This window comes from Amycolatopsis sp. NPDC059657 (assembly GCF_042734395.1).
In the GTDB taxonomy this organism is placed as follows: Bacteria; Actinomycetota; Actinomycetes; order Mycobacteriales; family Pseudonocardiaceae; genus Amycolatopsis.
In genome coordinates this window covers 55,500-109,705 of sequence record NZ_JBHWEB010000024.1, presented here as the reverse complement: position 1 = coordinate 109,705, position 54,206 = coordinate 55,500, and the positions used below count along the sequence as shown (strand labels likewise).

Sequence of the window (54,206 nt, the reverse complement as noted above, 5' to 3'; positions counted from 1 at the left end):
TGTTGTTCCGTCGCAAGAACAATCATCCCAAGTCAGAGGGCATCTGCGCGTCTACGACACGATCAACTCACCAACAACACCGGTGGATCCAGGCTGAAGGTTGTGAAAGTGGCGTTCACGTCGTCCGGTCAGTAGGGGCGCGTTGATCACTCGAAGGTAGGATGTACTGCCCGCTTCGGCTGTCCGCCAGGGACAATCGGAGCCGGAGGCGGTCATGAAACGGTCGGTCGAGCGGATCAGGCTGAGCACGTGCGGGGTCGCGCCCGGGGAGCTGGTCGTCGTCACGGAGTTCACCCATCCCGTCCGGGGCCGCGTCCGCTGCCCGGCGGCCCCGCTGCTCAAGTCCGGATTGGACGGGGCTCGCGTCGGCACCGTGCCGGACGAGCCTGGTGACGCGGTGCTGTCCGCGGTGTCCTATGTGGACTCTGAGGGTGTGACCGGGTTCGGGATCGCCACGAGCGATCCGGCCGCGGCGATCATCGCGGACGAGGTCGTGTCCCGCTGGGCGGCGGTGCTGCGGACCCGCCGCGTGCTGCTGGCCGAGTTCGAGCCCGCCTGCCAGGCCACATGCCCGCTGGTCGACCGGATGCGGTCACGCCTGCGCGAGTTCGCCGGCCGGGGCGACGCCGTGGTGCTGATCGCGAAACGCGGGCACGCCGTCGCCGCCACCCTCGCACGCGGGACACATCTGGTCGAACGGCCGGACGAGGTCAGGACGCTGCCCGCCTTCGATCCCGAGCGGGTGTCGTTCCTGGTCGCGCCGGGGATGCCGATCGAAGACGCCGCGCGGGTGCTCGCCGCGCTGCGCGTCCGGTTCCCCCGGCTGCGCGGGCAGCATCCGGACGAATGGTGTTACGCCGCGTCCGATCAACGCGAAACCGTGCGCTCGGTCGCCGCGGCGAGCGATCTCCTGCTGCTCTGCGGGCCGGTGCACGACCTGCGGGGACGGATCCTCACCGAGGTCGGGGAGATCCGGCCGGACTGGCTCGCCACTGCCGCGACCGTCGGGATCGCGGGCGGGCCGTCCGAGCTGGTGGACGCGGTGCTCCGCGCGTTGTCAGGGCTCGGGCCGCTCAGCGTCGCCCGGCGCAGGGTGAGCACCGAAATCAGGGCGTTCGCCGTGCGCTGAGCACGAGCGCCGCGCGCTGCCCGAGTACGCGCGCGGACGGGTTCTTCTGGTGCGGGCGGATCTGGGCGCGCAGCGTCGCGAGCGCGGTGTCGGCGCGCCGCGAGCGCAGCTGCGGGTAATCGTCGAGGAACCGGTGCCAGGTGTCGCAGGCCTGGTCGAGCTGCCCGATGGAGAGCTGGAGTTCGGCCAGCCTCGCGAGGGTGATCGCGCGAGAGCGCCGCTCGGTCGCCGGGCGGTGGAAGATCGACGACTTCAACGCCCTGATCGCGGCCTGCCGGTCACCGAGTGACGCGGCCACCGCCGCGTGCTGGTGCGCGAGCGAGGCCTCGTGGTAGCCGCCGATCGCGACGTCGGCCGAATGTGCCGCGGCGAGCCGGTTTTCGGCGATGCCGAGCTGGGTGACGGCGGCCTGCCGGTCACCGGAGGCGGCGCAGGCGACGGCGAGCTGCCCGTGCAGGAACGCGCGGGTGCGCGGCGACGCGGTGGGCGCGGCCGCCGCCACGGCCGCTTCGGCGAGGTGCACGGCGTGCCGGTGATGGCCGAGCATGAGGGCCTGCACGCTCAGCGCGCGCAACGCGACGGCGTAGCCCGTGGCGTCGGCGGCCTGCGCGGCGAGCCGGGCACTGGCGAGGTAGTAGCCCTGGGCCGCGCCGTGCAGCTCGTCATCGAAACACATGAAACCGTTGAGATAGGTGAGCAGGGACGCGGCGTGCAGCAGCTCGTGCCGGACGGCCGGGACGGCGTCGGCACGCAGCCACGGCGCGATCGTGTGCGCGAGATAGCCCGCCAGCGCGGTCCGCCCGGTGCCCCCGCCGAAGGTGACGTCGGTGTCGGAGAACACCTCGATCATCGACGCGGCGGCCGCCGCCTCCGCCCGGCCGACGCGGCCGACCCCGTCCCGTTGAGCGGGCAGCGCGAGTTCGGTCAGCGAAGGCACGTCGAGTTCGGCCAGGCGGTAGATCCGCTTCGGCTCGACCATCAGCGACGGGCTGACGGACTCGGTACGGCCTGCCAGCCCGGTCAGCGCGACCGGGATCTCGCGCCCCAGCCTGCGGCTGAACGCCTCCGCGACCAGGTCCGGCACGGGGGAGCGTGGCCGGGAGCCTGACAGCCAATGCGCGACCGATGTGCGGTCGTAGCCCAGCCGCAGGCCCGCTTCGGCGCCGATCGTGTTGACCGCGGCCGCCAGCGCCCCACCGGTCCAGCCCGCTTCGGCGAGCAGCGAGCGGAGCGGGTCATTGGGACGGCGCCCCGTCATCTAATCCCTTCCGGATTCAACAGTGTGCCGACTTTCAACAGATCCGAGCCGAAGGACCAGACCACCGGCGGCGGCCGGCGGGCTAACTAGAAGGATGACGGACCGTTGGTGCGGCGAGCATTACCCGATCGGGTGGTAGAAATGGCACTCACCGATGTACTCGACGAGCGGCACGCGACCGGCCTGCGAGGACTGTCCAGATCGGCCTTGCGGCGCCTCGCCGCCGACCTCCATGGCGAACGGGTGGATCCGACGATGGTCGAGCTGACCATCGCGTTGCACCGTGCTTTCGACTCCAGTCGTGACGTCCTGCTCTTCGACACCGCCGAGCAGGCGTCCGTCCACCGGATGCTCGTCGACTCGCGCGACAGCTTGCCGGGGCATTCCACCGCGCTCTCCTACGCGGACGGTCTCGCCAAGGCGTTCGCGCTGCGCGGCTGCGGTGACCGGCGCGTGGTCGCGGTCGTCAGCGACGCCTCGCTGACGGGCGGGATGTGCTGGGAGGCGCTCAACAACATCGGCGGCGCGCCGGACCGCCGGGTGATCATCGTGCTCAACGACAGCGGCACCGGCTACGACCAGACGGACGGGGGCATCGTGCATCACCTCGCCCGGCTGCGGCGGCTGCGCGGGCGCAACGTCTTCGCCCAGATCGGGTTCGCCTACATCGGCCCGGTCGACGGCCACGACCTCGGCGCGGTCGAGCACTGCCTCGACCGCGCGAAACGGTCATGCCGCCCGGTGGTGGTGCACCTCAAGACCTCGGGCGGCGCCGAGCCACCCGTCCGCCCGTGGGCGCCGGTGTTCGACGAGGAGCTGACCGAGATCGGCGCCGAGCACCGCGAGGTCGTCTGCGTGACCACCGACCCGGTCGACGCGCCCGTCCGCTTCACCCAGCGCTTTCCCGATCGTGTCTTCGGTGCGGGCATGGCCGAACAGCACGCCGTCACCTCCGCCGCCGGGCTCGCGCTGGGTGGCCTGCGTCCGGTCGTGACCGTGGCGGCATCCCTGCTCGGCCGGGCCTTCGACCAGGTCGTGACCGACGTGGCGCAGCGCGGGCTCGCCGTGACGTTCGTAGTCGACGGCGCGGCCGACACGGCGATCTTGCCGATGGTCCCGACACTCGGCCTCGCCGTGCCGCGCGACCACACCCGGCTGCGTTCCCTGCTGCGCGAGGCCATCGCGGTCGGCACCGGGCCGACGGTCGTCCGCTGTCCCGACGCCACCGTGGACGTGCCCGCGCTGCGTTCGCTCGGCCACTGCGACCTGCTCCGCTCGGATCTCGGCGCACGCGTGCTGCTGCTGCCGATCGGCACCGCGGCCCAGGCCGCGCTGGCCGCTGCCGACGAGCTGGCCGGGCACAGCGTCCGGGTGACCGTCGCCGACCCGCGCTGGGTCTCGCCGCCGGACCAGGCCCTGCTGACGCTGGCCGGGGCGCATGACGTCGTGGTCGTGGTGGGCCAGCCGGTGGAGGCCGGATCGCTGGCGGCCGCGCTCGAGCATCCGACCGCCGCCGTCACCGACACACCGGGGATCACCGCCGCCGTGCTGGACCGGCTCTGACCTGGCGAAACACCTCCCCGGTTCCGATGTGGCCGCACCCGTGTCTTAAAGTCATGGCCAGGGGATCCACATCATTTTCCAGGGGGAAGTCGTCGTGCCCACACGCCAGAAGAGACCGCACGTCCTCGTGCTGGCCGCGTTCGCCTTCGCCGCGGCGGGCTGCTCAACGGTCACCGGCCAGGCGAGCCCGGCAGGCGGCAGCGTCAAGACCACCGGACCCAGCAGCGCCGCGGCCACCAGCACCGCGCCGACGACCACCGAACGGCCGTTCATGACGGTCACGCCGACGCTGGAGATCACCGGCGACGCGGCCAAGCCTGGCACCAAGGTGAAGTTCGGCGAGCAGGCGGTCATCCCGGTCTACAGCTACTACGCGAAGGGGCTGCTGGGCCTCACGATCACCACCGAGACCGTCAAGGCGTCCGACGAGGACATCGAGAGCCTGCCGCTCAAGGACGAGGACAAGGCGAAGCTGCGCGGGAAATACTTCTTCTTCGTGCACCAGACATTGGTCAATGTGGACGGTTCGAACCTCTCGGAGCTCTACCCGCCGTCGCTGACACCGGCGACCAAGAGCGGCGGCTGGCCCGGGCAGATGTTCGGTGGCAGGAAGACCAGCGTCACCGGGTGCGAGGAGACGGGTTCCACGCCGAAGGACTTCACGGCCAAGGGCGCGAAACACGAGACCTGCAAGATCTACTTCGGTGTCGCCTCCGACCCGATCACGTCGATCGCGTACACCACGAAGCCGTACGACTCGGCCGTGTCGAAGGCAGTGACCTGGAAGAAGTGATCTTCCTTTGAGGTCGCCTCCGCGTGGAGGCGACCTCAAAGGACAGACGCTACGGCGTGACCGGGGCGTTGGTCAGGCCTTTCACCGCGCGGGTGACGGTGTTCGACGCGTACACGAGGTTCGGCTGATTCTGGCACTGGGAGATCGAAGTGATCTTGATGGCGTATTCGCCCACGCCGCCGAGATCGGACTTGTTGTCACGCCAGACGTTCCCGCACCCGTTGGGGTAGGCGGGAGTGGTGCCAGGGTTGTGCGTTTCGTAGCCGTTGGCGAACTTGCCCGGCGTGGTGAACGTGCCGGTGTTGCCTTCGATGGTGTAACCGATGCCCTTGACGTCGACCCAGGAGTCGGCCGAGTTCTCGCCGGTGATGCCCTGGCCGTCGAAGGTGTTGCCCCTGATGAGGCCGTTGAAGGTGCCTTCCTTGACATCGATCGCCTCGGCCGCGATGTACGGGCCGAAGTGGTTGCCGATCACCTGGATCCGGTCACCCTTGTCGACACCGCCGGAGTTGCCGTGGCAGCCCCAGTTCGAGCCCGCCGAGCCGAGGTACACGCCCTCGCCGTAACCAGGCTGCACGAGCCCGGTGTAGCTGATCCTGGAATTGCGGATCAGGCTGTCCGAAGAGGACTTACGGAAGTGCACGGCCTCCTCGTCGACATGGTCGACCGTCACACCGTCGATCACGGTGTGCGGTGAATTGTCGGCGACGATGCCCTTTTTGGACTCTCGCGCGGTGAAGCCGGTGAGATTCCAGTACGGGGCGCTGTAGAGCCAGAGCCCGTAGCCGGAGTCCCAGCCCGCCGTCGGCGCCGGGCATTGCGGCGGGTCGCCCGACGGCCCGTCGTTGATCAGGATCGCGCCGGCACCGGTCAAGGTGATCGGCTTCGCCGCGGTGCCCGCCCGGCTGGTCTGGAACGAACCGCGGTAGGTGCCCGGAGCGAGCTTGATGGTCTGGCCCGGGTTCACGGCCGCGAGCGCCGCTTGGAGCTGCGCCGCGGTGGAGACGGTGATCGTGTCGCCGGGGCTGGGGCTCGTGGTGGTCGTCGGTGTGGTCGTTGTCGTCGATGTGGTCGTCGTGGTCCCGGTTGGGGTGGTGGGTGTCGTCGTCGGCGTGCCGCCGCCGCACGGCGCGCCGTTGATCGAGCAGCCACTCGGCAGGCCGCGTCCGGCGGCGTTGAAGCCGAACGTGGTGGTGCCGCCGGGTTTGATCTTGCCGTTGGTCGAGGTGTTCGTGAACTTGTAGTGCTGGCCGCTCTTGGTCATGACCGAGCTCCACGAGTTGCTCACCGTGGTGCCCGAGGGCAGATCGAACTCGACCGTCCACGAGGTACTCGCCGTGTCACCGGTGTTGGCCAGCGCGAACCGGCCGCCGTAACCGCTGTCCCACACCGAACTCTGGGTGAACGTCGCCGACACGCTCGGCGCCGCTTCGGCCGTCACCACGACGCCGAACAGTCCCGCCGAGGTGACCGCGGCCGCGCTCACCGCCCACAGTCGCTTCCTCATGAGGTGCCTCCGCAGGGGGTTCCGCCGAGCGCGCAGCCACTCGGCAGGCCGCGTCCGGCGGCGTTGAAGCCGAACGTGGTGGTGCCGCCGGGTTTGATCTTGCCGTTGGTGGAGGTGCTGGTGAACTTGTAGTGCTGGCCGCTCCTGGTCATGACCGAGCTCCACGAGTTGCTCACCGTGGTGCCGGACGGCAGGTCGAACTCGACCGCCCAGGAAGTGGTCGCGGTGGCGCAGCTGTTGGCGATGGTGAAGCCGCCGCCGTAACCGCTGTCCCACACCGACTTCTGGGTGAATGTCGCCTTCACACAACCGGCGGGCGGCTGGCCGGTCGTGGTGCTGGTCGGTGTCGTCGTGGTCGAAGTCGGCGTCGTGGTAGTGCTCGTCGGCGTGGTCGTCGTGCTCGTCGGCGGCTGGGTGCCGTCGACCGACTTCAGGAACAGCGAGGCCGCCCCGTCGGTCATGGTGGCGTCGACGCCGTGACCACCGGTGTAGTCCTTCTGCTCGTTCTTCGCCCAGTCGGTGATCGGCGTGCCGCCGATGTCGAGGTGCTTGAACGCCGTGCCGTCCCAGCCGAACTGGTACACCCGGTGGCGGTCGGCGTAGAAGTCGCCGAACGGGCCGCCTTCGGAGAGCTGCTTGGTCATGCCGTTGTTGAAGAAGACGTTGCGCGGGCCCGAGGAGCCGGACCACTTGATGGCCTTCTGCCCGGCGCCCCACCAGATCGGGAACCAGTTCGAGTCGTCGGGCCCGCCGCCGCCCTCCTCACCGCAGTTCGCCCGGCAGTTGCCGGACCGGTGCGCGTAGGGGACCTTGACGGTGTTGAGCTCGAACAGGTTGTTGCGCTCCCAGCCGCCGTGCAGGTTGAGGTCGGAGTCGAAGGAGTTGCCGATCACCACGTTGCCCGACGCGCCCCACTGGAAGGTGAAGTGCCGCAACAAGGTCGACGTGTTGCCCGCGTAGAGCGAATCCCACACCCGCGAGCCGCGGAAGTAGCCGTTGCCGCCCTTGCCCTTGTTCCACGAACCGTTGAGCTCGTTGTTCACGATCTGCAGGTTCTTGGCCTCTTCGGTGACGATCGGGTGCGAGCCGGTCATGTCCGTGCGGACGCCGCGGACCCACGAGTTGGCCGCCCACTTGAACACGATGCCGTGCATCTCGGCGTTCGGCGCCATGTTGCCGTAGTTGTTGGTGGCCTCGTTCGGGTCGAGGCCCGGCATCTCCTGGCTGAAGCCGAGGTCCTCGAAGCCGACGCCGAGCACCGGGTCGACCAGCGGTGCCGCCTTGGAGTCGTAGGTGGCGCCGTCGATGGCGGGCGAACCGTCCGAAGTGGACGTCACGGGGACGTCGTACTCCAGCGGCTTGTCCAAGGTGATCGTGCGTGCTGTCGTGTCGAGCGCGGCGATGGTGAAGATCTGCTGGCGCATGTGCATGTTGAGCAACGGGAACGCCGTTCCGGTCGCGTTCTGCTGCTGGTAGAACTTCGTGCTGTTGGCCGCGCGGATGTTCACCAGGTTGCCCGCCGCGAGGTTGGTCAGCGCACCGCTGCTCGCCAGATAGACGACCTTGTCGCCGGTTTTGGCGGCGTACGCGGCGTCACCCGGCTTGGCGCGCAGCTTGACGCCCGCCTTCCAGTGCACGTTGATCGTGCCCTCGAAGATGTCCTTGCGGTTGGCCGGCGCCGAAGCGTAGTCACTCGCGTAGGACGGGTCGACGCCGCGTGACTGGACACGGAAAAGGCCACGGCCAGGCCAGAGCCAGCCGCCCTTGCCCGCGCCCGAGGTCATCCCGTCTTCGTCCCAGTCGGATCCGTCGGGGGTGAGCGTGTCGTAGAGCGTGTTCGCGTCGGGCCGGTAGACGAACTTCGTCGCGTCCTTTCCGGCGCCACGCAGGATCAGGTAGTCGGCGTCCACATGCAACTCGTGGGACACGTCCAGCCTGCCGGCGGGGAAGTTGATCAGGCTCAGCTTCGAGTAGCTCGCGCTGGGGGAGCAGGTCGACTTGATCGCGTCGATCGCGGCCTGTATGCCATTGGTGTCGTCGGCGCCGTCGTCCGGCTTGACGTTGTACTGGCCGGCCAGTTCGGCTGGCGTGATCTGACAGGCCGCGCTGGGGTTCACCTCATTGGCTCCGGGTAGCGCGGCGCCACCGCGAAAACCGGCCTTACTCCAGTCGTAGAGCCCGGCGACCGGAGCGCGGCGATTGGCGGAACCGAGGTCCAGGCCGGTGAGCGCGCCTGGTCCAGGCGCCGCCTCGGCTGGTTCCTTGACCACTTCGACGGCGGCCACCGCGGCCAGAATCGTGAGCGATACCAATAAAAGGGCATGACGAGGGGTTTTCCGGGACACCCGAAACCTCCGGTACAGCACTGGCGGAAAGGTGTTGCGGCGTGTACACCTGGACCCTGTCTTTATAGGTCACCATGCTGGCGTGCGTCAACGAATGTGAATGGCATCCATATATGTGAACGAATCAGGCGGGATTACGCCGTGGCTTGAGCCGTCCGCCGGGCAGCGCCGGCGCGGGCAGCCGAGCGCCCGGATACCCCTCGACCCGGCCGAACCGCTCGGACTCGGCCTGCCATTCCTCCCGGAACCGCGCGATCTCGTCATGGTCGCGCCCGACGAAGTTCCACCACATGACCAGCTCTTCGGCGAACGGCTCACCGCCGAGCACGATCACCCGGCACGGCTCGTCAGCAGGATTGGCCAGGTAAAGGCATTTCGCCCCGGCGCCCGCGTAGCCGAGCTCGGCGTGCGCGAGCGGCGTGCCGTCGAGTTCGGCGGCGCCGGTGTCAACCAGAACACCGTGTTCAAAGGACGGGTCGACGTCGAGCGCGAGTTCCGCGCGTGGCTCCAGCACGAGTTCAGCGCCCAGCAACGGCGTGAAAGTCTCTACCGGGGAAGTGGCCCCGGCGAGCGAGCCGAGGAAAACGCGCGCGGTCGCCCCGGCCAACTCAATCGGTTCAGGAACGAAATGCTGAAAATCGCGCGGCGCGTCACGATGAGCGTCCGGCAGCGCCACCCACAGCTGCACGCCATGCAACGTGGTGCTCGCGGCGGTCGAAACCTCGGAGTGACAGATCCCGCGCCCGCCGGTCATCAGGTTCAACTCACCCGGCCGGACCATCGCGTGCACACCATGGCTGTCGCGATGCTCGATCTCACCGCTGAACAACCAGCTCACCGTCTGCAACCCGGTATGCGGATGCGGCGCGACATCCATCCGCACGGCTTCGGGCCCGTAGTGGTCGGCGAAACACCAGGCGCCGATGAGCGACCGGTCGCGCTGCGGCAACGTCCGGCGGACCTTCATCGCCCGCGGACCCCCGAGCGGCACGTCGCGCGGTGTGAGCACCTCGACGGCCCGGCCCGGCTCGCTTCGGCAGGTCAACTCGGCCGGGCTGGTTTCGATGTTGCTCACCCGGCGATAGTAGTGCCCTACCTGGTGATTTTCATTTTGGTGACACCGAAGAGGCCCGCGAGCGGGACCTTGGCCTCGGTCTGCGCCGGATCGACGCGGTAGCCGCCTTCGCGGAACATGTCGAGCAGGCGCTCGGCCAGCGGAAGGACCATGTGGCGGCCCCAGCAGCGTTCGCTGATGTGACCGAACGGGAGGTAGCCGAGCTGGTGGTCGGGGTCGAGCGACGCCCAGCGCTCCGGCCGGAACTCGTCGGGGTCTTCCCAGACGGCCGGGTCGCGATGGCTGAGCAGCGGGAGCATCAGGATGTCGTCATCCGGCCCGATCCGGTCGTCGAGTACGCCGAACTCGGGTGAGGCGAAGCGCAGGAGGTTCCACGAGACCGGCAGCAGCCGCAGGCTCTCGTGGATGATGTCGCGGTTGGCCGTGCCCTCGTCGAACGGCGCTCCGAGCCAGATCGCGTTGGCGACCAGCTGCGAGACCGTGAAGCAGACCGGCGCCGAAGTGCGCCGGTAGAGCCCCATGGCGCGGAACTTGGCGTGGTAGCCCTTCGCCTCGGTGGTGAGCTTGCCCAAGTGGGACAGCGGTGCCTCCGGCGGTGGCCAGCCGGGCAGCGCGGAGCCCGCGGTGATGACGGCTCTGGTCAGCAAGGTCGTCCACTCGAGCCGCCGATCCAGCAGTGTGCGCAGCCGCAGCGGATCCTGCGAAAAGATGAGGTCGCGCAAATAGACATGGCCGACATGCGGCCATTCCCCGGACAGATCCACGCGCCCTGCATCAGGTTTCTTCAACGCGACGCGCACATCCTGGCCGACCGCCCGCATGACCGCGGTCGACTCCGGCCGGCTGATCGTCTGTCCCCACAGCGGTTTGAAGGTGGGCCGCTCCGCATCACTGGCCGGCCTGCTGGTCATGATCGCGCTGATCAGGTGCGGATCGGCAATTCCCACCGTATCCTTGTCCAGCCGGAAAAGGTCGGCACCACGGTACTTTCGCAGAAGTTCGTCAATTCGCGGCGCGAAGACGGTGGTCCGGGCATTGCCGCCGGTGGTGGAAACCCGCATCTCGGAGCACTCCCAGTGTGACGGGACCCCAGCACGGCGACGGACCCAAGGTGGCCGCCGCCGGGCCGGAGTTGACGATGTATTCGCAGGTCAGCCCCTGCTTAGATCCAGAGATACCACGCGTAGGCCTTCAGGCTCTTCTCTGGCTTGAACTTTCGCATGAGTGCCTTCATGGCAATACCTCCGGTTGTATCCGAAAATGTTTCAAGGTCAGGCGGGACCGGGATGGCGGGTTACACCGAATTGTGCAATGCACGATTTCATTTCCCCGATTTGCGCCCTGAAAAAAGTGAACCCCAGGCAGTGAAAAACGTCAATGTGGCCTGGATCACTTCCTAAGTCGGTAAATTCGCCGTATTCGGACACCTTCCGCCGGGCGGAAGTCCAAACAAGTTCCCGAGAATTCTATTATAGATTTTCGGTGATTCTGCCGGTGGTTCTGCGTGTGATTAGCAGACTTGTCAGAACAATTACCCGTCTCGCTCACCGGGACCAAGGGTCGTGAGCGGCTCAACAGGGGGCGACCGCGCCGGTTTCCCCGGCGGCGCACCAGCCAGGGTGCTCGCGCAACCACTTCTGGGTGGCCGACGCGACGTCGGCTTGGGTCAGCCCGCGGGCCGCGTTGACGCAGCCGCCGGTCGAGCACTTGATGTTCGTGCCGGGTTCGTAGCACTGGGTTTCGTCTTTGAGGCATGCGGCTTTTCGGCTCGCGGCCGTGTCGACCTTCAGCGTCGCGGTCTTCGGTGGCGCGGTCGCCGTAGCTGCCGGAGTACGGGTCGAGGTAGGTGGCGGCGCGGGTATGGCCACCGTCGTCGTGACGACCGACGTCGCGGGCAGGCTTTGGTTCGACTGCGTGCAGGCCGCCGTCATGGCCACCACCGCGACCAGCGACACAAGCAGTGCGACACGCGGCATGTCCACCTCCCGATGAGTACGCGCTGCGGCTGTCGCATAGTCGCTCGCACTCGGAGGTCCGTTACGGGGGTCGTGAGTGGTACGGCCGGTTCTAACCGGTCTAAACACTCACGACCCCCCGTATGGCTAGGCGGGAACGGGCTCTGGGGCGACCGCTGTCCGCGCGAGAAGCACCCGGTATTGGGCGATCACCACCACCCCGGCCGTGCCGTAGAGCAGCGCGATGCCCCAAGGCGGGACCAAGGCGCCGAGCGTGATGCAGCCTGCCGCGAGCATCTGGGCGACCCGGATGTTCAGGTTGTACACCGCCATGTATCGGGTGCGGGCCTGGTCGGGGACCATGTTCGCCAGCATCGCCTGCTTGACCGGGACGTTCATCAGCTCACCGACCGTGAACACCGCGCCCGCGATCAGCAGCACCCAGCCGGTGTTCGACACCGCCAGCACCATGTACCCGGCCGTGAACAGCCCGACCCCGGCGAACAGCCGCACCTTGTCCGAAAGCCGCCGGAACAGCAGGTGCGAGAACAGCGCGAGTACCACGACCAAGGCCGTGTTCTCCGCGCGCAGGATGCCCAGTATCTCGACGCCGTTCGGCATGTCGTGGGCCAGCCGCACCCCGACGTAGTTGACGAGCTGGAACTCGATCGCCATCAGCAACGTCGCGGCGATCATGAACCGGATGAACAGCCCGTCCCGCAGTACGAGCCGATAACCCGCCGCGAACTCGCGCAAGACCGAAGCGCGCGGAGTCACAGAAGACGATTCCGGTTTGGACTCGGCGATGAGGAAGTACGTCACCGCGCAAACGCCTGCCGTGCACACGGCCGCGCCGCCCAGCAGCAGGGTGAAGTGTCCATTGTAGAGGAAACCGCCGAGCAGGCCGCCGATGGCGAGCGCGAGGTTCGTCGCCCAGTAGTTCATCGTGTAGACCTGTTTGCGGTCCTCCGGCGTGGTGACGTCGACGATCATCGCGTCGTTCGCGGGCAGCGCGAGGCTGGCCGCGAACTTGTTGACCAGGTAGCCCGCGTACACCACCAGGGTGGCGTTCGCCGCGTTCGCGCCCGCCATCAGCGCGAAGCTGGCGAATCCGCCGAATTCGGCCAGTAGCAGCGTGTTCCGGCGGCCGCGGGTGTCCGAAATGTGGCCGCCGACGAGCATGCCGATCACGCCGAGCGAGACGACCGCGAACATCAGCACGCCCGCCACCGCGATGCCGAAGCGGAACGCCAGATAGATGGCCATGAACGAGGTGATCATCGAGTCGAGCAGCCGGTTGACGAACCCGACGCCGATGCGGATCCGCAACGTCGGATGCAGTTTCAGGAAATTCATTCCGTCACCACCGTCACGAGCGACTTGATCAGGTCGAGGCGCGTTTCGGTCTCGGCCTCGTCCTTGCCGGTCAACGTCACGTAGCCGTGGCGCGTCTTCGAGTCGACGGTCTCCGGGAGCACGTCACCCGGCGCGAACGGGAAGCTCAGCTCGGCCACGAACTCCAACGCGCGCACCGCGTCGAGACCGTCGACCGACCGGAGAACCCCTGGTGTGAAAGAGAAGTAGTGCACTCGAGCCACATCCGAGCGCGTCTTCTCATCCAGCGCCTCGCCCTTCAAAGCCCTGAAGATGGCGCGTTCGATGTCGAAGCCGGTCGCCATTTCGACGAGCTGGGGAATGCGGTCACCGCCGAGCCTGGCCTGCGACTCGACGATCTTCGGGCCGCGCTTGGTCCAGATGATCTCGGTGTGCGCCGGGCCGTTCTGGTACCCGGTGACCCGCAGCAGGTGCTTGGTCAGTGTCGCGATCGCCTTGGTCTGCGACGATGCGGCGACCGGGTGCACGTGACCGGCCTCGACCACCGACGGCGGCGGGCCGAGGATCTTGCGGGTGATGCCGATGATGTGGTGCTCCCCGCGCACCGAGATGCTCTCGACGCTGAACTCCGGGCCGTCGAGGAACTCCTCGATCAGCACCGGGCCGGTGTAGTCATAGGACTCCAGCAGCCTGCCCCACTCCGCGAGCTGCGCGCGGTCGGTCAGCTTGAGCACGCCCCGGCTGCCGGCCAGGTCCGTCGGCTTCACGATCGCGGGCAACCTGAACTCGCCGATCATGTCGGAGACGTCCTGCCAGCGCGGGGCGTAGGCGTACTGGACGCTGGAAAGCCCATGTGCGGTCAGGAGCTTCCGCATTTCGGCCTTGTCGTTGAGCAGGCGGATCGAGCGTGGCGGGTTGACCGCCTTGCCCAGCTCGTCCGCGATCTCGTACGCGGCGAGCATGCTGGTCTCCTGGCCGACGTGATAGACCTGCTGTGCGCCGGAGTTCGCCGCGGCCTTCGCGATGACCTCGGCGAACTCCTCCGCGTCCGTGAAGTCGGTGAGGATGAAGTCTTCGGCGAGACCTTCGACCTCGCGAAGATAAGCCGGGAAACCCGCGGGTCCGGTCGGCATGACCGAGGCCAGCGATGGGTCCCAGATGGCGCTGACGGCGAACCCCTCTTGCGTGGCCTTCTTCACGAAAGCCTTGTAGGGCATCACCATCACAAGTGGGGTGACCATGATTGTCTCCTTTAGACGGTAGCGAAGCGGCGTGGGTCGGCGGAATAGCTTTCGAGTGCGTCGTATTTCTGGCGGAGCTGTCGCTTGAGGACCTTGCCGGTGACACCGACCGGCACACCGGCGTCGCTGATCTCCAGCACGCCGAGCCGCGGATGCCCCGCGGCGTCGAGCGCCTCGTTCGCCAGCAGGAGCAGTTTTTCGGCTTCGACGACGGCGTCGCCGATGTCCACCAGCGCCACCGCGGTGACGGCGCCGTCGTGCTTGCCCGCGACGACCGAGGCGTCCACGACCTCGGGCACACCGGAGAGGATCGCCTCTTCCATCGACACCGAATAGCCGACACCATAAGGGGTTTCGATCACGTCGGCCGAACGGTCGACGAGGAAGTGATCACCGTGCTCGTCACGGTAGGCGTTGTCGCCGGTGAGCCAGTATCCGGCGAGGCGGCTGCTGTAGGTGATGTCGGCGTTGGCCCAGTAGCCCGGCGTGATCGCCGGGCCGCGCGCGCCGAGCAGGCCGATCTCGTTGTCGGCCGCGATCGTGCCGTCCGCGCGCAGCACGACGACCTCGGCGACGCCGACCGGTTTCCCGGCGCAGCGGTCGCTGCGCGCGGTGCTCAGGTTGCGGATCTTGAGCAGCACGCCCCAGCCGAGCTCGGTCGTGCCGAGCCGGTCGAGGAACACCGATGGCGGCTTGTGCGGACTGCGCAAACCGAGGATGTGCTTGATATGCGCCTCGTGCACAGCGTCCCCAATGGACACCCAGACGTTCACCGAGTCGACCGAACCAGGCTTGATCTCCAGCCCGGGAACCTCGGCGTAGGCGTGCGCGAACGACATCACCGCGCTCGGCTTCTGCCGCACGACGCACTCGACGAGTTCCTCGGCGCAGCGATCGAAAGCGGCCACCGTGTTGGCGCCCGCCAGTACGGCGTACGCGGTGTACGCGATACAGCCGAGATGGGACTGGGGGAGCGAGGTCATGGTGACCGCGCCGGGAAACTCCTTGTGGTCGACCAGCCGGAACTTCGGACCGGCCACAATGGACTGATGCGTGTGGACGGCCGGTTTCGGCGCGCCCGTCGTCCCGGACGAGTGCAGGATGACCACCGGATCCTCGTTCTTGTGCTGGAACCTGGCTTCGGCGGGCAGGTCGGCGGCAGGGGGAGCGGGCAGCGCCTCGACCGTGGCGATCCAGTTCAGCTCCGGCAGATCGACGAGCCGCGACTCCGTGGTGTACAGCCCGACCGGCGTGGTCTGCTCGACCAGTGACCGCGCGACGTCCGACGGCGCGTTGCTGTTGATCAGCACCGCGATCGCGCCGATCTGAGCGAGCGCGTAGAAATGCACCGAGTACGCGAACGAGTCGTCGATATAGACGGCCACACGGTCACGCGGCGCGACGCCTTGCGCGAGGTACCATGCCGACCAGTTCCGCACCAGCCAGTCGAGCTTGAGCAGGCTGAACTCGCAAGTCTCCCAGCCGGGACTGAGCGGGATCGGCCGTTCCGTGCGCAGGAACGGCAGCTCCGGATGCGGACTGTAGGCGACCGCGGACGCCAGCAGGTTGCCACCGCCGACGGCCGGATCGGCGGCGAGTTCGGCCCGGCGCCGCGGCGACAGGGTGGTCTCACTCGAGAGTGCCATCTGACTACCTTTCCGACACGACGTGGACGTTGACTTCGCCGGCGAACCACTCGGCGAGCGGCTCGGTGGGGCTGCCGAACGGGACGTCGAACAGCACCGAACCGGAGCGCTGCTCACCGTCGGTCTGCGCGCCCAGCACGGCACCGGGCCGCTGGGTGACGAACACGGCGCGCGCCCCAGCGGGCGCGTTCGCGGCCACGGGCGTCATCGTGGGATAGCGGTCGTCGCGTTCCACCCACGAGACCGGGGCGCTGGTGCTGGTGACGTCGACCAGTGCACCGTGCGGGTGATCGAGATAAACCTGCCTGGCACGCCGTCGCGGCGCCGGGTAGTCGGCGGGTTGCCCGAGCGCGAGATCGAGCATCACCGGCTCCAGCGGCTCGCCGGTCGCCAGGTGCCACAGGAAGGTGATCCCGCCGCCCGGCACCCGGACCGCGACCTCCATCAGCACCGCGCGGCCTTCGGAGATCCGGAACTCGGCGTGCGCGATCCCGTCACGGAAGTCCAAGCGCCGCAACACTTCCGCGTTCGCGTTGAACAGCAGGTCCTCGTCACCGACCGCGAGCTCGGCCGGGCAGGTGTGACCCATCTCCGTGAAGAACGACCCCGACGACTCGTTGGTCTCCTTGGCCGTGACCGCGTTCCAGAACACCTTGCCGTGCTGCACCAGCGACTCGACCGAGAACTCCGGGCCGACGACCCGGCTCTCGATCAGCACGATCTCGTCGGCCGGGTAGCCGGAGAGGACCTCGGCGAGCCGGTCGCCGTCGTCGACCTGGTAGACGCCCAGGCTGGAGAACCGGCCGATCGGCTTGACCACCACCGGGAAGCTGATCTCGGCCGGGTCGACGGCCGCGCGCTCGGCTGGCGTGACCACCCGCCAGTCCGGTGAGTACTCGGGTAAAGCCGTGCGCTGCAACAGCTTGTTCCGCGAGATCCGGCTCGCGCCGGAGCCGGCGCCCGGCAGCCCGAGCACGTCCGCGACCACCCCGGTCGGCTCGACGAACAGGTCACCGATGCACATCGCGCCCTGGACGTCGTAGCGACGCAGCAGCGGCTGGATGCCCGGTATGACGGAGTCGACGGTCGCGTCCGGCACCTCGACGACGTCCTCGAGCTGCGAGAGCGGATGGGTCGGATCGGCGCGTAACTCGGCGAGCCGCACGGGGTCGGTGTGCGGGGTGACCACGAGCAGCGGCGCGTAGCCACGGCGTCGTGCCTCGGTGATGAGCCTGGCCTGCCGTGCGACGATCACGAGGTCGCCGAGGAACAGGAAAGCGGGTGCGCGCATGGAAAATCCCTCCGGAAACGACGAACGCCCCACCCGGGATTCCCGGATGGGGCGTTCTTGGTTGTCTTGACTTGTCAGCGAATCTTGTCAGCGAATGAGGACGTACCCGTCACCGGGCCGGTGATCACGCGACCGCCGGACGTCGGCGGCCACGAACGTGCGTTGCAGCCAGCGGTCGGACCCGTCGTAGCGCGGCCGGAAGGCGGTGCGCCCGTGCACCGTCACCCGATTGTCCACAATGGCCAGATCGCCCGGCTCCAGCTTGGTGGCCGAGGCGCCGGACGCGAACGCCTCGCCGAGCTCGGCGAGCGCCGCGACGGCACGCGGGGTCAGCGGGGTCGTCGCCGCGAGGTCGACCCGCATGTCCGGGTCGTCCGCCGCGCCGAACAGCACCGCGTGTGGCGCGGTCGCGCCGTCCGACCCGCCGAAGGACGGCGGCGGCTCGGTCACGAACTCCTCGTGGAACAAGGCTTCCCGCGTTTCGGAACTGAGCAGTGGCAGCACCTCGCGGATGCACGCCGTGCGCAGCCCGGCGACCCGGTCAGGGTCGGCGCGCAGGCACAGCAGCATCACGAAGTCCGGCCGATGTTCGTGGAACGCGTTCTCGTTGTGGAACGAGAGCAGCACCGAGCCCGAGTTGCCCTGCATCTCCTCCTGGCCGGGCACCGGCACCACGTTCTGCACCAGCGCGCCCGACTTCTCGGCCTTGAACGCGGCCGGGTCACCCAGCCCGCAGGCGACCAGCACCAGCGAGGCCGCCGAGACCGTGGCCGAGCGTTCGACCGAGCCCGGCACCGACGGGGTCACGCCGGGATCGCCGATCGGCACCCCGCGCACCAGCAGCGCGCCGCGCGGCCCGGAATGCCTGCGGAACTCCCGCAGCGACCGGCGCAGCGCCAGCGGCAGCAGGTCCCAGCCGCTCCTGGCGTGCGCGACCCAGCCGGGGTCGTCGACCTCTCCGGCGCCGAGCGCGCGCGTCACCTGCTCGAACTCCGCGGTGTCGTTCGCTCTCAGTATCACTTCGGACGTCGGAGCGTGTGTGGCCACTGACATCTGTGAATCCCCTAGTCACCTATGAGCGGAAGGTCGAACGGGGCCATCGCGTACAGGGCGGGCGCATCCATCGTGATGCCGAAGCCGCCCGCTTCCGCTACGGCGGCGGCGAGGTCGATCAGGATCGGCGAGGCGCCGCAGACCAGTGCGCGGACCTCGTAGAACAGGTCACCGAGCTGTTCTGATCGCAGCGCCTCACGGTTGAGCCGGTCGAGCTGCGCGACGATCAGGTCGGCCGCCCTGGTCAGGCTGTAGCCGGAAAGCTCATAGCAGATCCGGAACCGCGAGAGCACCGCTTCCGCGCGCTGCCGGGCGTCGGCGGAGACCGGCAATTCACGTCCCTCGACACCCGATTCAGCGACCGCCTTGGCGAGCTGGTTCGCCAGCCGGTTCCACGGCTCGGCGAGCCGCCGCCCGGCGACCTTGTCCAGTCCCTCGCGGCTGAAGTTGGTGCGCTGGTGCTCGGGGCAGCTGACCGCGAGATAGAACCGGATCAGATCCCTCGGCACCTCTTTGAGCAGGTCCTTCGTGTACAGCACGTGCCCGAGGCTGGTCGAGAACTTGTCGTTCTCCAGCTCGTAGAACTCGTTGGAGATGATCGTGTCCGGCACCACGTACTTGCCCTCGTGCGCCATGATCAGCGCCAGATGCGTGAGGCCCCAGAAGTACACGTTGTCGAAGCCGATGAAGTAGATGACCTCGGCGTCGTGCTCCGCGCGCCAGAGTTCATGGTCGTCATCGTGCTTCTCGCCGAGCTGCTCGGCGGCGTACGCGGTGCAGTACATCACCGCCGGGATCCCTTCGACCCAGGCGTTGAGCACCTGGCCCTCCGTCTCCGGGAAGGGCGCCGGGATACCCCACGAGATCGGGTACGTGATCGGGAAGTCCGGCAACGGCTTCGCGAGCAGCTCGTCGACGAGACCGATCGTGTGCGGGCGCAGCCGCTCGCGCTTCTCCGCGTAGTACGCGATCAGCTGCTCGCGGTACTCCTCCATGGGCAGCACGAGAATTTCGGCTTCCCGGTGCGTGACCACGTCCTCGGGGTCCACAGTGGACCTCGGCTGGAGCAGTTCGTCGAAGTTGTTCGGGTGCCCGCAGCTCTCGCACAGCCCGCCCCGGCTCTCCACCAGGCAGACCGGGCAGTACCCGCACACCAGGCCTTCGACGAGGAACTCGCCGTCGCGCTCGGAGTAAGGCAGCAGCACCTTCTTGAGCCGGAACTTCCCGGCCGCGTGCAGCGCGGTGACGAAGTTCAGCGACGACGCGCGGTAGCGGTCGTCGTAGGGCGCGAACCCGTCGAGCGAGATCCCCATGTCGACCAGGGTCTGCTTGATGTCGTGCCACGACTGTCCACAAAGGTTTTCGGGAGTGAGACCTTTGCGCCGCGCGCTGGCCAGTACGTACGTTTGGCTGTCATCGGTTCCACTCGAGAACACCACCGGACGGCCCAGCGCACGCAGGTACCGCGCGTGCACGTCGGCCGCCATGAACGGGCCCGCCAGATGCCCGACGTGCAGATCGCCGTTCGACGTCGGCGGCGTGTCGATGACGATCGCCTTGCGCTCGCTCACCGGTCACGCTCGGCGAAGCGCTCGGTCATGTCCTTGTCCCACCAGACCGAGTACATCTGGAAGTCCTCGTCGCCGTCGTTGATCACCTGGTGATCGGTGTGCGGCGGGAAGTGCACCACGTCGCCGGGCACGAACTCGGTGCGCTCGCCCTGCGATTCGAGGATCGCCTTGCCCGAGATCGCGATGAAGATCTCGTACTCGTGGTGAGCGTGCTTGACCGACGAGGTGCCGGGGCGGATCACGTTCCACGCGCCCTCGAACGGCGCGTTGAGCGCGTCCCACGGGACCAGGCGCTGGGAATGGTTGTTGTCCGGCCCCAGCCGTTCCCGGTCGAGCTTGCGAATCTCCACTGTCCGTTTCTCCCTCTAGTTGGCCGTTACCGAGGTGGAAGTCAGCGTGACCGCGCGGCCGGCGCGATCGGCGAGGATGTCGTGCGCGATGTCGGACCCGCGCGCGGCGAGCATGCTCAGCAGCGAGTCGCCGATACCGTGCGTGGCCTCGTTCACGCCCTGCAGGTAGCAGGCCGCGTCCGCCTGGCCCGGCATCTTGAGCCGGTAGTCCCTGGTGACCTCGATCTTCTCGAGGCCCAGTGAGGCGGCCAGGTCGCGCACCATTTTCGGCATCTCCCTGACGAACCCGGTGCCGAGCAGCACCAGGTCGCAGCGGAGCTCCTCGACCGTGCCGGTCCGGCGGTCGGCCAGCTCGAGCACGACCTCGCCGCCCTCGTCGCGCGCCGCGGTGATGTCGGTCATCGTCTCGATGCGGAGCCTGCGCTTGCCGGACATCCGGTCGAGATACACCTGCCGGTAGAGATCGTCCAAGGTGGACGCGGCCAGCCCCGAGTAGTTGCTGATGTGCATCTCGCGCAGGATCTGCTCGCGGGCGGGCGGTGGCGCGTCGAAGAAGTCGTCGACCGCCGAGGGGAAGTACAGCTCGTTGGTGAACTTGCTGTTCTCGTAGGTCTTCAACCCGATCGAGCGCATCACCAGCGTCCGGTGACAGCCGGGCAGGTCGGAGCCGACCGCGTCGAACATCTCCGCCGCGCTCTGCGCGCCGCCGACGACCACCACCCGGTATGGCACATCGCCGGGCAGCCCGGCGATCCGCGGCAGATACTGGGTGCTGTGAATGATCCGATCATTGGGCAACCCGGCGAATACCGGCGGGATATGCGGGTCCCGCCCGGCACCGACGACCAAATAGCGGCTGCCGATCGTCGAACCGTCCGCGAGGTGGGTGACCCAGCCGGTCAGCGTGCCTTCGGAGTCACGCTGGGGCTCGATCTCCTGACACTCCCGCGCGCATTCCAGTCGGACTTTTTCCAGTGAATTGGCCACCCACTGGTGATAGTCGGACATCTCCACGCGATAGGGCCAGAAATTGCCCATGTTGATGAACTCGTTGAGTCTGCCGATCGAGTGGAGATAGTTGACGAACGAGAATTTGCTGCGCGGGTTGCGCAGCGTGACCAGGTCTTTCAGGAAGGAAACCTGGCTCTGCGCCTCGGGCAGCAGCATTCCCCGCTGCCAGGCGACCGTTTCGTTACGTTCGATCACCAAGGATCGCTCGGACAGGTCATCCGGCGCTAATTCTTCAATGGCTATGGCGAGGGCCAGGTTGGCAGGCCCTCCGCCGATGGCGAGCAGTTCGAGTGCACGATGAGTCATCCGCTCCCCAGTTTCAAATGGCCCCGCGAATCGGTGTTCGTCCCAGTGGGCAGGAACGATAGCAAGGAAATCGGCGGCTGCGTACAACTTGATCTCCCGCTCGCGCAGAATGGGCCGAACGCACCAATTCGTTAGGCCGCAAGGCGCGGCTGAATTGTTTCAGTTCCTTCTTGATCTTGTTGTTTTCCATGATCGATTCCCAGCAGGTGGCCGAGCAGCCCGCGCACGAGCGTGTCGTTCTGCCGGAACGAGAGCGCGTTCTTCCTCGGCCTCGCGAATGTCGCGAAGTGACTGACGTTCGTGTACGGGCCCAGTGCGTAGCGCCCGTCCTGCGGCCGTCCCGCGCGGTCGAGGATCCGGAAGTCGTGGGGCGAAACGTGCAGTACGCCCGAACTGTGCTCGAATCCGTCCTCGTCGGACACCTGGTGCTCCATCGCGGCGCCGTCCTCGTACAGCCCGCGCAGCAACGGATCCGAGCAGTCGCGCAGCGTCGAGCGCGGCAGCCTGGCCTCGACCAGCGTCTTCGCCTCGACGGTGTGCTCCGAGTTGTAGCCACCGCCACGGAAAACGCCGCGCCGCTCGTCCGCGGTCACCCAGGTGCCCGCGCCGAGGAACCGGACGATCCCGGCCTTCGTGAGTGCCAGCAACTGTTCCAGCCGCTCGCCGGGCGGCCCGCTGCCGACGTAGTCGAAGAAACCGGACCACCAGCCGCTCAGGTCCTCTACCTGACTGCGCGCGGTGAGCTTGCCGCCGGCGAGCACTGTGGACATTTCACCGTGAACGGACCAAAGTGCTTGGAAAGCACCAAGATCCGCGCTGTGCGCGGCATCCCCTCTGCGGGTGACATCGGCCTCGATGTGCTCGGCCAGGTGCTTCTGCAGCTGCTCGAAACCCGCGAACTCCAGGCCGCTCAACGGCCCGTCGAGACTCTCGAAGTCGAGCCGGTCTTCGGGGTCGGGCACGCTCGACTCGATCAGCCGCCGCATTTCGGGGCCGCCCCAGTCGAGTGCGGTGTAGACCTCCGCGAAGTCCGCCCAGGACACCGTGACCCGATCCGGATGCGACTGGAACAGCTCGTGGTAGTGGCCCCAGCCGACTTCCTTCGCCATCGACGGCCAGAGGTGGGCGTAGAAGTCGAGGTCCTTCTGGAAGGTGAACCGGTTGTCGACGGTGTTCCCGTCGAAGAACCACGGCAGCGGAGCGGGCGCGCCGCTGAGCCGGTAGCTCATCTTGGCGCGATAGGGCACACCGCGGCGCGATCCGACGTAGAGCACCGGCTCCTGGCCGGACTTCACGTAGCTGAGCCCGTTGTCGGTGGTTTCGTACCGTCCGCCGCGGCCTTCGGTCAGCAACGCCATCAGGTCGATGAACGCGAGCCCGAGCCCGCGCACGAGCACGGGTTCGCCCGGCGCGAGGTCCGACCAGTCGACATCGACGGTGTAGGAGGGCGGCACGTAGTGCAACCCGTGCCGCGCGGCGAAATCGGACAGCGCGCGCTCCTGCTTGTCCGGCTCGACCTCGAGGTGCCCCAGCGCCAGCACGACCGCGTCCGGGTAGAGCACGCCGCCCTTGGCCAGCCGCAGCCGCTCGCGCCCGCTTTCGAGCCGTTCGAGCCGGACGGCGGTCGTCGGATGCACCGTGACGGTGACCTGCTCCGGCGCCTCGGCGACGATCTTTTCCAGTACCCAGGCGAGATACCGGCCCTGGGTGTTCCGGCTCGCGAAGGTGGCCGGGTCACAGCCGCCGTCGTGCGCGGCCGCCCATTCGGCGAGCGACGGCCCGGTCCGCAGCGGCCCCTCGAGCAGGCAGGTGTCGTCGGGGAACATGGTGACGTTCTCGGCGGTCGCGTTCATCCACATCAATGGCGACTGGTCCTCCCGCCACACCCGGCCTGCGCCCGGTGGGTACGGGTCGACCAGGTGGACGTGCAGCTCTCGGTCGGGCATGAGCTCGCCGACATTGACCAGCAGCCGCTCGAGCACGCCGGTGCCACGCGGCCCGGCGCCGACGATGACGACCGTCAGCGGATCTGCAGCAGGCATGACTTCTCCCCAGTCTCGTTCTGCCGGATTTGGACACGACTGTGCCGTGGGAAAAGCGTGACACCGCGTGAATGGAGTTGTCAACCATTTCGGTCAAGATTGTTTCGGCTTTTATGTGGGCGCGAAAAATGGCATGAGGGCAGCGTGGAATCGCTGTCCCCATGCCATTTGTATGTGGTGTTCTACGCGGCCTTCGCCGCCACGATCCCGAACAGTTCGTCGAGGTCGTATTCGGCCCTGCCGGGGGTGCCGTAGCGGGTGAGCTTGCCCCGGCTCGCCCACTTCCGGATGGTGTTCTCGGTGACCCCCGCGGCCAGTGCCGCCAGGTCCGTCGGGACGGTGCGCCTCCGTGTGTTCATGACGTCTCCCTCGTCTGCGGCGTTCGCGGCCCCAGTGCTCTGTCCTCCGCGATGTGACCACTGTCCCCAGCGCCGCTTTGGACCCGCTATCGGCCGCCTATCGGTCCGGGGAAAGCGCACCGGAAGCCCGTCGATACCGCGCGGGCGTCAACTGGTTTCAGCCCGGCCGGAACACCCCGGACCAGGCAAGACACCAGGGAGAACATCATGAACATCACCCGCAAACTCGCCGCCACCGCAGCCGCCACCGCCATCGCAGGCCTCGCCTTCCTCTCGGCCTTCGCCCCCAGCGCCTCGGCCGACACCCACTGGAACACCGCCGGTGACCCGGTCTGCGCCGCCGACACCCACTGGAACGGCACCGAGTGCGTCGCCGACACCCACTGGGGCTCCGACGACACCCACTGGTGAACCCGCACCACCACCCGCTCCTCGGCTCTGTCCGCCACTCGGCTCTGTCCGCCGCGGCGATGAGCTGGTTCACAGCGATCCGCGCGGTGAATTCCTAGCCCGCCGCAGTCGAAAGAAAACCCTCCCGGCCATCACGGCCGTGACATTCAGGCATCGATCTGCAGAATCGCCTGACCCTCACTGATTTCGAAGAATCCGATCGAATACCGATCGCCGCCGCCCAGCCCAGTTCCCGAGCCAGTGTCAAAAACGGTCGCGGTGAATGTCCCGCCCCCGAAACCCGTTTGCTCGAAGGTGACCGATCCCGGCTCGATCGCCTTGATCCGCAGTGTCGTACCGCCCACCTCGACCGGGGTCGTGATGCGGTCGCCGGGCTTGACATGCACCCGGCACTTCCCGTCCTTGCACGAGCCGAAGTTGCGGCCTTCGTCCGGCATGTCCGCGATGGTCGGCAGCGCTTTGGCCGGTGTGGACGACGGAGCTGCCTGGGTCGATGACGATGGCTGGGGTGCGGACGGTGTGAACGGCACCGGGCTGGTCTGCTGAGGCACGGGACTGCACCCTGCCAACGACAGCGCGAAGAGCCCGACCAGGGCGCGGAGCGGTTTCATGCGGGGAGCGTAGGACGATCACCGGGGGACCGGTCCCGGTGTGACTGCCTGCTCATGATGCTCGCGCCGGCCTGGGGACGGCTGTGCGCTTGGGGTCACGGGGGCATCCCCGGCCCCTGCTGTAGCCGATACCACGTGGCGCGAAGCCGACAAGATCGTGGTGGACGCCGATTCCGGCCGCTTTCGAGTGCAGCATGCGCCGCGGCATGTCCATTCCGGATCCTCCGGGGCCGCCGGGGTTGAGCAGGATGACGCCGTCGCGGCGGCCGGTGGCCTAGATGCGGCTGATCGCGAGTTCGAAGGTGCGGCCGCCGGGTTCGGTGTGGTCGACCGGGACGGTCACCATGGCGCACTCGGAGCGATCGTCGTCGGGAGCCCACTGGTTCGCGATCTCGCGGCACGGCCGCCACGGCAAGGTGTCCGCTGACGAGACGCCCGGCATGACCGGGATGAGGACCAGGCCTGCCAGTAACGGGCTGAGGAACTTCTTGATCATCATGACCGCCACTGTGGCAGCGGCGGATGGGGTGAAGAGTCGGCCGATCGGCCAGGCGGCTGGCCGGTCGAACTATTTTTTGTTGGGATTACAGGGATCGGTGCAATCCCGGGAGATCAGGCGGGCCGTTCGCTGAGCAGGAACACCCGGATCTCGCGGTGCGCGGCGCGGTCGGCGTAGCGGTCGTAGGCAGGCCAGTACTCGGCGACCGCGTTCCACATTCGCTCGCGCTCGTCGCCTTCGAGGAGCCTGCCGGTGACCGGCACGGCGCGCCCGGCGATCGAGACGGTCGCGCGGGGCTCGGCCAGCAGGTTCGCCGACCAGGCCGGGTGGCTTTCGCCGCCCCAGTTGGAGCCGATCACGATGTAACCGCCGTCGCGCTCGACGTAGAGCAGGGGGACCTGGCGTGGCTCGCCGGTCTTGCGGCCGATCGTGGTGAGCAGCAGTGTGCGCAGGCCGACCGCGCTGCCGACGCCGAAGCGGCCGCCGCTGACGCGGAGTAGTACCCGGTCAGCGGGAACCAGGGCCTTGCCGAGCACGGCGAATGCCTTGCTCTTGCCGAAACCGGCGAACACACCGCGCAAACCTGTCATGCCGTGACCTTAGCGAAGATCGATTAGTGACTCTTTGTGTCCGTATGCGCGCGTTCGGACTAGCGGGCCGATACACTGTTACCGAGTGTGGACCGAACGGGAGGGCGGTCGCTCTGTGTCAAGATCAGAACCAGCTGGGCATTGTGCGCTGGTGGCGGTGGATATCGCGTCATTCAGCGGCCGCAGCGACCATGTTCTGCGGTATGTCCGTAAAGCGCTTTACGGCTTGCTTTCGGATTGTTTCCAGCGGTGCGGCATACCGCTGGAAAAGTGTTATGTCGAGGATCGCGGCGATGGCGCGATCGTGGTGGTCCCGGCCGGAACGCCCGAGTCCCTGTTGGCGTCTTCGCTGGTGGACTGGCTGAGAGCGGGGCTGCGCAAGCACAACGAGCTGTCCAGCGAGGTCGCGAGTATCCGGCTGCGGGTCGGCCTGCATTCGGGTGAGGTGCACAGCGACGAGCACGGCATTGTCGGCGCGGCGGTCAATCATGTCTTCCGGTTGCTGGAGGCGCCGCCTTTGCGCGGCGCGCTCGACAATTCCGATGCGCTGGTCGCGTTGATTGTCTCGGATCGTGTTTATCACGATGTGCTCAAACATGCTCCCGATCTCGTTGATCCCGCCGAATTCGCGCAAATTCCGGTCAAAGTGAAGGAGACTTCGACCACCGGCTGGATCCGGCTTCCGGGTGAACAGCCGCCACGCGACCAGCCACCCGCGTGCACCGGCCGGGTGCGGCCGCCGAGCTCGTTCGTCGGCAGGCAGGCCGAGGTCGAGAAGCTGCGGGGGCTGGTCCGCGGCTCCCGTCTGGTCACGCTGATCGGGCCGGGCGGCACCGGGAAGACCCGGTTGGCGGTCGAGACCATGCATGCCTTGATCGATGGCGGTGATCCGGTGTGCGCGGACGGCGCTCACTTCATCGATCTCGGTGGATATCAGGCGGGCGACGACCTGTGCCGGGCACTGCTCACCGGCCTCCAGCTCGCGACGCGCAGCTCGTCGGGGCCGCCAGCTTCGGGGCCCGCTGCCGACGCGCTGGTCGCCAGCCTGGTGAAACAGCGGGTCCTGCTGTTGCTCGACAATTGCGAGCAGTTGCTCGACGACGTCGCGACGGTCGCCGAGACGTTGTTGACCAGGACCACGGACACCGTGCTGCTGACGACGAGCCGTGAGGCGCTCGGCATCGACGGCGAGGCGACGTTCCCCGTCGGGCCGCTGGACGTCCCGCCCGAACACGAGGACGACCTGCTCGGCTATGCGGCGGTGCGCCTGTTCGTTGACCGGGCCCGTGCGGCGGATCCGGGCTTCACGCTCACCGCGGCGAACGGCCGCGAGGTCGCGGCGATCTGCCGTGGACTCGACGGGCTGCCGCTCCCGATCGAGCTCGCCGCCGCCCGCGTGCGCGCGCTCACGCCTGCCCAGCTCTCGGCACTGCTGGCGGATCGGTTCCGGCTGCTGGCCTGCGGGTCGCGCACGACACCGAGGCATCGGACGCTGGAGGCGGTCGTCGATTGGAGCTTTCACCTGCTGGACGAGCATGCGCGGGCCGCGTTCATCGCGCTGGCGGTGTTCCGCGGCGGATTCCGGCTCGATGAGGCCACCGAACTCGGGGCCAGGCTGGGGATCGAGCCCGGCGCGATGGTCGAGCACGTCGTGCGCCTGGTCGACAAGTCGTTGCTGCAGGCGACTCCCGGCGAAGCGGGCGCGATGCGGTACCGGATGCTCGAGACGCTGCGCGAGTACGGCATGGTGCGCCTCGAAAAGATCGGACTGGCCCACGAGACCGCCGGTCACCATGCCGAGCTGTATCAGGATCTGGCGCGCAGGCTCGGCACGGCGTTGCATTCCGGCGCGCAGGGCGTGGCCATCGCCACGCTCGAACGGGAGGACGACAACCTGCGTGCCGCCTTCGACTTCGCCTGCCGCAACGGACGCCACGAGATCGCGTTGCGCATGGTGGACGCACTCGGCTGGTACCTGTGGATGCGCGGGGAGCGGGTGTTCGGCTGGCCTGGGCTGCTGCGCGCGCTCGACATCACGCCGGATCAGCAGGAGCCCCTCCTGCGTGCCCGCGCGCTCATCTGGACCTGCCATCTCGGTGCGGTCGGGGTCACCGAGCCGGAGGCGCGCGGGCACGGCGAGCAGGCCAAGGAGATCTTGGAACGGCTGGGGCTGACCGACGGGCCCGAGTACACGGTGTGCCTGTTCGTCGGTGCTTTCGCCTACTACCGCGACAACGACCACGCCGAGGGCGACGAGTGGATCACGCGCTCCATCGAGCTCGCCACGAGGCTGGGTGACGCGTGGCTGCTGGCCTGCGGGCACAACGTCAAAGGCCTCGGACAGGCCATGCGAGGCGAGTTCGAGCAGGCGGTGGACACGCTGACCACCAGCATCGGCCACTACCGGCGGTCCGGTGACGGCTGGGGTGAGCATCGCGCGCGGCTCTGGCTCAGCCGGACCTACGAGGGCATGGGCCAGGTCACCAGGGCCAGATGTGAGGGTGAAGCCGCGCGAAGCCTGGTCTGTTCGCTGGATCTCGGCGAGGCCGAAGCGCCGCTGCTCGGCTGGATCGCGCGCTTGCATCTCTGCGACGGTGACGAGTTCACCGCTTCCCTCAGGCTGGCGGAGCTGGAGCGGACGCCGTGGTGGCGGAGCAATCCCGAGGCGGTCGCGTGGATGGCGGAATGCCAGGCGCGCCAATGCGAGAGACAGGCCGAGCGGGCGGCCGATGCCCGAAGGGGCGAACTTGCCGAGCGCGCCGCCGCCCTTTACGGCAGGGCGGCGGACGGGCTGTTGCGGGTCGGGCTCGCCGCTCATTCGGTGCGCAACCGCTGCAGCCAGGCGATTCAACTCGCGCGCGGTGGATTTCCGTACCGCGAAACGCTTCTCGCCGCCGCCGAAGACGCCGAACGCCAGTGCGATCCGCGGGCGAGCGCGCTTGTGCGGGACGCGGTCCGCGTGGTCGAGTCGTGCCATGACCGGTGATGAGATCGTGCTGGGCGCGTTGCCGAAGGGGATCACCCTCGCCAACGAGGGGATGCGGAAGACGGTGTGGAACGTGCTCGGCCACACCTACTACATGAAGGCGGCGAGCGAGTCGAGCTTCGCGTTCGAGACGTTCGATCCGCCGGGCACCGGGGTGCCGCCGCATGTGCACCCCGGACAAGATGAGCACATCTACGTGCTGGACGGCGTGTTCACGCTGTATCTCGACGGCCAGTGGGAGACGGCGGGGCCGGGTGACACCGTGCTCATGCCCCGGAACCTGCCGCACGCCTACTACAACCGCGGCGACGTGCCGACTCGCGCGCTGTTCTGGGTGAGCCCGGCAGGCAAGCTGGCTGAGCTGTTCGACAAGCTGCACAATCTGGAGGACCCGGAAGAGGTCGTCCGGCTCGCCGCCGCGCACGACGTCGACTTCCTGCCGCCGGGGAGCGTCGAAGGGGCATGACCGCGGTGGCGTCGGTGTGACACCCTGAGCGTCGTCCGTAGACGATCGCGACGAGGGAACACCACGCTCAGATGAGGCGAACGGAACTGCTCGGCCTGCTCACGCTGGCCGCGGTGCTGACCGGCTGCGCCGCCCCGGTGCCCGCTCAGGCACCCGCGCCGGTTCCGATCACGCAGGTCCCGCCGTCCACCGCGAGCTCCGTTCCGTCGCCAGAGCCCACGCCTTCCGTCGAGGCGGCGCCGACCGGGTGCGAGAAGGTGATCGCCGACATGCCGCCGCGGCGCCGGCTCGCGCAGCTCGTGGTCGTCGGCGTCGACCCGTCGAACCCCCGCGCGGCCGCCGACCTGGTCCGCGCCGAGCAGATCGGCGGCATCTTCATCGGCGGCAACGCGACCGCGCTGCTCCGCGGCAACGCGCTGAGCGCCGTCCAGGCGGCCGCGACCGTGCCGGTGTCCGTCGCGGTCGACGAAGAAGGCGGCCGCGTGCAGCGCATCGACGCGCTCGACGGTGACCTCCCGAGCGCGCGGAAGATGGCGCGGACCATGAGCCCCGACGAGGTGAAGGCGCTCGGCGCCGAGCGGGGCCGGGCGCTGCGGGCGCGCGGTGTCACCGTCGACTACGCGCCGGACGTCGACGTCAGCGATCAGCCGGATGGCGCGGTCATCGGCGACCGCTCGTTCAGCCCCGATCCCGAGGTCGTCCGTGCTTACGCGTTCGCGTTCGCCGAGGGCCTGCGTGCGGCGGGGATTCAACCGGTGTTCAAGCATTTCCCTGGTCACGGGCATGCCAGCGGTGACAGCCACCAGGGCACGGTCGTCACTCCGCCGCTCGCCACGCTGCGCCGCGACGACCTCGTCCCGTACCAGGCGATCGCCGAGTTCGACGGCGCCGCGGTGATGGTCGGCCATGTCGCCGTGCCCGGCCTGACCGCGGGGAAGCCCGCCTCGCTGGCCGAGCCCGCGTACCGGCTGCTCCGCACGGACTACCACTTCGACGGACCCGTCATCACCGACGATCTCGGCGCGATGCGGGCCATCAGCGCCCGCTACCCGTTGCCGACGGCGGTCGTCCAAGCGCTGGTCGCGGGCGCCGACCAGGCGCTGTGGTCTTCGGGCGGGCGCGTCGGCGACGTGCTCGACAGGCTTGAGAAGGCCGCCTCGACCGGCGAGCTGACCGGCGATCGGATCCATGAAGCGCTTCTTAGGGTGCTTAACGCGAAACAGGCTTGCTGAGGAGGCACGGGTGCGCAGTGATGAGTTCCAGCGGATGGTCGACGCCCTCGCCGACGTCCAGCGCGGGGAAGGCAGCGAGTACACGTCGTTCAGCGTGCGCGGCAAGCGTTTCGGCTACTACTGGCCGCGGACCCAGACCGTCGGCCTGAAGCAGACGCTGTCCGAGCAGCAGGCGCTGATCGCCGAGCGGCCGGACGTGTTCGAGGAGCAGTTCACGGCAGGCGGGTTCGGCTGGGTGGTCGTCCAGCTGGAGGGTATCGAGGCCGACGAGCTGTTCGAGCTGGTCTACGAGGCGTGGCGGCTGTCGGCCCCGGAGGAGCTGGTCGCCGAGGCGCCGCTGCCCTGGTGACAGCTACCTTCGCTCGGCGTCTGTCCGATATGGATCGATCTCCTGAACGCCGGGCAGGTCCGGCAAAGCCGCGGGCGTGCCGAGATCCGGGCCGGGCACAGGCACCCCGGGGCAAGCGTCGGCTGTCGTCTTCCCGGTCGCGAAGAAGTCCACGACCTTCGTCCCGCAAGGCAAGCCGAGCAACGACCCGTGCACGTCGTCCTCGACGGTCAGCAGTGCCCCGCCGATCCGGTCGCGCATCGAGAGGGCCCAGCCGATCGGCGTGGTCGACTCGTAGGTGTGGCCCGAAAGCTGCAGCGGACTGGTGCCCGGCTTGAAGTTCCACTGCCGTGGCGTGAACGGCCAGTCAGCGCACCGGCCGTCCCAAGAGGCGAACGAACCGGCGATCGGGTACTGCTTCGAACGGGCCTGCTTGGTTCGCCAGAGGGCAGGGAAGTCGCGGATGCCGGAGGCCTCATTGCAGATGACCGCGGTCTGCTGGAAGCGGTTCAGGCCGCGGGGCGGGGTGTCGTAACCGGTGCCGCTGACGGGGCCGTCGGCCATGCGTGCCGCGAGCGCGGCGGGCTCGAAGCCCTCCGGGATTCCGCCGTCGCGGAGTACGGCCATGGCTTTCGCGTCCCTGGGCCAGTATTGGCGGCTCGCGAGCATCATGGCGGTGACGGTGTCGCCGTCGATCGTCGCTCGTCCGATCACGCGTGGGTGGTCTGTCAGCGTCTGCCTCAGCTTCATGAGGGATTTCGTGACCGAGGTCTGCGTGGTGCCGAAGTGGAAAACTTGGTCGTAGCGGGAGATCCAGGAGGCGAAGTCGTGGAAGTTCGCCTCGGCCGCGGCGGTCTGCTCGTCGTCGATCTCGGTGAGGTCGAAGGTGGCCGGCATGACCGAATCCAGGAGCATTTTGTCGACGTGGGCGTCGAATTGGGTGCGGTAGCTCGCTCCGAGCGCGGTGCCCCACGAGATGCCGAGGAAGCCGATTTTCTCTTGGCCCAGCGCGATTCTGATCTGGTCCATGTCGCGGGCGATGTTGTCGGTGGTGAGATTCGCGGTGAACTCCGGGTCGCTCAGCGCGCAGCGACGATTGAAGCGGCCCTTGCGGTCGAAGATGAACTTGGCCTTCGCCTTGTCCGACCAGGACGCGGGCGGCTCCTCGTTGTCCTCGGGCAGCGATGGGCAGGAGATGTTCGCGCTGTAGTCGACTCCGCGCGGGTCGAAGCCGATCAGGTCGTGGTCGGCGCCGATGGCTCCGGCTTGGGAATCCCTTACCTTGTAGGGGGTTCTGGTACCCGCGCCGCCTGGCCCGCCTGGGTTGATCAGGATCGCGCCTGTGCTCTGCGCGGCCTTGACCCGGCTCACCGCGATGGTGATGCGGCGTCCGCCCGGCTTCGCGTAGTCGACGGGGACCGCGACCATGGTGCATTCGGTGCGCTGGTCGTCGGCGGGTTTCCAGTTGCGGGCGATGTCCTTGCACAGCTTCCACTCGAGCGGGTCGGCGGCGTACGCCGGTGGGATCGTCGCCGAGGTGGCCAGCAGTATCGCCACGACCATCGTTGCGCGCATGGGGCTCCTGTCTCGTGATTCTCTTCCGCCAGACGCCTGGTCTCGCGCCGCGGGTTCTCGATGTGACCCAGGACACGTCGTTAAAAGCGTTTCCGCGCAAGGACGTGTGGTCACTACACTTCGCTCGAACCTGAAGGGAGCCAAGCCATGTGTCGTCACCAGGCTGTTCGTGCTCCCCGTTCGCGGTACGTGGTGATTCTGGCGTCTTCGCGCGCCCGGTGACCGCTGCGCGGCTTTCACCGGAATCCGTGCCGAGCCCTGTCTGAGGGCCGGTCGCGGAATCGCGCTGCCCTTTTTCTCGGATCAGCCCGGAAGGCGCTGTGCCATGCGCGAACACGACCACGTCCGCAACCTGGGCATTCTGGCCCACGTCGACGCCGGAAAAACCACCATCACCGAACGGATCCTCTATGCGACCGGAACCATCCACAAACGGGGTGAGGTCCACGACGGCACCACCGTCACGGATTTCGATTCCCAGGAACGCGACCGCGGCATCACCATTTTCGCCGCGGCCGTCACCTGTGCCTGGGCGGGCCATCGCCTCAACTTGATAGACACGCCAGGCCATATCGACTTCGCCGACGAGGTGGAACGCTCGCTGCGGGTGCTCGACGGCGCGGTCGCCGTGTTCGACGCCGTCGCCGGGGTCGAGCCGCAAAGCGAGTCCGTGTGGCGGCAGGCCGATCGGCATGGCGTGCCGCGGATCGCGTTCGTCAACAAGCTGGACCGGGCCGGCGCCGATCTCGACACGGCCGTGGCGTCGATCCGGGAGCGGCTGCATCCGGCGCCGCTCGTGGTCCAGGTGCCGATCGGTGCCGAGGACGAGTTCACGGGCGTCATCGATCTCGTTCGCATGCGGGCACTGACCTGGGTCGATGAGCAGGCCGACGAGGGACCGATACCCGAGACGCTGCTCGACGAGGCAAAGCGGCGTCGTCGGCTGCTGGAGGAAGCAGTGGCCGAGCTGCACGCGAAGGCACTGGAGGAGTTCTGTGCGGAAGCCACGATCTCCGCCCAGACACTCGAAACCGCGCTGCGCGAGCTCACGCTTTCCGGCGACGGCCTGGTGGTGCTGTGCGGCTCGGCGTATCGCAACCGCGGTATCGAGCCGCTGCTCGACGCGATCGTGGCCTACCTGCCGGCTCCGCAAGACAAGTCGGCGGAGCCGTTCGCGGCGTTGGTGTTCAAGGTCGTTTCGGGCCCCACGGGGCGGTTGACGTACCTGCGGGTCTATTCGGGAACGATCGGAAAGGGGACCACGGTGCTGGACGTGGGCGCGCGGCGCACCGAACGCGTCGCCAGGATCCTGCGGATGCGTGCCGACCGGCACACCGAGCTGGACCGCGCGGTGGCCGGTGACATCGTCGCGGTGGCCGGGGTCAAGGGCGCGCGGGCGGGCGCGACGCTGTGCGCGCCGGACGCTCCGCTGCTGCTGGAACCGGCGGCGGTCGCCGAGCCGGTCGTCTCCATGGCGGTCGAGGCCCGCCGGGGCACCGACACCGAACGGCTGCTGGCCGCGCTGGCTCAGCTGGCCGAGGAGGACCCGTCGCTGGTCGTGCGTGGCGACCCCGAGACCGGGCAGACGCTGCTGTCCGGCAGGGGCGAGCTGCATCTCGAGGTCGCGGTGGAGAAGATCCGCCGCGCCCGCGGGCTGGACGTCAGCGTCGGCAGGCCTCGGGTGTCCTATCGGGAAACGGTCGCGCGTGGCGTGTCCGGGCTGCTCTACCGCCATGTGAAGCAAGAAGGCGGCGCCGGGCAGTTCGCGCATGTCGTGCTGGAGGTCGAGCCGCTGGAAACCGGCTTCGAGTTCCGCTCGGCCGTCGTCGGCGGCCGGGTGCCGCGCGAGTACGTCCGCGCGGTCGAGGCGGGCTGCCGGGACGCGCTGAGTGAGGGACCGCTCGGTGGCCATCCGGTCACCGGGCTGCTCGTCACCCTGACCGACGGTGCGACCCATCCGAAGGACTCGTCGGACATGGCGTTCCGCGCCGCGGGCCGGTTCGCGCTGCGGGAAGCCTTGCGTGCCAGCGAAATGGAGCTGCTGGAGCCGGTCGCCGAGGTCACCGTCACGGCGCCGGACGACATGGTCGGCGGCGTGCTCGGTGACCTGGCCGCGCGCCGCGGCCGGATCGCGGCCTCGGTCGCGAAGGCGGGGACGGTGGTCGTGACGGCCGCCGTCCCGCTGGCCGAGCTGTTCGGGTTCGCGAACCGGCTGCGAAGCCGGACGCAAGGCCGGGGCACGTTCACCGCCCGGCCGACCGGCTACGTGCCCGCCAAGTAAAAGGATGGCCCCGTTCGCGACGCGGGCGGGGCCATCCGTCACTGCTCGGCCATCCCGGCCGTGAGTGAACCGCGAGCCGCCCGTCGCGCCGGCAGCAGCGCGGCGAGTGGCGCGGCCAGTACGGCGGCGCCGAGCAATACCCCGAGCCTGCCCCACGGCAGCGTGAACAGCAGCGGCTGCCCGGCGGACTGGGCCACCTCGGTGATCAGCCAGGCCGAGCCGATGCCGAGCACCAGGCCGCAGGCCGCGCCGAGCAGCGCGATGAACACCGACTCCGTGGCCAGCGCGGCGCCGAGCCCGCCCCTGGTCAGGCCGAGCGCGCGCAGCAGCGCCGACTCGCGGGTGCGTTCCAGCACGGACAGCGAGAGCGTGTTCGCGATACCGGCGAACGCGATCAGCACGGCCAGCGCGGTCAGCGCCCACATCAGGTTCAACGTGCTGCGTATCTTCTCCGAGGCCTGGTCTTTGAGCTCGTCGACGCTGGTCAGCTTGGCGAGTGGCGCGGCCTCAAGTGCCTTCTCAAGCGCTGCCCGCGCGCTCGGCGGGGCCTTGACCAGGATGCTGTCGTCGTGGGTCTCGTCGCGGTAAGCGATCGCGGGCATCTGGGCCAGGTCGACGAGCCCGAGGCCAAGGTCGACGCCGGGGGCGCTGACCGCGTCGTAAACGGCGACGACCCGTAACGGGACCGAGCCCGCCTGGATGGTGTCGCCGACAGACGACCCCGTGTACTTGGCGAGCTGACTGCTCATCGCAAGCTCACCGGGACCGAGGCGATCGAGGTTGCCCGCGATGACCGCGGGCCGCAGGATGCTGCCGACGGCGTCGCCGCGCACCGCCGCCAGTTGCCAAGCGCCTTGCGAACCCAGTTCGCTTGAGAACGTGGTTCGCGGCGCGGCGGCCTCGACTCCTGGGACCGCGGCGAGCGTGTCGGCAAGCGTCGGCGGCAGCGGTTTCACTGAGACCGACGAGACGACGAAACCGGCCTTCAGCTGCTCGTCGAGTGCGCTGTTCTGGCCCGCTTCGACACCGGCCATCACCGTGGTCGTCAGCGAGACGACGGCGAGCCCGATGGTGAGCGCGGCGGCGCTGGCCGCGGTGCGCTTCGGGTTGCGGTCGGCGTTGAGCGCCGCGAGTTTCGCCGGCTGGCCGAGCACCGGGGCGAACACCGCGCCCAGCATCCGCATCACCGGACCGGCGAGCAGCGGCCCGATGGCCAGCGTCGCGCCGAGCAACGCGACCATCGCCGCGATCGAGAGCGCGACGCCCGTCTCCGCCTCGGTGCCGAACGAGAGCACGACCGCGGAGATCGCGCCTGCCAGCAGCGCGGCCGCGAGCACCACCCTGGCCCGGCTCGTGCGGCCGGTCTTGCCTTCCACCGGCGTCCGCAGCGCCTCGACGGGCGCCACCCGGGTGGCAGACCACGCCGGGATCGCCGCGGCCAGCATCGTCACCAGCACGCCGAGAGACAGGGCTGCGACGACGGTCCGCACGGTCAGCGGGAGGTAGACGGGTGACTCGGGCGCCGCGACCGACTGCAGTGCGGCGGCCACGCCGAAACCGCCTGCCAGTCCCACCACCGAAGCGACCGCGCCGACCACCGCGGCTTCCGCGAGCACGCCGGTGAACACCTGCCGTTTCCCCGCGCCGATACAGCGCAGCAAAGCCGACTCGCGCGCTCGCTGGGTGACCAGGATGGTGAACGAGTTGGTGATCACCATCGCGGCCACGACCATCGCGAGCACCGCGAACATGGTGAAGAACTTGGCCAGCCCCGCCGAATACGACGCGGCCTGGGACAGCAGCAGCCCGGCCGCCGTCTTCCCGGTGACCACGTCGACGCCGTCGATCGCGCCCTTGAGGTCGGTGACGAGCCGCTGGGCGCTGATCCCGGGTTCCGCGCGCACCACGATGCGGCCTATTTCCGAGTCGGGCGCCAGTTCCCGCATCGCTTCGGGCAGCAGGAGCAGCGGGGGCGCGCCGATGCCCGCGTCCGTCGGCCTGCTGAAGGTGCCGACGAGGGTGAAGGTGTGCGACCCGCCCTGCGCGTCGATGACGGTGACCGGGGAGCCGAGCGCGCGATCGCGGGCGGCTTCCTCGGCCATCGCGATTTCGCTTGCGGTGGCGGGGAAACGGCCCGTGGCGAGGTCGAACGGGCGTAGCCGCTCATCGGCGGTCAGCGCCGTGGCCCCCGAGTCCTTCAGGTGGCCTGCCGTGTCACGCACGGGAGCGCTCACCGTCACGCGGGCTTCCGCCGCGGCGACACCGGGCACGTGCCTGACCTTGTCCAGCAGCGCGGCGTCGAGCGGGCCTTTCTTGCTGCTGATGGAGGCGTCGACCCCGCGCGTGTCGACGGCGACGGCCGCGCGCAGCCCGGCGCCGACCGCGTCGGAGAGCACGAACGACCCGGCCACGAACGCCACGCCGAGCGCGATGGCGACGGCCGAGAGCAGCAGCCGCAGCGGCCGGGCCTTCAACCCGGCGATGACGGTGCGCAGCATCATGCCCCCAGGCCGGTGAGCGCGGCGAGGACGGCGTCGGCGCTGGGGGAGGCGAGGTGGGTGGCGACGCGGCCATCGGCGAGCAGCACGCCGTGGTCGGCGTAGGACGCGGCGACCGGGTCGTGGGTCACCATCACCACGGTCTGGCCGAGATCGGTGACCGAGGTGCGCAGGAAACCGAGCACCTCGGCGCTGGACCGCGAATCAAGGCTGCCGGTCGGCTCGTCGGCGAACACGACGTCCGGCTTGCCCATCAGCGCGCGGGCGCACGCCACCCGCTGCTGCTGGCCGCCCGAGAGCTCGCCCGGCTTGTGCCGCAGCCGTTGGCGCAGGCCCAGCGCGTCGACGACCGTGGCGAACCACGCCGGATCGGGCTTGCGGCCCGCGAGCCGGAGGCCGAGCAGGATGTTGTCCTCGGCCGACATGGTCGGCAGCAGGTTGAACGACTGGAAGACGAACCCGACCCGCTGCTGCCGCAGCCTGGTCAACGCGGCGTCGGAGAGCCCGGTGAGCGAGGTCGGTCCGATTCGGACGGTCCCGGCGTCCACAGTGTCCAGTCCGGCGAGACAGTGCATCAGTGTCGATTTCCCCGATCCGGACGGCCCCATGATCGCGGTGAACCGGCGTGCGGCGAAGTCGAGCGTCACGTGATCGAGCGCGCGCACCGCGGCGTCACCCCTGCCGTAGGTCTTCACGACGTCCGACACGCCGACCGCGGCGGTTGTGTTTCCATGCATGCGGTGAGCATGGCGAAACACGTCTGAATGGTTCCTGAAAGATCCTGAAGAACGTTTCAGGATCGCGCGCGGTCATCTGCGAAGATCGCTCTCATGCGGGTGCTGGTGGTGGAGGACGAGAAGCGGCTGGCCGAGACGCTCCAATGGGGCCTCGAGGCCGACGGGTACGCCGTGGATCTCGCCCACGACGGCGAGGAAGGGCTCGAACTGGCGCGGCTGTACCCGTATCAGGTGATCGTGCTCGACATCATGCTGCCGAAGCTCAACGGCTACCGCGTCTGCGCGGCGCTGCGTGAACTCGGGATCACCACCCCGATCCTCATGCTCACCGCGAAGAACGGCGAGTACGACGAGGCGGAGGCGCTCGACACCGGCGCCGACGACTTCCTGAGCAAGCCGTTCTCGTACGTCGTGCTCGGCGCTCGCCTGCGCGCGCTCACCCGGCGCGGCGGTGCGGGGTCGTCCGCGACCCTCGTGTTCGGTGACCTGGTGCTCGACTCGGCGAAGCGGACCTGTCAGCGCGCGGGGCGCCCGGTCACGTTGACCACCAAGGAGTTCGCGGTGCTCGAATGCCTGCTGCGCCACGACGGCCAGGTCGCGGCGAAGAACGAGATACTGGAACAGGTGTGGGACATGGCGTTCCAGGGCGACCCGAACATCGTCGAGGTCTACGTGAGCGCGTTGCGCCGCAAGCTGGACGCGCCGTTCGGGCGGCGCACCATCGCGACCGTGCGCGGCGTCGGCTACCGGCTGGTGGCCGATGAGTAGCTGGTGGCCGGTGTCGGTCCGCCGCAGCACCACGCTGGCGGCCGTGCTGCTGTCCTTGTCGGTGTTCTCGCTGGGCTGGTTCGGCATGCGCGAGTTCATGCGGGCCCAGCTGAGCTCCGGCGCCATCAGCAACACCGCGACCCAGCTCGACCGGATGGCCGACGCCTACCGCGTCGGCTCGGCAGGGAGCGGGCGGACCGCGTTGTCCGCCGCGATTTCCTCGGGTGGGGCGCTGTTCGAGGTGGTCACGGACTCCGGGCAGCCGGTGATCAGCAGCCGCGAGCTGCATCAGCTGGATCCTCAATGGACACCGCTCCCGCCGGCGCCCGCCCAGGCGCCCCCCGACTGGTCGACCACCACGAAGGCCACGCTGCGGCCAGGAACGCACCCGGATTGGCGCGAGTACCGCACCTACACGGTGCTGGGCCGGGTCGTCGAGGGTGTCCCGGCCGACCTGATCGAACCGCTCGGGCGTCAGGGTGACCGGCTGGACACCGGGCTCGCGGGTGCGAGCGACGGGAAACCGCAGCGGCTCACGCTGTACTTGTTCGTCATGCCGTGGGAAACCCTCCGTATCGTCAAAACGCTCGACGACACCCTGAAGGTCTTCGCGCCGATCGCGGTGCTGCTGACCGGCCTGGTCGCCTGGTTCACGGCCGGCCGCGCGCTGCGCCCGGTGGAGGCGATCCGCCGCGGGCTGGCCGAGGTCAGCGGCAGCCAGCTCGGCAGGCGTGTGCCGGTGCCGCGGTCCCGTGACGAGATCGCCAGGCTGGCCGAGACGACCAACACCACTCTCGACCGGCTCGAACACGCGCATGCGCAACAGGAACGCTTCGTCGCGGACGCGAGTCACGAGTTGCGCAGCCCGCTCGCGAGCCTGCGTGCGGGCCTGGAGGTCGCGCTCACGCACCCGGATCGGGCCGACTGGCCCGAGGTCGCGCAGCGGTCGCTGCTCGATGTCCAGCGCCTGCAACGCATCACGGCCGACCTGTTGCAGCTCACCGCCGAGGTCCCCGCGCCGTCCGGCCGCGTCGACCTCGCCGACGTGGTGGCCGAACAGGTCGCCGAACGCGCACTCCAGCCGGGCCCGGTAAACAGGTCCTATGTGGACGGACCGGCGGTCGTGTCCGGCGAGCCCGTGCAGCTGGAACGCTTGCTGCGCAACCTGCTCGACAACGCGGCGCGGCACGCGGAGTCCTCGGTCACCGTGTCCGTGGGGGTTTCTTCCGGCGAGGTCGTGCTCGAAGTGCTCGACGACGGGCCCGGTATCGCGGTGGCGGACCGCGAACGCGTCTTCGACCGGTTCGCCCGTCTTGACGACGCTCGCGCTCGCGACGCGGGCGGCTCAGGCCTCGGGCTCACGCTCGCCCGCGACATCGCGGTCCGGCATGGCGGATCGCTGCGTGTGGAGGACAGCCAGAGAGGAGCCCGTCTGGTCGCGCGGCTACCCCAAGCGGACGTGCCGGGGGAACAGTAAGTCGTTGCGCTGGACGAAAACCCGGTCACGCCAGGTCTCGGCGGGCACTCGCGGGATCTCGTCGTTCAGCGTGTAGCCGGGGTCGTGGTCCAGCCAGCCCTCGACCACCTTGCTGCCCTCGCCCGGCGGATCGACCCGGAGGAAGCCGAACACGCCGTGGCTCGGATTGGCCAGCCAGAAGTGGGGTGTCGCCTCGTGGTCCCAGCCGGTCACGGTGACGGCCGCGGCGAAGTCCGCCTTGGCGTGGTCGATGATCCGGCCGAGATGCGCGACGGCCGCGCGGACCGCTGCCCGGTTGCGGTCCTCTGGCGGAAGTCCGTCCAGGAAGGACACTTGAGCGGGTTCGGTGAACAGCGGTAGCTCGGCGTAGTAGCCGTCGTGCCGCATCAAGCCGTCGAGATCGAGCAGCCCGCGCTCGGCGAGCAGCTTCTCGAACCGCGGATCCACAGTCATGAGCACCCCCGCTCCTGTTTACCACGGGAGTCAGGCGAGTGCTCCCCGCACGACGACGCCGAGAACAGGCCGTGGATCCGGGGTGGTGCCCCCGGCGATGGCCTGCACGAAGAATCCCTGGCCGCACACCCCGATCGCGGTGGCGGCGAGCTGCGGTTCCGAGGCGCCGAGCCGCGCCAGCACCGGCACGACGAGGTCGGTCATCGCGGCGCCGCCGCGGGCGAGCGCCTGGCGCAGCGCGGGGTCGTGGCCCGCTTCCAGCCGCAGCACCATCCGGGCGGTGGTGACGACCCGGTTGGGGCCCATCATGAACTCGAACAGCCGGGCCAGCTCCTCCACCAGCTCATCGGCCGTCCTGACGTCGAGCGCGGCGCCGACCGTCGGTGACTCCTGGCGCACCATCCAGTCGACCACGCCCTCGAGCAGTGCCGCGCGCGTGCGGAAGTAGTTGGAGGTCGATCCCTTGGGCAGTTCCGCTCGCTCGTCGACCCTGGCGTGAGTGAGCGCGCGCAGCCCCTCGGTGCCGAGCAGATCGACCGCCGCGCCGAGTGCGCGCTCCCTCTTCGAAGTCACCCCGACACTATAAACGTAGTGACAAGGGCACTATGAACGTAGTACCGTGCGGTGATGACCGCAGCAGTCGCGCTCGTCGCGCTGATCCTCAACGCTCTCGTGGGCGTCTTCATGTTCGTGCGCTGGCTCGGTCGCTCTGCCGGAAGCCTGCCGCCGCTCGTGTACTTCCACATCGCCACGGCGTCGGTTTCGCTGGCCCTGTGGATCGCTTACCTGGTCGTGGGGCGACCGGCTTTGCTTGCCTGGGCGGTGTTCGTGGTGCTCACCGCCACCAACGCGCTGGGCGACACGCTCCTGGTCCGCGGCTGGCGTGCCCGTCATTCCGTGTCCTCCGGCTCGCTGGTCCGGAACTACCTAGGTGCTGCCCGCGACGTGCTGTCAGGCAAACGGCCCGCCTCGATGATCCACGCGATACTCGCCCCCGTCGCCTACTTCTCGGTGCTGCTCGCGGCGCTCGGGGTCGGTTAGGCGCACTCGACTGTGCTCCGATTTTCGGCGTAGGATGCCGAATCACGGTAGACCAACGGAGCAAGCCGGGTGGTTCTCGGCGGGTAAGGGACAGAACATGGACGACCTCGACCGCCGTATCGTCGAGCTTCTCCAGGCCGACGCGCGGACGACCAACGTCGCGCTGGCCCGTGAGCTGGGGGTTTCCGAGAAGACCATCCGCTCCAGGGTGTCCCAGCTGGTCGCGACCGGGCTGATCCGGTTCGAGGTCGTGGTCGCGCGCGGGGAGCGGCCGAGCCGGATGCTCTTCGGGGTACACGCGCTGCCCGGGCGTCGTTTCGACGTGGCGGCCGCGCTGGTGGAACGGCCTCAGGTCGACCACGTGCATCTGGCGAACGGGGCTTTCGACGTGGTGGTCGAGGCGGCGTTCACCGACGACACGCAGGCGCTCGAGTTCTTCGTGCGCGAGGTCGAGGGGCTCGATGGCGTGAAGGAGGCCGTGACCTGCCATCTGGTGACCGAGTTCCGGCAGATCGACAAGCCGTCGCCGGACGGGCCGGTCGTCGACACCGAGCTGGTCGGTGGGTTCGTGGTGAGCAGCCACGCCATCGGGTCCGTCGACGAGCTGCTCGACGAGGCGTGCGTGCTGGCGACCGAGGGACTGTCCGCGGACCGGGCGCTGGCGTCGGCGGTCGGCGGCGGCACGCGGGCGCGAGGGCTGTCGGCCGAGTATGCGGGTGCGCGTGCCGCGGTGATCGAGTCGGGTCGGCATGTGCTGGAGGCCGACGCCCGGACCGACCCGGCCGTGAAGGCGGAAGGCTTCGTCACGTCGCTGGCTTTGCCGATGCGGCACGGGGATCGGGTCGTCGGCGTGCTGGAGCTGTGCTTCGACGCCAAAACCCGGCTCGAGGACGGCTACCTGGCCACCGCCCAGACGGTCGCCGACCACCTGGGCATGGTCTGCGTCCGGCTTGGTGAAGCGGGGTCGTGAGTGGTACGGCCGGTTCTAACCGGTCTAAACACTCACGAGGCACTAGGACCAGGCGGTCCAGCCGTGCTCGGGCCGGGGGAACCAGAGGTGGACCTGGCCGGTGCCGATGCCGTTCTCGTACTCGCTGTACCGGACGGCCCGCGCGACGCAGGCTTTGCCGCCGACGGCACCCGCCAGGGTGAGGTAGTGGCCGAAGCCCGCTTCGGGTGCGAAACGCCGATACTCCGGCATGGCGTCGATGACGCGGGCGTGGTCGCCGGCTTCGAGCCAGGCGATGCGCTGGAGGTCGGCCGCACTGGCCTCGGGGGAGATGATGTTCGACGGATCGCCCGCCATGCGGTCGCGGACCTCGTTGAGCGGCCAGAACGCGTGCGAAAGGCCGCCTGAGGCCACGATCAGGACCTTCTTCTCGGTCAGCGCCACCGCGTCCGCGATGAGTTCACCCACGGCGAGGAAGTCGGCGGGGGTCGCGGACTGGCAGACCGAGACCGAGATCCAGGGCTTGGCCGGGCGGCCGAGGTAGTGCCACAGGTTCAACGTCGCGTAGTGGATCGGGAGGTGGGGGTCGTCGACGGCCGACAGCCAGAGTGAGCGTTTCTCCGCGAGCGAGGCGATGGTCTCGGCCAGCTCGGGGTCGCCGGGGAGGTCGTATTCGTACCAGCAGATCGCGCTGGGCATCTCGTCCGAGGTGAAGACGCCCTGGCGGACGCTGTGTGCCGTGATGACGGTTTCGGTCGTCGTGGCCCAGTGGCTGTCGAGGACGATGACCGTGTCGTAGTCGAGGGTGTCGATCACCTCCTCGCCGAGCCTGGTGAGGCCGGTGGCGAGGGTGAAGTCCTTGCCGCCGTTGGCTTCGACGCGCAGCTCGCGCGGGAACATGATCACGGGGGAGTGCGAGAGCAGGCCCGCGCCGACGATGTCGCCCATGGTTGCCTTTCAGTGGATGAGCAGTGGAGAGAGGTCGACGGACACTTCGTAGTTCCGCAGCCAGGAATTGAGCCGTACCGACGATTCGACGAGGATCCGCTCGAACTCCGACAGCGCGCTGTTCGCCGGCTTCACGACGAGGCGGCGCACGGCGTCGTCGTCGAGGAACGGGTTCAGTGGCGCGGCGGGGTCGTGGACGGCCGAGGTGAGGTCGCGCAACAAGGCACGGTCGTACTCCGGGTCCTGAATGGACGGATAGGCCGCCTTGCGCCGGTTCAGCACCGACTCGGGCAGCAGGCCCGCCGCCGCCGACCGCAGCAGGGCCTTTTCCCTGCCGTCGTGCCGTTTCATGGCCAGCGGGATGTTGAACACGTACTCGACCAGCCGGTGGTCGCAGAACGGCACCCGGCCCTCCAAACCGGACGCCATGCCCATGCGGTCCTTTTTGTCCAGCAGGATCGGGAGCCAGCGGGTCAACGTCAGGTACGACAGCTCGCGGCTGCGGGCGTCCTCGGCGTTCTCGCCGTCGAGGCGCGGGACCTCGGCGAGCGCGGCCGAATACAGGTCCGCTTCGTACTCCGCGATGTTCAGCGCGTCGACGAACGAGGAGCGGAACAGCGACCGCGGGTCGAGGCCGCGGTGCGCGCCGAGCGCGAGCCAGGGGAACGTGGTCGCCGCGCGGGCGCCGGGATCGGTGAACCACAGGTAGCCGCCGAACAGCTCGTCGGCCGCTTCGCCGGACAGCGCCACGGTCGCGTGCTCGCGGACCGCCTTGAACAGCAGATACAGCGAGACGTCCAGGTCGGCGAAGTTGAACGGCAGGTCCCAGGCCCGCAGCACGGTCGCGCGCACGCCGGGATCCAGTAGCCCGGCCCGGTCGAGCATGATCGCGTGATGGTCGCTGCCGACGAACTCCGCGACCTCCAGCGCGAACGGGCCGTCCGGGGTCGGGCGGATCGGGTCGGCCTGGAAGTTCTCGGTGTGGCCGGTGAAGTCGACAGAGAAGGTCGAGAGCCCCGGCCGGTGCCGGTGCGCGATCGCGGTGACCGTGCTCGAATCCAGCCCGCCCGAGAGCAGCGACACCAGCGGCACGTCGGCGATCATCTGCCGGGGCACGATGTCGTCGAGCAGGTCGCGCACGGTGTCGATCGTGGTACGCAGGTCGTCGGTGTGCGGACGCGATTCCAGTGCCCAGTAACGGCTTTCCCGCAGCTTCCCGTGGCCGACGCGCAGCACGTGACCCGGTTTGAGCTCACGCATGCCCTGGAACGGGACCCGGCCGGGCGTGCGGATGAACAGCAGCGCGTCACAGAGTTCTTCGGCCGACGCCCGCGCGTGCGCGAGCGGATTGGCGAGGATCGCCTTCGGCTCCGATCCGAAAAGGACACCGCCGGGCGTGGGGTAGTAGTACAGCGGCTTGACACCGAGACGGTCACGCACGAGCAGCAGCTCCTGCGTGGTCGTGTCCCAGATGGCGATCGAGTACATCCCGTTGAGCCGGTCGACGAACCGCTCACCCCATTCGAGGTAGGCACGCAGCGCGACCTCGGTGTCGGACTCGGTGCGGAACCGGTGCCCGAGCTTCGTCAGCTCGGCGCGCAGCTCGCGGTAGTTGTAGATCTCGCCGCCATAGGAGATGACCGCGACCGGCTGCCCGTCCGGGCCCTTTTCGGGCGTGCGCATGGGTTGCTGGCCGTGTGCCAGGTCGATGATGGACAGCCGGCGGTGCCCGAGCGCGATGTGCTCGCCGAGCCACTGGCCGCCTTCGTCCGGCCCGCGCCGGTGCAGCGTCTCGGCCATCGCCTCGACGACGGCCGGTTCGCGGGTGAGGTCGCGGTCGAACGCGACCCAGCCGGTGATGCCGCACATGCCTAGACTCCCTCGCTCGGGCCGACCCACGGTCCGCGCCGCCAGCCGCCGGTGTCATAGTCGTCGAGACAGTCCTGGACCAGCCCCTCGTAGCGGGCCAGGCTGCCGCGGCGGGTGGCCCACTTCAGCGAGTCGAGGCGGATCTGCTCGCCGTTGCCGGAGTAGTTGCGCTCGTACAGCTCGTGCCGCGCGCCGAACTCGGTGCCGATCGCGTCCCAGACCAGCTTGAACAGCTTGATCCGGTCGTGTGCCGAGGATTCGGCGCCGCGGTAGAAGCGGTCGATCAGGCCGCGCAGCTCGGGGTTGGCGAGGTCGCGGACGCTGGACGGGACCACCAGCGGCGCGCCGCCGAGCGTGGTCTCGAACAGCTCATGCACCCGGTCCCAGACCTGTGCGTTGTACATCCGCATGGCCGACGCGTGCTCGAGCTTGGGCACGACCGTGCCGCCGGTCGCGGGCTCGGGGTCACACGCCATCGCCGTCGACAGCGCCCACACGAGGTCCCGCATGCCGATCAGCTCGCCGACGGCGGCCTGCACGCCCCGGAAGGTGTCGGTGCCGTTCGCCTTGACACCACGGGAAAGCAGTCCGGCCATCAGCTCCAGCTTGACCGCGAGCCGGATCGAGGACTGGAAGTTGTACAGGTTCGCGAAGCCCGATTTGGCATAGAACCCGGTCGACCGCTCGATGTCGCGGTACACGAGCACGTCTTCCCACGGGATCAGTGCCTCGTCGAGCAGGAGCACGGCGTCGTTCTCGTCGAACCGGCTGGAGAGCGGGTAGTCGAACGGGCTCGTGGCACGCTGGGCGTACGGGGTGCGGCAGACGAGTTTGACACCGGGATTGTCCATGCGGGCGAAGAAGACCAGCGCGAACGCTTCGGCCTTGCCCGGTGCCAGTTCGGCGGAGGCGACCGGGGCGACGAAGCTGGCGTTGGTGATCGCCGAGCCGGTCGCGAGCATCTTGGCACCGCTGACCACGATTCCGGCGTCGGTCTCGCGGACCGCGTGCACGAACACGTCCTCCATGTCGTGCACGGCGCGTTTGCGGTCGATCGGCGGGTTGATGATCACGTGGTTGAGGTACAGAGCGCGAGCGGAGAACTCGCGGTACCAGCGTCGGGCATTCGGCGCGAAGTCGCCGTAGAACCCGGCGTTGACGCCGAGCCCCGACATGAAGGCGGCTTTGTACTCCGGTGTCCTGCCAAGGAATCCGTAGCCCAGCCTCGCCCAGGTCTCGATGGCTTCACGTGCTTCGAGAAGGTCGGCCGACGACCGGCTCGGCTTGAAGAACTTGTGCGTGCGGACGCCGCCGGCGTCGAGTCCGGTGAGGACGTCCGAAGTGGACGGATCGTGCATCGCGTCGTAGAGCCGCGCGATGGACCTGGCGGAGTTCGCGAACGCCGGGTGCTCGGTCACGTCCTTGACCCGCTCGCCGTCGACATAGACCGCGCGTCCGTCGCGCAGGCTCTCCAGGTAGTCCGCGCCGGTCATCAGCGACATCTGGCTGGTCATCGCTGCAGCGCCGGGTTCACCAGTGGTGGCTCGCCGAGCACGTGCACGCGGCGCAGGTGCCGGGGCGCGTGCGCGGTGAAGGCGTTGCGGCCGTGCAGCAGTGTGTAGTTGTCGGTGACGACGAGATCACCGCTCTGCCAGGCATGCGCGTACAAGTGCTCCGGCGCGTAGAGCGCTTCACGCAGGCTCTTGTGGACATCGGCGAGCTCATCACCATCCAGGCCGGTGAACTCCAGATCGGGGTGGTTGATGAAGTCGACGTCGGTCGGGTCGGTCGGCTCCTGGTACCGCAGCACCGGGGCGCCGGTGTCCGGGTGTGTTGTCACCAAGGGCGAGACGCAAACGCTTTCGTAGTACTCCATCTTCCGGTAGTAGTTCCCGGTCACCTTCGACCACCGCTCGCGGGTCTCCGCGGTGGCCGACGCCAGTACCGCGGTGGTGTTGGAGAATGTCGTCTCACCGCCGTCGCCGCCACCTGGCGCCTTGACACAGTGGAAGACCTGGAATTCGGGCACGTGCTCGCGGTACATGCCGTCCCAATGCATCGGCATGTAGCTGTGGTCGAAGATGTGGTCCTCTGGCTGCTCGCGTTCCACCAGTTCCAGCACCGTGCCGAACGGCCATTCGGTGATCTCGCCCCAGCGCTCGGCGTACGCGGACAGCTCGTCGGCCGAGGCGAACGTGCCGAAACCACGCAGCAGCAGCAAATGATGCTCGCGGACGAGCTCGCGCAGCGGCGGCACGTCGAGGTCGGCCAGCGGCGCGCCCGCCTGGGCCGGCCGGACCACGACGCCGAACGGGTCGAGCCGGGTGACTTCGATGGACATGGCGGGTTCTCCTAGTGAGGGGTCAGGATGTGCACGCGGCGCAGGTGCCGCCCGGCGGCGCCGGACTCGCGGCCGTGCAACAGGGTGTGGTTGTCGGCGATCAGGAAGTCGCCCTCCTGCCAGGCGTGGACGTACTGGTACTTCGGGTCGCGCAACGCCGCGCGGAGCTCGCCGAGGAAGCCCGGCACCGCTTCCGCGGGCAGGCCGTCGAACTGATGGTCCGGCCAGCCCGCGAGCGGCGAGTCCTCGTCGGCCGGTTCGTGGAACCGCAGCACCGGCGTCCCGTGCACCGGATGCGCGGCCACCACCGGGGTGCGCGCGCCCGTGCCGCGGACCCGGTAGGTGACCGAAACCGAGCGCCAGCGCCGCAAGGTCCCGGGATCGGCGTCGGCCGCGAGGCGCGCGGTGTCGGTGAAGGTCGTGTGCCCGCCGGAGCCGGACCGGACGCAGGCGAAGATCTGGAACTCCGGGATCTCGGGGTGTCCCAGCCCGTCCCAGTGGATCGGCACCCGGCCGCCGTCAGGCTCCTCGTCACTGTCGAGCACGGGACCTGGGGAACCCCAGCCGTCCGCCCAGCGCGCGAGTTCTTCGGGGTCGGCGGGGCCGGTGAAACCGCGCAGCAGCACCACAAGCCTGGTTCGCGCGAGCTCGCGCAGCTCGTCCACGGGCAGCGCGCGGACGTCCTGGCCGGGTTCGGCGTCGACGCGGACGCCGATCGGGGAGAGGCCGGTCAGGCGCACAGTCGCTGCCACGGTTCGAGCTCCGCCGCCGGTGCGAGGCTGTAGTAGCTGGGCTTGCCCGCCACGTAGACGAGCTGGGCGCCTGCCTTCTCGGCCTCGGCGCGCTTCATGAGTGTGAACGTGCCGCCCGATTCGACGGCGACACTGTGCCACGGCGTGAGCCAGCTGTCCGGGGTTTCCGCGAGCAGGATGCCGATCTTGCCGGTGGCGCACGCCTGCGGGTGGATCGACAGCCTGACCGCGTGCGGGAAGAGCTCACCGAGCAGGTCGCCCCAGGCCTTGCTGCGCGAGATCACGCCGTACGCGAGGTCGCGGCATTTGCGCTGCAGCGCGGCCTTGGTGCCGGTGTAGCCGGGGGTGAGCTGGTCTTCCAGCATGAACCGGGTGATGCCGCGGTAGAGCGCGAGCGCGTGGCCACCGGCTTTGACCTCCGCGCGCAGGTCGGCGTGGTCGTAGCCGTAGCCGGCGTCGAGCACCTTGCGCATTTCGTCGTGATGGGCGCCGGTGTAGACGTCGTCGAGGGTGAACTGGCTCAGGTGCTGCGCGCCGATCCGCCGGATCATCCGTTCCAGGCCACGCTGATAGGCGGTGACGTGGTCATCGGGCACGCCGATCAGATCACTGAACACGCGGCCGTCCGAACAGATCGAAATACGCGCGCCGGGCGGGTAGATCTCCGCAATTCGTTCGCATAGTGAATTCAGGAAACGGAGTGCGAGTTCTTCGGCGGTGTCGGGTAACGGGCTCAGCACCTTCGCGGGATTCGGTGATTTCGCCGGAAAGGCGGGGAGCACGAATTCGATCGGGGCGCCTCGTTCCATCGTGGCGCGCACGGAGTCGAGGTGGAAACGCATGCAGCGCAAGCAGATCCGGCCGGTGCAGGCACCGTCACGATGCCGCCGCTGATGGGCGAGCACGGTGTGGAGCACCTCGATGGTGGCCAATTCGGTGTCGAGCGCGACTGAAGATGAGGACACGTTTCCACCCGATCCTTTCTGCCAGTGGGGCGTGCCGACTGAGAAGACCGCGGTCCGACATTCGGACTTGGTATGCCGATTAGCGGCGCTTGACCGAGTGTTGCTCGCAGTTGTCCGGCATGTCAAGGACGAATGTCGGCGCCTTCTGAGAAAGGGCGGAAAATGTCGGTCAACCGCGTTCGCGGTCGCGGAAGGCGCCGGGTGACAGGCCGGCCTCGCGGGCGAAGAACTTGCCGAAGTTGGTCGGCTCGCTGAAACCGAGCCGGTGCCCGATCGTGGTGACCGGCAGTTCGGTGTGCACGAGCAGCCGCTTGGCCTCCAGCGCGACGCGCGCGTCGATCAGCGTCTTCGCGGTCTGCCCTGTCGCCGCCAGGCACAGCCGGTTGAGGCTGCGTGCCGAATAGCCGACGCGGGCGGCGTAGTCGGCGGCCACCCTGGTCGTGGCGAAAGACTGCTCGAGCTCGCGCTGGAAACGTTGGAACGTCTCGTCGTGCGAGTCGGTCGGCCGGGCTTCCCGGTCGGTGATCGGCAGGCGTCGCACGCGCAACAGCAGTGCGCCCAGCAGCTGGCGGAGCAGTTCCACCGTGACCGCTTGGGTTTCCGGTTCCTCCGCGGCCCGCCGGTACTCGGCCTTGAGTTCCAGCACGGCTTGGCGGAGCCTGCCGTCCTCATCGGCGGGGACGGTCCACGCGACCGGGCCGAACGGATCGGGCAGCGGCGCGAACCGTTCGAGTGGCGGCGGGAACGCGGCGGTGAACAGGATCATGACCGCGTGGACCGTGCCACGGGGTGTGGTGGCACGCGGCAGGCGCAGCACGCGGCCGGGGCTGACGTAGAGCAGCGTGGTCGACGTGCAGGGGTGGTCGACGAAATCGACCATCGTCTTGCCTGCCCCGCTGGTGAACAGGAACAGCTGGTGGAAGTCCGTCCGGTGCACCGCATTGACCAATTTCGCTGATAAACGGTGCCGAAGGGTCGCGTAGTCGAGCACTTCGATGCCGAGCTGGGGCCGCTCCGGGTTGGCGAACCCGAGCTGCACGACTGAGGTGTGTCCACTTTTGACCATGACAGTTCCTGATCTTACCTCGTTTGTCCGAGCGCGACAGAGCAGATTGATCGGCATGGACAACAAGGAATTGGTACTCAAGGCGGCAGGCGAACTCTTCGGCGACAAGGACCCTTCTGCGGTCGATCGCTGGGTCGCCGCGAACTACCGCCAGCACAGCTCGCTCGCCGGCGACGGCCCCGAGGCGTTGCGTGGTCTCGTCACGAACCTGCCCGACGGCTTCCGCTACGAACTCGCCAGGGTCATCCAGGACGGCGACCTCGTCGCGCTGCACGGCACCTATCACGGTTTCGGCCCCGAACCGCTGGTCGCTTTCGACCTCTTCCGTGTCGAGAACGGCAAGCTGGCCGAGCACTGGGACGCGCTGACACCGGTCGTGACCGAGACCGCGAGCGGCCGTTCCCAGACCGATGGCGCCGCCGAGCCGGGCGCGGCCGAACTGACCGAGCAGAGCCGGAAGATCGTCACGGAATTCGCTGAGCGAATTCTCAAGGACGCGGACTATTCGGTGCTCACCGACTACATTTCGACGGAAACCTACCTGCAGCACAATCCCGAAGCGGCCGACGGGCTGGACGGATTCGGTGCCGCCGCGGCGAAGTGGGCCGGGCAGGGCAAGAACCTGGTCTACCGGACCGTGCACCGCGTCGTCGCGGAAGGCGATCTCGTGCTCCTGCAGTCCGAAGGCGAATTCGGCGAGCCGGTCGCCTATTGGGACCTGTTCAGGGTCGACGGCGGCAAGATCGTCGAACACTGGGACGTGATCGCGCCGATCCCGGCGGAACTGCCGCACGGCAACGGCCTGTTCTGATCCACTGAGACGAAAGAGGCGAACGTGGTCATCGAGCGCGAACTCTTCATCGACGGCAAGGACGTCCCCGCCTGGGAACGGCGGACCACCGAGGACCTGAACCCGTACACGGGCGGCGTCTACGCCACGGTGGCGGCCGGTGGCCCCGCCGACATCGTGCGCGCGGTCGACGCGGCGCAGCGTGCCTTCGAGCCGTGGGCGGCCACCGCGCCGTCCGTCCGGCGCGGGATCTTCCTGCGGGCGGCCGACATTCTCGAGGCACGGGCCGCGGAAGTGGTCGAGCTGATGGCGCACGAGGTCGGCGGCGTGAGTTCGTGGGCGCGGTTCAACACCGCGCTGGCCGCGAACATGCTGCGCGAGGCGGCCGCCGTGGTCACCCAGCCGCTCGGCGAGGTGCTCGCCACCGAACCGGCCGACCGGCTCTCGCTCGCCGTGCGTGAGCCGCTCGGGGTGATCGCGGCGTTCTCGCCGTGGAACGCCCCGGTCATACTGGGCACGCGGTCGATCGCGGTGCCGCTGGCGGTCGGCAACACCGCGGTGCTCAAGCCCAGCGAGGACGCACCGATCGCGTCCGGGCTGCTCATCGCCGATGTGCTGCGCGAGGCCGGGCTGCCGCCCGGCGTGCTCAACGTGGTGACCAACGCCCGGTCCGACGCCGCCGAGGTCGCCAAGACACTGATCGCCGACCCGCAGGTCCGGATGGTCAACTTCACCGGTTCGACGCGGGTGGGCCGGGTCATCGGCACCACCGCGGCCGAGAACATCAAGCCCGCCGTGCTCGAACTGGGCGGGAAGAACGCGGTGCTGGTGCTCGACGACGCCGACCTCGACCACGCGGTCGACGCCGTCACCTTCGGCGCTTTCCACAACGCGGGCCAGATCTGCATGTCGGCGGACCGGGTGCTGGTGCACCGGTCGGTGGCCGAGGAGTTCACCGTCCGGCTCGCCGCCAAGGTGGCCGGGCTGCCGCACGGCGACCCGGCGGACCAGTCGACCGTGGTGGGCCCGCTGATCACCGAAAGCGCGGCGCGGCGAGTGTCCGAACTGGTCGCCGAGGCGGTCGCGGACGGCGCCAGGGTCCGGGCGGGCGGCGGCGACCGGGACGGCACGCGGTATCCCGCGACCGTGCTCGACGGGGTCACGCCGCGCATGCGGATCTTCCGTGAGGAGATCTTCGGGCCCGCCGTCACGGTCGTCACCGTGGAGGACGACGACGAAGCCGTCTCCATCGCCAACGACACCGAATACGGCCTGACCGCCGGTGTGCTCACCGAGGACACCCGGCGCGGGCTCGCGCTGGCCAGGCGGCTGCGCACGGGCATCGTGCACGTCGGCGACCAGACCGTCGACGACGAGCCGCAGGCCCCGTTCGGCGGAGTCAAATCCACCGGGTACGGGCGTTTCGGCGGCCGGTGGGGCGTCGACGCCTTCACCGCGACCCGCTGGGTGACCGTCGCCGGTCATCACGGCCGGTACCCCTTCTGAGCTTCTGGAGTTTTCGGTGATCACCACCATCGCGCTGAGCGCCTACCGCGAGGCGATCGAGCTGGACGAGCCGTTCGTCCCGGCGGGTCCGCCCGCGGGACCGGAGCGGCTGCCCGAACTGGCCGAGACCGCGTTGCAACTGCTCAGCCCGCATACCGATCCCGGCAACTGGCCGGGGGTGCGGCAGGCGTTGCGTGCCGTGCTCACCGTCCGCGAGCCGGGGCGGCTGGATCCGAGTTTGAACGCGGCCCTGGATGCCTTGCTGGGCGGAGAACGCCTGCGGCGGCAAGCGTTCGACGCGCGTACGTTGCCGACGATCGCCCAGCGGTTTCCCGGTACGGCGTATCCGGCGGCGGAGCGGACGGTGCTGTGGCGCGGTGACCTCACGACGCTGGCGGCGGACGCGATCGTGAACGCCGCGAACAGTGCGCTGCTGGGGTGCTTCCGGCCCATGCACGGCTGTGTCGACAACGCGATCCACGAGGTCGCCGGGCCGCGGCTGCGTGCCGACTGCCAGCGGATCATGACCATGCAGGGCGCGCCGGAGGTCACCGGGGAAGCCAAGATCACCCGGGGTTATCACCTGCCCGCGCGGTATGTGCTGCACACGGTCGGGCCGATCGTCGAGGGCCCGGTCGAGTTGTGGCACGAGGAAGCGCTCGAGTCGTCCTATCGGTCCTGTTTGGATGTCGCCGCCGAGGTCGGCGACATCCGGACCGTGGCGTTCTGCGGTGTCAGCACCGGTGTCTTCGGGTTTCCCAGGGCGCGGGCCGCCGAGATCGCGCTGGAGACCGTCGCGGGCTGGCTCGGCGCGCATCCAGGGCGGTTCGATCGGGTCATCTTCACCACCTTCGGGGCCGAGGATGACGCTGCTTACCGGGAGCTGCTGTGAACCGGACCTTGCGGCGCTGGATGGACGAGGCGACGCACGTGCTCGTCGCCGCCGGTGCGGGTTTGTCGGTCGCCGCGGGGTACGACTACGGCGACACGCGGCGGTTCGCCGAGCTGTTCCCGGTGCTGCACCGGCTCGGCCTGCGCGCCAGGTACCAGCTGATCGGCCTGCGGCTGCCGCCGGACCTGTTGTGGGGCTATTGGTCCGTGCACGTCAACGACATCCGGTTCGGTGAGGGCCCGCATCCGGTGTACGAACGGCTTCGCTCGCTGATCGGTGCGCGGGACCACTACGTCATGACATCCAATGTGGACGGACTGTTCGAACGCAACGGTTTCGACGCGG

General features: G+C 68.7%; 49 protein-coding genes (1 of these 49 only partly in view). 17 read left to right on the top strand and 32 right to left on the bottom strand.

Annotation, left to right across the window (positions count from 1 at the left end; genetic code table 11):
• Positions 1-214: 214 nt before the first annotated feature.
• Positions 215-1,129 carry a hypothetical protein gene (locus ACFV15_RS16140; RefSeq protein ID WP_378351227.1) on the top strand — a complete coding sequence of 305 codons (915 nt, stop codon included), beginning with the start codon at positions 215-217 and terminating at the stop codon, positions 1,127-1,129.
• On the opposite strand, the gene ACFV15_RS16135 is transcribed toward ACFV15_RS16140, so the two are convergent.
• Positions 1,107-2,387, bottom strand: a complete 1,281-nt coding sequence (locus ACFV15_RS16135; protein WP_378351226.1) for a tol-pal system YbgF family protein — start codon at positions 2,385-2,387, stop codon at positions 1,107-1,109. The two genes, ACFV15_RS16140 and ACFV15_RS16135, sit on opposite strands and share 23 nt — an antisense overlap.
• 141 nt (positions 2,388-2,528) lie before the next feature.
• Here ACFV15_RS16135 and ACFV15_RS16130 point away from each other — a divergent pair, with 141 nt between their 5' ends.
• A complete protein-coding gene (locus tag ACFV15_RS16130) occupies positions 2,529-3,950 on the top strand; it encodes a 1-deoxy-D-xylulose-5-phosphate synthase N-terminal domain-containing protein (protein ID WP_378351225.1) in 1,422 nt (473 codons plus the stop codon).
• A gap of 94 nt (positions 3,951-4,044) precedes the next feature.
• Complete coding sequence (locus ACFV15_RS16125) at positions 4,045-4,743, top strand: hypothetical protein (protein WP_378351224.1); 699 nt, start codon at positions 4,045-4,047, stop codon at positions 4,741-4,743.
• 49 nt (positions 4,744-4,792) lie between these two features.
• Here the strand turns inward: ACFV15_RS16125 and ACFV15_RS16120 are convergent, their stop codons facing one another.
• The 16 genes from ACFV15_RS16120 to ACFV15_RS16045 form a co-directional block, all read right to left on the bottom strand.
• Positions 4,793-6,250: a cellulose binding domain-containing protein gene (locus ACFV15_RS16120; RefSeq protein WP_378351223.1), complete on the bottom strand. Its 1,458-nt coding sequence runs from the start codon at positions 6,248-6,250 to the stop codon at positions 4,793-4,795.
• The gene (locus tag ACFV15_RS16115; protein WP_378351222.1) at positions 6,247-8,535 is read right to left on the bottom strand and encodes a cellulose binding domain-containing protein; all 2,289 of its coding nucleotides are present in this window, start codon (positions 8,533-8,535) and stop codon (positions 6,247-6,249) included. Before ACFV15_RS16115 ends, ACFV15_RS16120 begins: the two co-directional genes overlap by 4 nt.
• A 184-nt stretch (positions 8,536-8,719) precedes the next feature.
• Positions 8,720-9,670: a pirin family protein gene (locus ACFV15_RS16110; RefSeq protein WP_378351221.1), complete on the bottom strand. Its 951-nt coding sequence runs from the start codon at positions 9,668-9,670 to the stop codon at positions 8,720-8,722.
• A 17-nt stretch (positions 9,671-9,687) separates the two neighbouring features.
• Positions 9,688-10,731, bottom strand: a complete 1,044-nt coding sequence (locus ACFV15_RS16105) for a cytochrome P450 (protein ID WP_378351220.1) — start codon at positions 10,729-10,731, stop codon at positions 9,688-9,690.
• A 101-nt stretch (positions 10,732-10,832) separates the two neighbouring features.
• Positions 10,833-10,892, bottom strand: a complete 60-nt coding sequence (locus tag ACFV15_RS16100) for a tryptorubin family RiPP precursor (RefSeq protein WP_378351231.1) — start codon at positions 10,890-10,892, stop codon at positions 10,833-10,835.
• A gap of 349 nt (positions 10,893-11,241) precedes the next feature.
• Complete coding sequence (locus tag ACFV15_RS16095) at positions 11,242-11,646, bottom strand: hypothetical protein (protein WP_378351219.1); 405 nt, start codon at positions 11,644-11,646, stop codon at positions 11,242-11,244.
• 126 nt (positions 11,647-11,772) lie between these two features.
• On the bottom strand, positions 11,773-12,981 hold the full coding sequence (locus ACFV15_RS16090) for an MFS transporter (RefSeq protein ID WP_378351218.1): 1,209 nt from the start codon (positions 12,979-12,981) through the stop codon (positions 11,773-11,775).
• Positions 12,978-14,201: an ATP-grasp domain-containing protein gene (locus tag ACFV15_RS16085; RefSeq protein WP_378351217.1), complete on the bottom strand. Its 1,224-nt coding sequence runs from the start codon at positions 14,199-14,201 to the stop codon at positions 12,978-12,980. Before ACFV15_RS16085 ends, ACFV15_RS16090 begins: the two co-directional genes overlap by 4 nt.
• An 11-nt stretch (positions 14,202-14,212) precedes the next feature.
• A complete protein-coding gene (locus ACFV15_RS16080) occupies positions 14,213-15,847 on the bottom strand; it encodes an AMP-binding protein (protein WP_378351216.1) in 1,635 nt (544 codons plus the stop codon).
• Positions 15,848-15,851: 4 nt separating this feature from the next.
• Complete coding sequence (locus tag ACFV15_RS16075) at positions 15,852-17,138, bottom strand: acetyl-CoA carboxylase biotin carboxylase subunit family protein (protein WP_378351215.1); 1,287 nt, start codon at positions 17,136-17,138, stop codon at positions 15,852-15,854.
• Between the two features lie 87 nt (positions 17,139-17,225).
• Positions 17,226-18,191: a TauD/TfdA family dioxygenase gene (locus ACFV15_RS16070; RefSeq protein ID WP_378351214.1), complete on the bottom strand. Its 966-nt coding sequence runs from the start codon at positions 18,189-18,191 to the stop codon at positions 17,226-17,228.
• An 11-nt stretch (positions 18,192-18,202) separates the two neighbouring features.
• Complete coding sequence (locus tag ACFV15_RS16065) at positions 18,203-19,762, bottom strand: class I tRNA ligase family protein (RefSeq protein WP_378351213.1); 1,560 nt, start codon at positions 19,760-19,762, stop codon at positions 18,203-18,205.
• Positions 19,759-20,112, bottom strand: a complete 354-nt coding sequence (locus ACFV15_RS16060; protein ID WP_378351212.1) for a cupin domain-containing protein — start codon at positions 20,110-20,112, stop codon at positions 19,759-19,761. Before ACFV15_RS16060 ends, ACFV15_RS16065 begins: the two co-directional genes overlap by 4 nt.
• A gap of 15 nt (positions 20,113-20,127) precedes the next feature.
• Positions 20,128-21,429 carry a lysine N(6)-hydroxylase/L-ornithine N(5)-oxygenase family protein gene (locus tag ACFV15_RS16055; RefSeq protein ID WP_378351211.1) on the bottom strand — a complete coding sequence of 434 codons (1,302 nt, stop codon included), beginning with the start codon at positions 21,427-21,429 and terminating at the stop codon, positions 20,128-20,130.
• A 131-nt stretch (positions 21,430-21,560) separates the two neighbouring features.
• Positions 21,561-23,471: an FAD/NAD(P)-binding protein gene (locus tag ACFV15_RS16050; RefSeq protein ID WP_378351210.1), complete on the bottom strand. Its 1,911-nt coding sequence runs from the start codon at positions 23,469-23,471 to the stop codon at positions 21,561-21,563.
• A 182-nt stretch (positions 23,472-23,653) separates the two neighbouring features.
• Positions 23,654-23,830 carry a hypothetical protein gene (locus ACFV15_RS16045; RefSeq protein WP_378351209.1) on the bottom strand — a complete coding sequence of 59 codons (177 nt, stop codon included), beginning with the start codon at positions 23,828-23,830 and terminating at the stop codon, positions 23,654-23,656.
• A gap of 207 nt (positions 23,831-24,037) precedes the next feature.
• Between ACFV15_RS16045 and ACFV15_RS16040 the strand changes: the two genes are divergently transcribed.
• Positions 24,038-24,241, top strand: coding sequence for a hypothetical protein (locus ACFV15_RS16040; RefSeq protein ID WP_378351208.1), 204 nt, complete (start codon positions 24,038-24,040; stop codon positions 24,239-24,241).
• A gap of 146 nt (positions 24,242-24,387) precedes the next feature.
• Here the strand turns inward: ACFV15_RS16040 and ACFV15_RS16035 are convergent, their stop codons facing one another.
• The 3 genes from ACFV15_RS16035 to ACFV15_RS16025 form a co-directional block, all read right to left on the bottom strand.
• Positions 24,388-24,678: a hypothetical protein gene (locus ACFV15_RS16035; protein WP_378351207.1), complete on the bottom strand. Its 291-nt coding sequence runs from the start codon at positions 24,676-24,678 to the stop codon at positions 24,388-24,390.
• Between the two features lie 448 nt (positions 24,679-25,126).
• The gene (locus ACFV15_RS16030; RefSeq protein ID WP_378351206.1) at positions 25,127-25,351 is read right to left on the bottom strand and encodes a hypothetical protein; all 225 of its coding nucleotides are present in this window, start codon (positions 25,349-25,351) and stop codon (positions 25,127-25,129) included.
• Positions 25,352-25,464: 113 nt separating this feature from the next.
• Positions 25,465-25,941, bottom strand: a complete 477-nt coding sequence (locus ACFV15_RS16025) for a nitroreductase family deazaflavin-dependent oxidoreductase (protein WP_378351205.1) — start codon at positions 25,939-25,941, stop codon at positions 25,465-25,467.
• Positions 25,942-26,092: 151 nt separating this feature from the next.
• Here ACFV15_RS16025 and ACFV15_RS16020 point away from each other — a divergent pair, with 151 nt between their 5' ends.
• The 4 genes from ACFV15_RS16020 (at position 26,093) to ACFV15_RS16005 (ending at position 30,974) form a co-directional block, all read left to right on the top strand.
• Positions 26,093-28,927 (top strand): ATP-binding protein, encoded by a 2,835-nt coding sequence (locus ACFV15_RS16020; protein ID WP_378351204.1) that lies wholly within the window; start codon positions 26,093-26,095, stop codon positions 28,925-28,927.
• A complete protein-coding gene (locus ACFV15_RS16015) occupies positions 28,917-29,393 on the top strand; it encodes a cupin domain-containing protein (protein ID WP_378351203.1) in 477 nt (158 codons plus the stop codon). Before ACFV15_RS16020 ends, ACFV15_RS16015 begins: the two co-directional genes overlap by 11 nt.
• 71 nt (positions 29,394-29,464) lie before the next feature.
• Positions 29,465-30,625, top strand: a complete 1,161-nt coding sequence (locus tag ACFV15_RS16010) for a glycoside hydrolase family 3 N-terminal domain-containing protein (protein ID WP_378351202.1) — start codon at positions 29,465-29,467, stop codon at positions 30,623-30,625.
• Between the two features lie 34 nt (positions 30,626-30,659).
• Positions 30,660-30,974 carry an MmcQ/YjbR family DNA-binding protein gene (locus ACFV15_RS16005; protein WP_378351230.1) on the top strand — a complete coding sequence of 105 codons (315 nt, stop codon included), beginning with the start codon at positions 30,660-30,662 and terminating at the stop codon, positions 30,972-30,974.
• Between the two features lie 3 nt (positions 30,975-30,977).
• On the opposite strand, the gene ACFV15_RS16000 is transcribed toward ACFV15_RS16005, so the two are convergent.
• On the bottom strand, positions 30,978-32,528 hold the full coding sequence (locus ACFV15_RS16000) for an alpha/beta fold hydrolase (protein ID WP_378351201.1): 1,551 nt from the start codon (positions 32,526-32,528) through the stop codon (positions 30,978-30,980).
• 325 nt (positions 32,529-32,853) lie between these two features.
• Here ACFV15_RS16000 and fusA point away from each other — a divergent pair, with 325 nt between their 5' ends.
• Positions 32,854-34,809, top strand: a complete 1,956-nt coding sequence (gene fusA / locus ACFV15_RS15995) for an elongation factor G (protein ID WP_378351200.1) — start codon at positions 32,854-32,856, stop codon at positions 34,807-34,809.
• 38 nt (positions 34,810-34,847) lie between these two features.
• On the opposite strand, the gene ACFV15_RS15990 is transcribed toward fusA, so the two are convergent.
• Together ACFV15_RS15990 and ACFV15_RS15985 are read right to left on the bottom strand one after the other, a co-directional pair.
• Positions 34,848-37,310, bottom strand: coding sequence for an ABC transporter permease (locus ACFV15_RS15990; RefSeq protein ID WP_378351199.1), 2,463 nt, complete (start codon positions 37,308-37,310; stop codon positions 34,848-34,850).
• Entirely contained in the window at positions 37,307-38,044 is a 738-nt protein-coding gene (locus ACFV15_RS15985) for an ABC transporter ATP-binding protein (protein WP_378351198.1), read from the bottom strand. Before ACFV15_RS15985 ends, ACFV15_RS15990 begins: the two co-directional genes overlap by 4 nt.
• A gap of 93 nt (positions 38,045-38,137) precedes the next feature.
• Between ACFV15_RS15985 and ACFV15_RS15980 the strand changes: the two genes are divergently transcribed.
• Together ACFV15_RS15980 and ACFV15_RS15975 are read left to right on the top strand one after the other, a co-directional pair.
• Complete coding sequence (locus ACFV15_RS15980; protein ID WP_378351197.1) at positions 38,138-38,812, top strand: response regulator transcription factor; 675 nt, start codon at positions 38,138-38,140, stop codon at positions 38,810-38,812.
• Positions 38,805-40,289, top strand: coding sequence for a sensor histidine kinase (locus tag ACFV15_RS15975; protein ID WP_378351196.1), 1,485 nt, complete (start codon positions 38,805-38,807; stop codon positions 40,287-40,289). Before ACFV15_RS15980 ends, ACFV15_RS15975 begins: the two co-directional genes overlap by 8 nt.
• Here the strand turns inward: ACFV15_RS15975 and ACFV15_RS15970 are convergent.
• The gene (locus ACFV15_RS15970; RefSeq protein ID WP_378351195.1) at positions 40,257-40,742 is read right to left on the bottom strand and encodes a hypothetical protein; all 486 of its coding nucleotides are present in this window, start codon (positions 40,740-40,742) and stop codon (positions 40,257-40,259) included. The two genes, ACFV15_RS15975 and ACFV15_RS15970, sit on opposite strands and share 33 nt — an antisense overlap.
• A 30-nt stretch (positions 40,743-40,772) precedes the next feature.
• Positions 40,773-41,315 carry a TetR/AcrR family transcriptional regulator gene (locus tag ACFV15_RS15965; protein WP_378351194.1) on the bottom strand — a complete coding sequence of 181 codons (543 nt, stop codon included), beginning with the start codon at positions 41,313-41,315 and terminating at the stop codon, positions 40,773-40,775.
• 54 nt (positions 41,316-41,369) lie between these two features.
• Here ACFV15_RS15965 and ACFV15_RS15960 point away from each other — a divergent pair, with 54 nt between their 5' ends.
• Positions 41,370-41,783, top strand: a complete 414-nt coding sequence (locus tag ACFV15_RS15960) for a hypothetical protein (protein ID WP_378351193.1) — start codon at positions 41,370-41,372, stop codon at positions 41,781-41,783.
• A 97-nt stretch (positions 41,784-41,880) separates the two neighbouring features.
• On the top strand, positions 41,881-42,753 hold the full coding sequence (locus tag ACFV15_RS15955) for an AsnC family transcriptional regulator (RefSeq protein WP_378351192.1): 873 nt from the start codon (positions 41,881-41,883) through the stop codon (positions 42,751-42,753).
• A 42-nt stretch (positions 42,754-42,795) separates the two neighbouring features.
• On the opposite strand, the gene ACFV15_RS15950 is transcribed toward ACFV15_RS15955, so the two are convergent.
• The 7 genes from ACFV15_RS15950 to ACFV15_RS15920 form a co-directional block, all read right to left on the bottom strand.
• Positions 42,796-43,680: a catechol 1,2-dioxygenase gene (locus ACFV15_RS15950; RefSeq protein ID WP_378351191.1), complete on the bottom strand. Its 885-nt coding sequence runs from the start codon at positions 43,678-43,680 to the stop codon at positions 42,796-42,798.
• 9 nt (positions 43,681-43,689) lie between these two features.
• Positions 43,690-45,549 (bottom strand): asparagine synthase (glutamine-hydrolyzing), encoded by a 1,860-nt coding sequence (asnB, locus tag ACFV15_RS15945; protein WP_378351190.1) that lies wholly within the window; start codon positions 45,547-45,549, stop codon positions 43,690-43,692.
• Positions 45,550-45,551: 2 nt separating this feature from the next.
• The gene (locus ACFV15_RS15940) at positions 45,552-47,063 is read right to left on the bottom strand and encodes a 4-hydroxyphenylacetate 3-hydroxylase family protein (protein WP_378351189.1); all 1,512 of its coding nucleotides are present in this window, start codon (positions 47,061-47,063) and stop codon (positions 45,552-45,554) included.
• Positions 47,060-47,890, bottom strand: coding sequence for a TauD/TfdA dioxygenase family protein (locus ACFV15_RS15935; RefSeq protein WP_378351188.1), 831 nt, complete (start codon positions 47,888-47,890; stop codon positions 47,060-47,062). The genes ACFV15_RS15940 and ACFV15_RS15935 overlap by 4 nt, the downstream gene beginning before the upstream one ends.
• A gap of 11 nt (positions 47,891-47,901) precedes the next feature.
• Positions 47,902-48,642: a TauD/TfdA family dioxygenase gene (locus ACFV15_RS15930; protein WP_378351187.1), complete on the bottom strand. Its 741-nt coding sequence runs from the start codon at positions 48,640-48,642 to the stop codon at positions 47,902-47,904.
• Positions 48,621-49,607, bottom strand: coding sequence for an L-tyrosine/L-tryptophan isonitrile synthase family protein (locus ACFV15_RS15925; RefSeq protein ID WP_378351186.1), 987 nt, complete (start codon positions 49,605-49,607; stop codon positions 48,621-48,623). Before ACFV15_RS15925 ends, ACFV15_RS15930 begins: the two co-directional genes overlap by 22 nt.
• Positions 49,608-49,776: 169 nt before the next feature.
• Positions 49,777-50,673, bottom strand: coding sequence for a helix-turn-helix domain-containing protein (locus ACFV15_RS15920; RefSeq protein ID WP_378351185.1), 897 nt, complete (start codon positions 50,671-50,673; stop codon positions 49,777-49,779).
• Between the two features lie 55 nt (positions 50,674-50,728).
• Between ACFV15_RS15920 and ACFV15_RS15915 the strand changes: the two genes are divergently transcribed.
• The 4 genes in view from ACFV15_RS15915 to ACFV15_RS15900 are tightly spaced (at most 24 nt apart) and all read left to right on the top strand, a layout consistent with a single transcriptional unit that may run on beyond the window.
• A complete protein-coding gene (locus ACFV15_RS15915) occupies positions 50,729-51,484 on the top strand; it encodes a nuclear transport factor 2 family protein (RefSeq protein ID WP_378351184.1) in 756 nt (251 codons plus the stop codon).
• A gap of 24 nt (positions 51,485-51,508) precedes the next feature.
• A complete protein-coding gene (locus ACFV15_RS15910) occupies positions 51,509-52,969 on the top strand; it encodes an aldehyde dehydrogenase (protein ID WP_378351183.1) in 1,461 nt (486 codons plus the stop codon).
• Between the two features lie 16 nt (positions 52,970-52,985).
• Complete coding sequence (locus tag ACFV15_RS15905) at positions 52,986-53,861, top strand: macro domain-containing protein (protein WP_378351182.1); 876 nt, start codon at positions 52,986-52,988, stop codon at positions 53,859-53,861.
• A protein-coding gene (locus ACFV15_RS15900; RefSeq protein ID WP_378351181.1) for a hypothetical protein crosses the window boundary here: on the top strand, positions 53,858-54,206 show its 5' portion. The gene runs 458 nt beyond the window's last position; only the first 349 of its 807 coding nucleotides appear in the window; the start codon lies at positions 53,858-53,860; its stop codon lies off the right edge, out of view. Before ACFV15_RS15905 ends, ACFV15_RS15900 begins: the two co-directional genes overlap by 4 nt.

Coding starts and splice junctions, on each gene's coding strand:
- ACFV15_RS16140 (WP_378351227.1), top strand. CDS start 215: ATGAAACGGTCGGTCGAGCGGATCAGGCTGAGCACGTGCGGGGTCGCG.
- ACFV15_RS16135 (WP_378351226.1), bottom strand. CDS start 2,387: ATGACGGGGCGCCGTCCCAATGACCCGCTCCGCTCGCTGCTCGCCGAA.
- ACFV15_RS16130 (WP_378351225.1), top strand. CDS start 2,529: ATGGCACTCACCGATGTACTCGACGAGCGGCACGCGACCGGCCTGCGA.
- ACFV15_RS16120 (WP_378351223.1), bottom strand. CDS start 6,250: ATGAGGAAGCGACTGTGGGCGGTGAGCGCGGCCGCGGTCACCTCGGCG.
- ACFV15_RS16105 (WP_378351220.1), bottom strand. CDS start 10,731: ATGCGGGTTTCCACCACCGGCGGCAATGCCCGGACCACCGTCTTCGCG.
- ACFV15_RS16095 (WP_378351219.1), bottom strand. CDS start 11,646: ATGCCGCGTGTCGCACTGCTTGTGTCGCTGGTCGCGGTGGTGGCCATG.
- ACFV15_RS16090 (WP_378351218.1), bottom strand. CDS start 12,981: ATGAATTTCCTGAAACTGCATCCGACGTTGCGGATCCGCATCGGCGTC.
- ACFV15_RS16085 (WP_378351217.1), bottom strand. CDS start 14,201: ATGGTCACCCCACTTGTGATGGTGATGCCCTACAAGGCTTTCGTGAAG.
- ACFV15_RS16080 (WP_378351216.1), bottom strand. CDS start 15,847: ATGGCACTCTCGAGTGAGACCACCCTGTCGCCGCGGCGCCGGGCCGAA.
- ACFV15_RS16075 (WP_378351215.1), bottom strand. CDS start 17,138: ATGCGCGCACCCGCTTTCCTGTTCCTCGGCGACCTCGTGATCGTCGCA.
- ACFV15_RS16070 (WP_378351214.1), bottom strand. CDS start 18,191: ATGTCAGTGGCCACACACGCTCCGACGTCCGAAGTGATACTGAGAGCG.
- ACFV15_RS16055 (WP_378351211.1), bottom strand. CDS start 21,429: ATGACTCATCGTGCACTCGAACTGCTCGCCATCGGCGGAGGGCCTGCC.
- ACFV15_RS16050 (WP_378351210.1), bottom strand. CDS start 23,471: ATGCCTGCTGCAGATCCGCTGACGGTCGTCATCGTCGGCGCCGGGCCG.
- ACFV15_RS16045 (WP_378351209.1), bottom strand. CDS start 23,830: ATGAACACACGGAGGCGCACCGTCCCGACGGACCTGGCGGCACTGGCC.
- ACFV15_RS16040 (WP_378351208.1), top strand. CDS start 24,038: ATGAACATCACCCGCAAACTCGCCGCCACCGCAGCCGCCACCGCCATC.
- ACFV15_RS16035 (WP_378351207.1), bottom strand. CDS start 24,678: ATGCCGGACGAAGGCCGCAACTTCGGCTCGTGCAAGGACGGGAAGTGC.
- ACFV15_RS16030 (WP_378351206.1), bottom strand. CDS start 25,351: ATGATGATCAAGAAGTTCCTCAGCCCGTTACTGGCAGGCCTGGTCCTC.
- ACFV15_RS16025 (WP_378351205.1), bottom strand. CDS start 25,941: ATGACAGGTTTGCGCGGTGTGTTCGCCGGTTTCGGCAAGAGCAAGGCA.
- ACFV15_RS16015 (WP_378351203.1), top strand. CDS start 28,917: ATGACCGGTGATGAGATCGTGCTGGGCGCGTTGCCGAAGGGGATCACC.
- ACFV15_RS16010 (WP_378351202.1), top strand. CDS start 29,465: ATGAGGCGAACGGAACTGCTCGGCCTGCTCACGCTGGCCGCGGTGCTG.
- ACFV15_RS16005 (WP_378351230.1), top strand. CDS start 30,660: ATGGTCGACGCCCTCGCCGACGTCCAGCGCGGGGAAGGCAGCGAGTAC.
- ACFV15_RS16000 (WP_378351201.1), bottom strand. CDS start 32,528: ATGCGCGCAACGATGGTCGTGGCGATACTGCTGGCCACCTCGGCGACG.
- fusA (WP_378351200.1), top strand. CDS start 32,854: ATGCGCGAACACGACCACGTCCGCAACCTGGGCATTCTGGCCCACGTC.
- ACFV15_RS15990 (WP_378351199.1), bottom strand. CDS start 37,310: ATGATGCTGCGCACCGTCATCGCCGGGTTGAAGGCCCGGCCGCTGCGG.
- ACFV15_RS15985 (WP_378351198.1), bottom strand. CDS start 38,044: ATGCATGGAAACACAACCGCCGCGGTCGGCGTGTCGGACGTCGTGAAG.
- ACFV15_RS15980 (WP_378351197.1), top strand. CDS start 38,138: ATGCGGGTGCTGGTGGTGGAGGACGAGAAGCGGCTGGCCGAGACGCTC.
- ACFV15_RS15975 (WP_378351196.1), top strand. CDS start 38,805: ATGAGTAGCTGGTGGCCGGTGTCGGTCCGCCGCAGCACCACGCTGGCG.
- ACFV15_RS15970 (WP_378351195.1), bottom strand. CDS start 40,742: ATGACTGTGGATCCGCGGTTCGAGAAGCTGCTCGCCGAGCGCGGGCTG.
- ACFV15_RS15960 (WP_378351193.1), top strand. CDS start 41,370: ATGACCGCAGCAGTCGCGCTCGTCGCGCTGATCCTCAACGCTCTCGTG.
- ACFV15_RS15955 (WP_378351192.1), top strand. CDS start 41,881: ATGGACGACCTCGACCGCCGTATCGTCGAGCTTCTCCAGGCCGACGCG.
- ACFV15_RS15950 (WP_378351191.1), bottom strand. CDS start 43,680: ATGGGCGACATCGTCGGCGCGGGCCTGCTCTCGCACTCCCCCGTGATC.
- asnB (WP_378351190.1), bottom strand. CDS start 45,549: ATGTGCGGCATCACCGGCTGGGTCGCGTTCGACCGCGACCTCACCCGC.
- ACFV15_RS15940 (WP_378351189.1), bottom strand. CDS start 47,063: ATGACCAGCCAGATGTCGCTGATGACCGGCGCGGACTACCTGGAGAGC.
- ACFV15_RS15935 (WP_378351188.1), bottom strand. CDS start 47,890: ATGTCCATCGAAGTCACCCGGCTCGACCCGTTCGGCGTCGTGGTCCGG.
- ACFV15_RS15920 (WP_378351185.1), bottom strand. CDS start 50,673: ATGGTCAAAAGTGGACACACCTCAGTCGTGCAGCTCGGGTTCGCCAAC.
- ACFV15_RS15915 (WP_378351184.1), top strand. CDS start 50,729: ATGGACAACAAGGAATTGGTACTCAAGGCGGCAGGCGAACTCTTCGGC.